At 70.9% G+C, this 57,171-nt stretch carries 49 protein-coding genes and 1 pseudogene (2 of these 50 running past the window's edge); 19 read left to right on the top strand and 31 right to left on the bottom strand.

Features of this window, described 5'->3' with window-relative positions:
- The 17 genes in view from OG828_RS38965 to OG828_RS38885 are tightly spaced (at most 46 nt apart) and all read right to left on the bottom strand, a layout consistent with a single transcriptional unit that may run on beyond the window.
- Positions 1 to 3,721 carry the 5' portion of a putative baseplate assembly protein gene (locus OG828_RS38965; protein ID WP_328503831.1) on the bottom strand. Its footprint begins 41 nt before the window's first position, so only the first 3,721 of its 3,762 coding nucleotides appear in the window; it begins with the start codon at positions 3,719 to 3,721; its stop codon lies off the left edge, out of view.
- Complete coding sequence (locus OG828_RS38960; RefSeq protein WP_328503830.1) at positions 3,718 to 6,816, bottom strand: putative baseplate assembly protein; 3,099 nt, start codon at positions 6,814 to 6,816, stop codon at positions 3,718 to 3,720. The genes OG828_RS38965 and OG828_RS38960 overlap by 4 nt, the downstream gene beginning before the upstream one ends.
- Entirely contained in the window at positions 6,813 to 7,199 is a 387-nt protein-coding gene (locus tag OG828_RS38955; RefSeq protein WP_328367611.1) for a GPW/gp25 family protein, read from the bottom strand. The genes OG828_RS38960 and OG828_RS38955 overlap by 4 nt, the downstream gene beginning before the upstream one ends.
- Positions 7,196 to 7,540 (bottom strand): hypothetical protein, encoded by a 345-nt coding sequence (locus OG828_RS38950; protein ID WP_328441444.1) that lies wholly within the window; start codon positions 7,538 to 7,540, stop codon positions 7,196 to 7,198. Before OG828_RS38950 ends, OG828_RS38955 begins: the two co-directional genes overlap by 4 nt.
- Before the next feature lie 19 nt (positions 7,541 to 7,559).
- On the bottom strand, positions 7,560 to 8,093 hold the full coding sequence (locus tag OG828_RS38945; RefSeq protein ID WP_328367608.1) for a phage baseplate assembly protein V: 534 nt from the start codon (positions 8,091 to 8,093) through the stop codon (positions 7,560 to 7,562).
- Positions 8,094 to 8,139: 46 nt separating this feature from the next.
- Positions 8,140 to 9,231: a hypothetical protein gene (locus OG828_RS38940; protein ID WP_328372526.1), complete on the bottom strand. Its 1,092-nt coding sequence runs from the start codon at positions 9,229 to 9,231 to the stop codon at positions 8,140 to 8,142.
- A gap of 43 nt (positions 9,232 to 9,274) precedes the next feature.
- A complete protein-coding gene (locus OG828_RS38935) occupies positions 9,275 to 9,649 on the bottom strand; it encodes a hypothetical protein (protein WP_328503829.1) in 375 nt (124 codons plus the stop codon).
- Between the two features lie 7 nt (positions 9,650 to 9,656).
- Positions 9,657 to 10,343 carry a hypothetical protein gene (locus tag OG828_RS38930; RefSeq protein WP_301978595.1) on the bottom strand — a complete coding sequence of 229 codons (687 nt, stop codon included), beginning with the start codon at positions 10,341 to 10,343 and terminating at the stop codon, positions 9,657 to 9,659.
- Positions 10,340 to 10,924, bottom strand: coding sequence for a hypothetical protein (locus tag OG828_RS38925; protein ID WP_328503828.1), 585 nt, complete (start codon positions 10,922 to 10,924; stop codon positions 10,340 to 10,342). Before OG828_RS38925 ends, OG828_RS38930 begins: the two co-directional genes overlap by 4 nt.
- 15 nt (positions 10,925 to 10,939) lie before the next feature.
- On the bottom strand, positions 10,940 to 17,485 hold the full coding sequence (locus OG828_RS38920; RefSeq protein WP_328503827.1) for an eCIS core domain-containing protein: 6,546 nt from the start codon (positions 17,483 to 17,485) through the stop codon (positions 10,940 to 10,942).
- Positions 17,482 to 17,760 carry a hypothetical protein gene (locus OG828_RS38915; RefSeq protein WP_328503826.1) on the bottom strand — a complete coding sequence of 93 codons (279 nt, stop codon included), beginning with the start codon at positions 17,758 to 17,760 and terminating at the stop codon, positions 17,482 to 17,484. Before OG828_RS38915 ends, OG828_RS38920 begins: the two co-directional genes overlap by 4 nt.
- Entirely contained in the window at positions 17,751 to 19,724 is a 1,974-nt protein-coding gene (locus OG828_RS38910; protein ID WP_328503825.1) for an ATP-binding protein, read from the bottom strand. Before OG828_RS38910 ends, OG828_RS38915 begins: the two co-directional genes overlap by 10 nt.
- A gap of 33 nt (positions 19,725 to 19,757) precedes the next feature.
- Positions 19,758 to 20,585: a DUF4255 domain-containing protein gene (locus tag OG828_RS38905; RefSeq protein ID WP_328503824.1), complete on the bottom strand. Its 828-nt coding sequence runs from the start codon at positions 20,583 to 20,585 to the stop codon at positions 19,758 to 19,760.
- 45 nt (positions 20,586 to 20,630) lie between these two features.
- Positions 20,631 to 21,368 carry a hypothetical protein gene (locus OG828_RS38900; protein WP_328503823.1) on the bottom strand — a complete coding sequence of 246 codons (738 nt, stop codon included), beginning with the start codon at positions 21,366 to 21,368 and terminating at the stop codon, positions 20,631 to 20,633.
- Entirely contained in the window at positions 21,361 to 22,173 is an 813-nt protein-coding gene (locus tag OG828_RS38895) for a hypothetical protein (RefSeq protein WP_328503822.1), read from the bottom strand. Before OG828_RS38895 ends, OG828_RS38900 begins: the two co-directional genes overlap by 8 nt.
- 23 nt (positions 22,174 to 22,196) lie before the next feature.
- Positions 22,197 to 22,721, bottom strand: a complete 525-nt coding sequence (locus OG828_RS38890) for a phage tail protein (RefSeq protein WP_004003113.1) — start codon at positions 22,719 to 22,721, stop codon at positions 22,197 to 22,199.
- Positions 22,722 to 22,741: 20 nt separating this feature from the next.
- A complete protein-coding gene (locus OG828_RS38885) occupies positions 22,742 to 24,607 on the bottom strand; it encodes a phage tail sheath subtilisin-like domain-containing protein (RefSeq protein ID WP_328503821.1) in 1,866 nt (621 codons plus the stop codon).
- A gap of 367 nt (positions 24,608 to 24,974) precedes the next feature.
- Here OG828_RS38885 and OG828_RS38880 point away from each other — a divergent pair, with 367 nt between their 5' ends.
- Positions 24,975 to 25,400 carry a YchJ family protein gene (locus OG828_RS38880; protein ID WP_328503820.1) on the top strand — a complete coding sequence of 142 codons (426 nt, stop codon included), beginning with the start codon at positions 24,975 to 24,977 and terminating at the stop codon, positions 25,398 to 25,400.
- On the opposite strand, the gene OG828_RS38875 is transcribed toward OG828_RS38880, so the two are convergent.
- Entirely contained in the window at positions 25,397 to 26,098 is a 702-nt protein-coding gene (locus OG828_RS38875; protein WP_328367579.1) for a FadR/GntR family transcriptional regulator, read from the bottom strand. The genes OG828_RS38880 and OG828_RS38875 overlap by 4 nt on opposite strands.
- 159 nt (positions 26,099 to 26,257) lie before the next feature.
- On the opposite strand from OG828_RS38875, the gene OG828_RS38870 reads away from it, so the two are divergent.
- The 4 genes from OG828_RS38870 (at position 26,258) to OG828_RS38855 (ending at position 30,097) form a co-directional block, all read left to right on the top strand.
- On the top strand, positions 26,258 to 26,776 hold the full coding sequence (locus OG828_RS38870; protein ID WP_210575044.1) for a gluconokinase: 519 nt from the start codon (positions 26,258 to 26,260) through the stop codon (positions 26,774 to 26,776).
- A 73-nt stretch (positions 26,777 to 26,849) separates the two neighbouring features.
- Entirely contained in the window at positions 26,850 to 28,247 is a 1,398-nt protein-coding gene (locus OG828_RS38865) for a GntP family permease (RefSeq protein WP_328367576.1), read from the top strand.
- A 46-nt stretch (positions 28,248 to 28,293) separates the two neighbouring features.
- On the top strand, positions 28,294 to 29,055 hold the full coding sequence (locus OG828_RS38860; RefSeq protein WP_328503819.1) for an SDR family oxidoreductase: 762 nt from the start codon (positions 28,294 to 28,296) through the stop codon (positions 29,053 to 29,055).
- Between the two features lie 16 nt (positions 29,056 to 29,071).
- On the top strand, positions 29,072 to 30,097 hold the full coding sequence (locus OG828_RS38855; RefSeq protein WP_328503818.1) for an L-idonate 5-dehydrogenase: 1,026 nt from the start codon (positions 29,072 to 29,074) through the stop codon (positions 30,095 to 30,097).
- 119 nt (positions 30,098 to 30,216) lie between these two features.
- Here the strand turns inward: OG828_RS38855 and OG828_RS38850 are convergent, their stop codons facing one another.
- The 4 genes from OG828_RS38850 to OG828_RS38835 form a co-directional block, all read right to left on the bottom strand.
- Complete coding sequence (locus OG828_RS38850) at positions 30,217 to 30,837, bottom strand: cytochrome b/b6 domain-containing protein (protein WP_328503817.1); 621 nt, start codon at positions 30,835 to 30,837, stop codon at positions 30,217 to 30,219.
- A complete protein-coding gene (locus tag OG828_RS38845) occupies positions 30,821 to 31,609 on the bottom strand; it encodes a molybdopterin-dependent oxidoreductase (RefSeq protein ID WP_443062468.1) in 789 nt (262 codons plus the stop codon). Before OG828_RS38845 ends, OG828_RS38850 begins: the two co-directional genes overlap by 17 nt.
- 67 nt (positions 31,610 to 31,676) lie before the next feature.
- Positions 31,677 to 33,224, bottom strand: a complete 1,548-nt coding sequence (locus OG828_RS38840; RefSeq protein WP_328503816.1) for an APC family permease — start codon at positions 33,222 to 33,224, stop codon at positions 31,677 to 31,679.
- A 68-nt stretch (positions 33,225 to 33,292) separates the two neighbouring features.
- Positions 33,293 to 34,243 carry a hypothetical protein gene (locus OG828_RS38835; protein WP_328503815.1) on the bottom strand — a complete coding sequence of 317 codons (951 nt, stop codon included), beginning with the start codon at positions 34,241 to 34,243 and terminating at the stop codon, positions 33,293 to 33,295.
- A gap of 397 nt (positions 34,244 to 34,640) precedes the next feature.
- On the opposite strand from OG828_RS38835, the gene OG828_RS38830 reads away from it, so the two are divergent.
- The 6 genes from OG828_RS38830 (at position 34,641) to OG828_RS38805 (ending at position 39,550) form a co-directional block, all read left to right on the top strand.
- The gene (locus OG828_RS38830; protein WP_328503814.1) at positions 34,641 to 35,543 is read left to right on the top strand and encodes a DMT family transporter; all 903 of its coding nucleotides are present in this window, start codon (positions 34,641 to 34,643) and stop codon (positions 35,541 to 35,543) included.
- Between the two features lie 114 nt (positions 35,544 to 35,657).
- On the top strand, positions 35,658 to 36,176 hold the full coding sequence (locus OG828_RS38825; RefSeq protein WP_328367557.1) for an NUDIX hydrolase: 519 nt from the start codon (positions 35,658 to 35,660) through the stop codon (positions 36,174 to 36,176).
- A 17-nt stretch (positions 36,177 to 36,193) separates the two neighbouring features.
- Positions 36,194 to 36,586: a YidH family protein gene (locus OG828_RS38820; protein WP_210574770.1), complete on the top strand. Its 393-nt coding sequence runs from the start codon at positions 36,194 to 36,196 to the stop codon at positions 36,584 to 36,586.
- Positions 36,583 to 36,912, top strand: a complete 330-nt coding sequence (locus OG828_RS38815) for a DUF202 domain-containing protein (RefSeq protein ID WP_328441430.1) — start codon at positions 36,583 to 36,585, stop codon at positions 36,910 to 36,912. The genes OG828_RS38820 and OG828_RS38815 overlap by 4 nt, the downstream gene beginning before the upstream one ends.
- A 232-nt stretch (positions 36,913 to 37,144) precedes the next feature.
- Positions 37,145 to 38,329, top strand: coding sequence for a phosphotransferase family protein (locus OG828_RS38810; protein WP_328367548.1), 1,185 nt, complete (start codon positions 37,145 to 37,147; stop codon positions 38,327 to 38,329).
- Between the two features lie 6 nt (positions 38,330 to 38,335).
- Entirely contained in the window at positions 38,336 to 39,550 is a 1,215-nt protein-coding gene (locus OG828_RS38805) for an acyl-CoA dehydrogenase family protein (protein WP_328441429.1), read from the top strand.
- A gap of 1 nt (position 39,551) precedes the next feature.
- Here OG828_RS38805 and OG828_RS38800 read toward each other — a convergent pair whose 3' ends face one another.
- The 3 genes from OG828_RS38800 to OG828_RS38790 are packed head-to-tail and all read right to left on the bottom strand — an operon-like array spanning position 39,552 to position 42,618.
- Positions 39,552 to 40,145 carry a TetR/AcrR family transcriptional regulator gene (locus tag OG828_RS38800; protein WP_328367542.1) on the bottom strand — a complete coding sequence of 198 codons (594 nt, stop codon included), beginning with the start codon at positions 40,143 to 40,145 and terminating at the stop codon, positions 39,552 to 39,554.
- A gap of 44 nt (positions 40,146 to 40,189) precedes the next feature.
- The gene (locus OG828_RS38795; protein ID WP_328503813.1) at positions 40,190 to 41,857 is read right to left on the bottom strand and encodes a class I adenylate-forming enzyme family protein; all 1,668 of its coding nucleotides are present in this window, start codon (positions 41,855 to 41,857) and stop codon (positions 40,190 to 40,192) included.
- Positions 41,854 to 42,618, bottom strand: a complete 765-nt coding sequence (locus OG828_RS38790; RefSeq protein WP_328503812.1) for an SDR family oxidoreductase — start codon at positions 42,616 to 42,618, stop codon at positions 41,854 to 41,856. The genes OG828_RS38795 and OG828_RS38790 overlap by 4 nt, the downstream gene beginning before the upstream one ends.
- Before the next feature lie 174 nt (positions 42,619 to 42,792).
- Between OG828_RS38790 and OG828_RS38785 the strand changes: the two genes are divergently transcribed.
- Positions 42,793 to 44,028, top strand: coding sequence for an exo-beta-N-acetylmuramidase NamZ family protein (locus tag OG828_RS38785; RefSeq protein WP_328503811.1), 1,236 nt, complete (start codon positions 42,793 to 42,795; stop codon positions 44,026 to 44,028).
- Positions 44,029 to 44,108: 80 nt separating this feature from the next.
- Positions 44,109 to 45,428, top strand: coding sequence for a serine-threonine protein kinase (locus OG828_RS38780; protein WP_328503810.1), 1,320 nt, complete (start codon positions 44,109 to 44,111; stop codon positions 45,426 to 45,428).
- A 33-nt stretch (positions 45,429 to 45,461) separates the two neighbouring features.
- On the opposite strand, the gene OG828_RS38775 is transcribed toward OG828_RS38780, so the two are convergent.
- On the bottom strand, positions 45,462 to 48,257 hold the full coding sequence (locus tag OG828_RS38775; RefSeq protein WP_328503809.1) for a penicillin acylase family protein: 2,796 nt from the start codon (positions 48,255 to 48,257) through the stop codon (positions 45,462 to 45,464).
- A gap of 199 nt (positions 48,258 to 48,456) precedes the next feature.
- Here OG828_RS38775 and OG828_RS38770 point away from each other — a divergent pair, with 199 nt between their 5' ends.
- Positions 48,457 to 49,065, top strand: a complete 609-nt coding sequence (locus OG828_RS38770) for a hypothetical protein (RefSeq protein ID WP_210574757.1) — start codon at positions 48,457 to 48,459, stop codon at positions 49,063 to 49,065.
- Positions 49,066 to 49,176: 111 nt separating this feature from the next.
- Positions 49,177 to 49,904, top strand: a pseudogene (locus OG828_RS38765) (3-keto-5-aminohexanoate cleavage protein).
- Positions 49,905 to 50,266: 362 nt separating this feature from the next.
- Here OG828_RS38765 and soxR read toward each other — a convergent pair.
- Positions 50,267 to 50,740: a redox-sensitive transcriptional activator SoxR gene (gene soxR / locus OG828_RS38760; RefSeq protein WP_328503808.1), complete on the bottom strand. Its 474-nt coding sequence runs from the start codon at positions 50,738 to 50,740 to the stop codon at positions 50,267 to 50,269.
- Between the two features lie 138 nt (positions 50,741 to 50,878).
- Between soxR and OG828_RS38755 the strand changes: the two genes are divergently transcribed.
- Positions 50,879 to 51,340, top strand: a complete 462-nt coding sequence (locus tag OG828_RS38755) for a MaoC family dehydratase (protein WP_328503807.1) — start codon at positions 50,879 to 50,881, stop codon at positions 51,338 to 51,340.
- Positions 51,341 to 51,365: 25 nt separating this feature from the next.
- Here the strand turns inward: OG828_RS38755 and OG828_RS38750 are convergent, their stop codons facing one another.
- From OG828_RS38750 to OG828_RS38740, 3 genes are all read right to left on the bottom strand, one after another.
- Positions 51,366 to 51,989: a TetR/AcrR family transcriptional regulator gene (locus OG828_RS38750; RefSeq protein ID WP_328441422.1), complete on the bottom strand. Its 624-nt coding sequence runs from the start codon at positions 51,987 to 51,989 to the stop codon at positions 51,366 to 51,368.
- A 73-nt stretch (positions 51,990 to 52,062) separates the two neighbouring features.
- Positions 52,063 to 52,308: a YiaA/YiaB family inner membrane protein gene (locus tag OG828_RS38745; RefSeq protein WP_210574749.1), complete on the bottom strand. Its 246-nt coding sequence runs from the start codon at positions 52,306 to 52,308 to the stop codon at positions 52,063 to 52,065.
- Between the two features lie 70 nt (positions 52,309 to 52,378).
- Entirely contained in the window at positions 52,379 to 53,530 is a 1,152-nt protein-coding gene (locus OG828_RS38740; RefSeq protein WP_328503806.1) for an acyl-CoA dehydrogenase family protein, read from the bottom strand.
- A gap of 91 nt (positions 53,531 to 53,621) precedes the next feature.
- Between OG828_RS38740 and OG828_RS38735 the strand changes: the two genes are divergently transcribed.
- The 3 genes from OG828_RS38735 (at position 53,622) to OG828_RS38725 (ending at position 56,256) form a co-directional block, all read left to right on the top strand.
- Positions 53,622 to 54,263, top strand: a complete 642-nt coding sequence (locus OG828_RS38735) for a TetR/AcrR family transcriptional regulator (RefSeq protein WP_328503805.1) — start codon at positions 53,622 to 53,624, stop codon at positions 54,261 to 54,263.
- A gap of 130 nt (positions 54,264 to 54,393) precedes the next feature.
- Entirely contained in the window at positions 54,394 to 55,104 is a 711-nt protein-coding gene (locus OG828_RS38730; protein WP_328503804.1) for an ArsR/SmtB family transcription factor, read from the top strand.
- 204 nt (positions 55,105 to 55,308) lie between these two features.
- Positions 55,309 to 56,256: a DMT family transporter gene (locus OG828_RS38725; protein ID WP_443062467.1), complete on the top strand. Its 948-nt coding sequence runs from the start codon at positions 55,309 to 55,311 to the stop codon at positions 56,254 to 56,256.
- Here the strand turns inward: OG828_RS38725 and OG828_RS38720 are convergent.
- Positions 56,248 to 57,171, bottom strand: partial view of an MFS transporter gene (locus OG828_RS38720; RefSeq protein ID WP_328503803.1) — the 3' portion only. The gene runs 399 nt beyond the window's last position; only the last 924 of its 1,323 coding nucleotides appear in the window; the start codon falls outside the window, past its right edge; its stop codon occupies positions 56,248 to 56,250. The genes OG828_RS38725 and OG828_RS38720 overlap by 9 nt on opposite strands.

The raw sequence follows: 57,171 nt of genomic DNA, 5'->3' as shown, positions 1-57,171 counted from the left end.
GCGACAGCAGCGCGAGCTGCGCGGGGCGGATACCGCGGAAGACGAACACCGACCGGCCCTTCGGCAGGCGCCGGGTGTCGGTGATGTCGGGGTTGAGGCGCAGGAGTTCGGCGAGCGGGATGCCGTAGCGAGCCGCTATGGCACTCAGCGTCTCGCCGTCGTCGGCGCGGACGGTGTGGACCGTCTCGTCGTATGTCGCCGGGTGCGCGGGCACGCTCGTCCGCGGGGCGCCGGGGCGGGTGAGCAACTCGGTGAGCCGGGCCGGGGTGGCGGACGCGGGGACGCCGGTGAAGACGTCGACGTCCACGTAGTCGACGCCGGGCACGGTGTGGGCCGTGGCCAGGATGTCGGAGAGCCGGGCGGGCTGCGCCAACTCCCGCCCCTCGTAGCCGAGCCGGCGCAGCAGTGCCTGACGCAGACGCGGCTCCACGGTCTCCCAGGCGTGGTCGGGAGCGACCTTCACCTTGGCCGCCACGACGAGCAGGACCAGCTCGCGGACGTCGACGCGGACCGGCAGGGCCAGGTCGCCGTACTCGGTGAGGGCGGCCCGCAACGGCCGGAGCGTCTCGTCGCCGAGCGGCACGTCGTCCGTGCCCGCGACCGTCACGTGCACGACGCGTCGGCGCCCGTCGAAGAGTTCCCGTGCCGCGGCCCGGCCGATACCGGCGCGGGAGCGGGCGAAGTCCTCGTAGTCCGGCGTGGACACCAGCCGGTCCAGGGCCGACACCGCGAGGGGGATCGTACGGCGGGTCAGGCCGGGCCCGTCCGCGTCCGAACCGCCGGTCGCGGGGCGGGGGTTGGTGACCGCGGTGACGCCGAGCGGCCGGGTGAGGGGCTGGGTGATGCGGCCGGCGGCGACGTTGGCGGCCTTGCCGGTGCCGAAGCGGTAGCGGGCACGGACGTTCTCGTGGCCGCTGGGCAGGCGGGCGCCGTGGATGCCGTCGCCGAACGTGACGGTCGTCCGCCCGTCCGCCGTGCTGCCGGTGATGTAGACCCGCTCGTTCGGGCCGCGTCCGGCGAGGCTGTCGACCTCGTGCCAGAGCACCCCGTCGATACGGATCTCCAGCACCGGCGTGGCGCCGAGGGGGTTGTCGTCGGCGAGCCAGGTGAGCGGGGTCTGCCAGAGCGCGAACGTCTGGTTCACCCGGTCCGAGTCGCCGCTGCCGATCGCCTCCTCGCGGCTCTCGCCGTGGGTGACCTCGACGACGTTGCCGAGCACGCGGACGGTCGATCGCCGGTAGCGGTGGGCGAGGTCGGCCGTGAGGGTCAGCGCGGTGTGGACGTGGTCGCCGGGCAGCTGCGGGTCGACGGCCGGGTCGGCCGAGGCGATGGTGACGACCTCGGTGGCGGTGACGCCGGCCACGCCGGGGATGTCGGTGCGCTCGCCGGTGACGATCAGCGTGCGCCCCGGCTGCAACCCGTCGTACAGCTGCGCCAGTTCGATCTCGTTGCCGTACACGTCCTCTGCGAGCGGCTCGTCCGCCAGGCGCAGCGGCTCCCCCGCGGCGTGCACGGTGGTGTCGCGGATATGGGAGAGCAGGACGTCGAACTCGTCCAGCCAGGGGTCGCAGAGGGTGAGTTCGGTGCCGCGTCCGGTGATGCCGTAATTGCTGTACGCGGCCGTGCGGACGGCGGCCACCTGGGTGGTGACGAACGCCAGCTTGGCGTCGCCGGGAATACCGCCCTGGGCGCCCTTCTTCGGGCGCTGGATGGCGACCCAGCTGCCGACCGTGATGCCGGCGTGGACGGAGTCGAGCTGCAGCACACGGCGGTTGATGGGCTGCGGCTTGCTGGCGATGACCACCTCGACGTTGGGCTCGGCGGTGCCCACCGTGTAGCGCACGCTCACCTCGTACTCACCGTGGGTGAACTGCTCGCTGTCGCCCGGCCGCAGGGCGACCTCCTCGGCCGTGCCGTTGTTGATGCCGACGTGGACGAGGCCGTCGCTGTCGGGACGCGACACATGCAGGGTGCGCTCGGGCAGACCCGAGTGCATCCGGACGGTGACGCCCGGCTCCTGGGAGTCGGCGGGCCGCCGGTTGAGCCAGTTCAGGTCCCTGTCCTGCCCGGCCCGGACCGACAGCTCGACCCGCCCCGGACCCAGCGGAAAGTTCACGAACTGCGGCACGGGCAGATTCTCGGCCCGCTGATCGGAGCTGCTGCCCTCGACGTACTGGAACTCCCCCCGGACCGGCACCTTCCCCGCCGTGTCATACACGACGCGCATGCTGGTCAGCGCCGCCCCGGTGAGCGGCCAGTCCGCCGTACGGATCACCCGCCCCCGGTCGTCCTGCACCGGCTTGAGCGGAGCGGTGGCCCCGAACGGCGCCGCGGTGACACGCATGGCGAGAAGCTCACGGAGAAGCTGGGACGTGCCAGGGGCCGCGGCGGTACGCCAGGCCGGATAGAGCCCGGGATTGAGCGCGGAGAGCAGCCGAACAGGATCGGCGACTCGGCGTGGAGCACTGCTCGGCGCCGGGGCGGAGGAACGCAGGGCGGGCAGTACAGCGCTCAGGGCTTTCAGAGCAGCAGCACGAGAATCGCCCTCCAGGGGCGCGGGGAACTGCGCGACCAGCCCAGACGGCGCCGCACCCGCCAAACCACCAGACTCAACCGTCTGCGCAGGCGCCAATCCCAAGGCCCGCTCACCAAGTTCCGCAAGCACCGCCTCAAGCTGAGCAAACCACTCCGCCACGTCCTCATACGGCGTAGCCAAAACCTGCGCCTCACCAAGCCGCGCCACCGGCTCATTCAGCCGCGCAGCCAATTGCTCCGGCGTCTTCACCGCACTCAAATCCGCCCGCAACGGCGCAAGAACCTGATCCTCGAAGTCCTCGATCAGCCGACTGACCGGACGCGGATTAGGAACCTCCGGAGTAGGCGGCTCATCCCCCGGCTCACCCGGAACCGCAGGCTCGGCGATCCACCGCCGCACCTCATCGACGAGTTCCTTCAGCGTCGGCGGCGCCGACTTCGGCAGCGAAATCGCGGTGATCTCATCATCACGATCGACCCGCGTCTTGGCGACCGGCAGCAACTTCCGCTCCCCACCCGCCCGTTCACCGAACACGAACAGCAACTCGTCACCGGTCTGCAGAGAGTTCGCCGTTCCCTCGACGAACAACTCCGACCGGCGCTCCAGATCCGCCGGCGTCACCAGCGTCGGCCGACGCCGCCGTACCTTCAGCTCGTTCCAGTCCCAGCGCGCCACCAGATCACGGCTGGTCTCGAACGTCTGGGACTGCTCGTCGGCGGACGCCGGCACGCTGTGGCTGCGCGCGCCGCGCGGGATGACCACCGGCAGCGTCTCGGCGCGCGGATCGCGTTCCAAGGTGTAGGCGACGTGGGTGGCCGCCGCGACGCCGGGGCGCGGACGGTGGCCGACGAGCCGCCCGAGCAGCACCAGCGACCGGTGCTCGTTCGCCGTACGGACGTACGCCTCGTCGGCGATCCGCTCGGAGTGGAAGGTGAGCAGGTCGCCCAGGACGGCCGTGGCGTCGAGCAGGCCGATCGCCGGGTCGTCGGGGGTGCGGACGGTCAAGCCCCCGAGCGCCGGGTACGCGGGTGAGGCGAGCCGGTCGAGCAGGGCGGCCAGGAAGGAGCCGTACTCGCCGACGCGGTAGTCCAGCGCGGTGCGGCCGGGCGGGTTGTGGAGCGGGGCGGGGGCGAGGCGCTCGTCGTGGCCGCCGCATGCGCCGCCGCAGGAGCACGCGTCGCTCATCGGGCACCTCCCAGGGATATCGCCAGCAGGCCGTTCTCCGGCCGGTCCGGGTCGTTGTCGCAGGTGGCGATCTCCAGCGGGCCGAGCCGCAGCACGCCGTCCTCCCTCTCTCCTCGGTCCTGTTCGAACAGCCGCCGCAGCCGGGTGACCCGGACGCTCTCCACGCCGGCGACCGCGGCGGCCACGGCGACCAGACGGCTGAGCCGGACGGGTTCGCCGAAGCTGAGCGCGTCGGGGTGGAAGAAGCCGTTGCGGCCGCTGCCCAGCACCCGGTACAGCTCGGCCAGGATCTGCCCGTGCTGGTGGCCGGGCTTGGCACACACGGTCAGCGCGATGTCGAGCGGGACCAGGCGGGCCGGGCCGACCACGAGGTCGTGGCCGATGCGCCGGTACGGCTCCAGGGCCTGCTCGACCGAGGCGAGCAGCGTCGCCGACGGGGCGCCGGCGCCGTATGCGTCGATCGCGATGTGGGCCTCCTGGAGGCTGCCGGTCCAGCGGATCTCCGCGGCGGCCCGCTGTACGCCGGGCAGGGCGGAGGCGAGGGCCGCGTAGTCCTCGGCGGTGACCGCGCGCAGCCGGGTGCGACGCAGGTCGAGCGGGGCCAACTGGCGTACCTGCTCTATCGGTTCGGGTTCCGTGCCGCCGGTGGCGGGCAGTGGGTTGCGGACGACCGCGGCCGGTGGCGGCTCGCAGTCGTCCTGGACGACGAGGTGGTTGACGGCCTCCGCGCCGACGTTGCCCGCGGTGCCGCCGCCGAGCCGGTAGTGCAGGGCGAGACGCGAGCCGGGGGTCGGCCTGGCCCCGTGCCGTCCGTCGCCGAAACGCAGCGCGATACGGCCGTCGTCCTCCAGCTCGCCGACGAAGTGCCGGTCGCGGGAGCCGCTGTCGAACAGATCCCGGCGCGGCTCCCACACGGTGTCGTCGCCTTCGAGGGCGCGTACGGCGGGCAGCGCGCGGCGCGGATCCTGCGCGAGCCCGGCGGTCGCGGAGCCGCGGAGCACCGGCTCGTCGGGGTGGAGTCCGGCCGCGTACGACGGACCCCAACTGTGCGCGATCTCCCAGGCGATGTGGCCGTCGAGGACCGTGCCCGCACGGGCCCGTGCGGCGAGCACCTCGACGCGTTGCAGCTTGGCGTCGAGCAACTGGTCGCTGCGGTACAGCAGTTCCCGCAGGGCGCGGACCGGATGCAGGCGCAGTTCCAGGCGCTCGAGGATCTTCAGGCCGTAGACGACGGTGAGTTCGTCGATCTCCGCGTCGCCGAGTCCGTCCCGGTCCCGGGCGCTGCGCCACAGTTCGACGAGCCGCTGCCGTATCCGCCCGGGGATGGCGGCGATCCGCTCGGCCTGGCCCGCGGACACGGTCCGCGGATCGGGGAAGGGGACGGCCTGGGTGACGGGCGTACGGCCGAGGACCGGCCGGAAGCGGGGCCGGATCCCCGGATAGACGGACTGGGCGAGCAGCGTGCGCAGGGCGGTGGCCTGGGCGTACGCGGTGCCGGGCACGACCCGCTCGTGCCGCTGCCCGGCCCGCTCCAGACCGAGTCCGGCGCGTACGGTCGCGGCCTCACCGACCACCTCGAACAGCTCGCGGACGTCGTCGGGCGTGAGCGCCCGGCCGTCCTCCGCCTTGTCCGTGAGGGAGGTGATGAGCCGCGCGGGCGCGTTGCCTTCCTCGCGGTCGTGGCAGCCGAAGGCCGGGGGGTCGCAGGGGGCGACCACGGCGGGCTCCTGCGGCACGGTGACCGTCTCGGGGAGCCCGGTCAGGGAGCGGCCGTGGTCGACGAGGACGACATTGCCGCGGGCGAGGCTCACGTCCTCGACGGGCAGGCAGTCGCGTCCGCCGCGTGTGGTGAGGCAGAGCGGGAAACGCAGGGCGTCCTCGACGGCCCAGGTGACCTCCAGGACCGGCTGGTCCTCGATGCGGTCGACGGCCGGGGTGACGGAGGTGAGGCGTACGGCCTGGCGGTGGGCCGGGTCCTGGTCGCCGGGGGTGCCGGTGCGCGGGCCCTTCACTTCCTCCAGGATCAGCAAGTCGCCCGGCTTCAGGTCGAGTTGCCGGTCCCGGCAGGTCTCCGGGTCTTGCCACTCGTCCCTGAGCGTGGCCGACGTGGCGCCCTTGGGCAGGGTGCACACCTCGCCGCCCCACGTCCACAGGCGGATCGCGTTGTGCGCGACCCGCAGCTCCAGCGGGTCCGCGGTGACGACCGGTTCGAAGACCTCCACCGAGCCGCGCTCGTCGAGGTCGCCGAGGTCTGCCTCGCCGATGACCGTGCCGGGCTCGGGCCGGTCGTGCGGGTCCAGGGTGCGGACGTCGACGGAGGCGAAGCGGTACGTGCCCGGGGCGAGCGTGTGGTCGCCCGCGGTCTCCACGGCGACGTAGGCGCGGGCCGTGCAGCCGTCGTGCATCGCGTAGTCGATGAGGCGGACATGGCGGCGTACGGAGACCCGGCGGCGCGCGGTGTCGAGATAGGCCTCGGTGGCGACCGCGTCCTGCTGGTAGCTGATCTGGTCACCGGTGTACGCGAGCAGCTCGACGAGGGTCACACCCAGATCGGCGGGGTTGCGCTCGACCCAGTCGGGGGTGGTGAGCGCGAGCCGGTCGAGGAGGAGCTTGCGGATGGTGTCGTAGTCGCGGGCCGTGTAGTCGACGACGGGGGCGTCCGGGAAGTCCGGCTCCTGTGGGTGATCGTCCTTGCAGTCGAAGGGAGTGGGGCAGTCGGGCCGGAAGGCGAAGCTCGCGCTGTGGTAGCGCTGGTCGAAGCCGCGGTACGGCTCCGTGCCCGGGCGGCCGTACGGGTCCGTCTCCACGAGGGCGAACCGATAGCGGGAGGTGTCGCCGGCCCGGTCGAGGGTGACGTAGAGCCGGTCGTCGAGCTCCGGGTCCTCCTCGCGTTCGACGCTGACGTCGACGGCGGTGATGCCGGTGATCCGACGGCCGCCGTCGATACGGACGTTCTCCGGGCCGAGGCCGTGCGGGGCCTTGCCGAGGAAGGTGACGGTGAGCAGCAGCCCGTCGTCGCTGACCTCCACGGCGTCGACTCCGTTGAGCTGGGCGGCTCTGACCTTGGCCCGCCGGGGAGTTGTCGTGTGCGTCATGCGGTGGCCCTCCCTTCGAAGACGTCGTCGCGGCGGGTGCCGTCGGAGCGGAGGGCGTACGACAGGTACACGCGGACGACGTGGTCCTCGCTGACCACGTCGAGGGATTCGACGTCGATGAGGTCGCCGAGCCACCGCTGGAGGGAGGCCTGGACGGAGAGTTCGAGCGTGCTCATCAGCTCCGGGCTGTTCGGCGCGAAGACCAGGTCCAGCAGGCCGCAGCCGAAGTCGGGGCGCATGACGCGCTCGCCGGGGCTGGTGAACAGCAGCTGCTCGATCAGGTCGTGGACGTGCTCGCCGTGGCGGGCGTGCGCGGTACGGCCACGGCGGTCGGCCCGGAAGGGGAAGGCCATGTCGGTGCGGGGGCGGGTGCGTGGGCTCATCGGACGGACACCTTCTGCTGGGAGCCGGTGACGACGGGCGGCCCCTGTGGCACCAGGGCGGCACTGAAGCACTGGCCCGCGGAGGTGTCGAGCAGTGCCGGGGCGCCCGCGAGGGTGACACCGCTCGCGGAGGCCGTGAACCGTACGGACACGCACGGATGCGGTATGCCGTTCACGGTGTGGGTGCAGCCGACGACGGTGTAGGTGTCGGCTGTGGTGGCTACCGCCCGGCCGCCGATCAGCACCGCCTCAGACGGCGCATGTGCCGCTGTGGCGCGCCCCCCGTGCGGGCAGCTGATCACTGCGTCGGCGCCGAGCAGGTTCCCGGAAGTCCCGGACACGATCCTCGTTCCCCCGTTCCTAACGCTTCGAATCCACGGTCAACTGGCCCTCGTTGACGGTGACCTTGCCGTCCTTGAGGGTGATCCGGGCCGCACCCGAGGCGATGACGATCGCCTCCGCGGTGATCCGGATGAACGCGCCCCCCTTGGCCTGCAGCAGAATTCCCTCGTCGGGTCCCGTCACGTCGTTCATGACGATCTTGTGCGCGAGCTGGGTCTGCACGACGACCGGCTTCAGGGCCGATGGCCGCGCCAACTCCCGTTGTGCGTCGGGGGGAAGCTCGGTGCGCTCGCCCCACCAGCAGCCCGTCCAGATCGGGAAGCTGGGGTCGCCCTGCTCGAACTCGACCCACACACCGGAGTCCTTCGGCGGCACCACGAACTGGCCTGCCTCCTCGCCGGTGAACGGCAGGCAGGGCAGCGCCCAGGTGGAGGGCTCGTCGCCGAGCACATCGGGGACCTGGACGGTGATCCGTCCGATGCCCAGGGGATCGTTGTTGTCGATCACCCGGCCCCGGAACTTGCCCAAGTACCGGTTGTTCGCTGCCGCCATGCTGAACTGCTCCTGTTTCTAGGGTTCTTCGGGGTGTGCGCCACCGTCACGGACGTACTGTGTCGCCGCGCGCGACGAGGCCTTCCCTGGAGAGCGTGAAGTTCTGGGTGAACGAGCCTGGGCGGAGCGTGTGCGTCACGGACTTGACGTAGTAGTCGCCGTCGTACATCGCTCCGGAGCCACGGACACCGACCAGGCTGCGCGGGTGCAGCAGATAGCCGTGCCGGGTGACGTCCAGGGAGCCGGAGCCGGTGATGACGTCGGCGGAGGTGGCGGCTCGGGCCAGGAGTTCGGCCTGCGCCTGCTGGATCTGCTGCTTGGCCGTGCCGGTCAGGGTCCTGCGCTTCAGCGCGGGGGTGGGCCGGCGGCCGAGCGGCGGTCGCAGCGGGCTGATCGAGGGCTGGCCGAGCAGCGTCACCTGCCGGTTCGCCGGATCCTGCCAGCGCGCCTGGGGCTCCTCGCGGGCGGTTCCGTCGTACGCGAACGTCAGCTGATCGACGGTCGAATTGGGGCCCATGTTGACGTTGAGGGCGTGCTGCCGGGTGCCGAGCCGTACCTCGGGTCCCCAGTAGGCGGAGGACTGCCCGGGCGTGGGCCCCGGATCCAGATAGAAGGCGTACCCGTTCGCCTGGGCCAGCTCGTTCACGTACTGCAGATCGGTGCTGCTCTGGTAGTGGACCCGCAGTTGCTCGTGCGGGGGTTGCAGGATCTGCTCGTCCTTGACGTCGGGCCGGATGCCGTAGTCGCGGTAGCGGCCGAGAATCGCGTGGACGCGGCGGGAAGGGGCGAGATTGGGGTAACGGTCGGTCCGCTCCTCCAGGTCCATGAGCAGGGTCAGGTCCTCGCCTGTCACGGTGAGGGTGGTCTGCCCCGGCTGGTTGCTGGCCCCCACTTCCTGCCGAACGATGACCCCGTCGAAGAGGACCTGAGGAGTCCCGCGCACACTGACGGAGACGATCACCCGAGTCTTGGGATCGAAGAACCCTTCGGGTAGCAGATTCCTCTGAATGAGCCCGCGTTTGCTGAGGTCGAAGGCCATCTGGAACCCGCTGCGCTCCCCCGCCGTGACGGTGATCTGCGCGGAGAGCAGGGCCTCCATGACCTCGGCGGGCACGGGCCGGGTGAGCTTGGGGCCCATGTGCAGGGTCATGTGGACGGGCCCGGCCCCGACGGGCACTTCCTCAGGCACGCCGGCCTCCCTGCGGGAACCCACCGGGCAGCGGTACGTCCACGACCCGGCCGGCCTCGTCGGTCAACTCGCGTGGATCGAGGGCGGGATTGGCATCCGCGATCTGCCACCACTGCCCCGGGTCACCGAAGTACCGCTGCGCGAGCAGATCCGGCCGCTCACCATCGCGGACCGTGTGCTCCTCGGTCTCCTGCGCATCGAGCGGGGGCAGCAGCCGGCGCTTGGTGTACCGCACTTCGGTGCCGTCCTCGGTGACGTGCACGCCGATCTCGGCGTCGTGATACCGGCTGGAGCGGGGGTAGGGGTGGGCCCCGGGTATCGAGTCCAGAGCGCTCTCGTACGGCTGGATGCCGTCGCTACCGGCCATGTGCTGTTCAGCCCCTTCCCAGGGTGACGGCGCCGCGCCCGCTCAGCCCGAGCGCACCGAGGCTGCCGCCACGGGCGGAGGCGGCGAGCCGCTCCTTCTGCGCGAGGTGCGCCATGTACAGATCGGCACCACGGTGCCCGGCCGGCAGGTCGCTGACGCTCAGCACCTTCAGCCCGATGCTCAGGCTCGCGCGGATCGGATTGAGGTTGACGTCGAAGGCGGACTCGTTGATCGACAGCTCGGTGAGCCGCACGGGCAGCACCCGCTTGCTCCCCCAGGTGAAGAGCGTCAACGGCATCTCGATCGGCGTGATCTCGATGGTCCCCTTCTGCGTCTGCTTCGCCGCTTCGCGGAGCTGGGCGGTGGTGGGGTGCACCAGCATTTCGAGCGTGGCGAGCTGCGGGTGAATTCCGTCAGGCGCGGCGATCTCGAGTTGATCGGTGGCGTCGATCTCGGCGGTGAACTTCCAGGTCTCTTCGGCGGGACCCTTCAGGCGCAGCGCCTCATTCCGGTCACCACTGCCGGTTCCGCCGCCTTCACCGCCCTGCCCCCCGGCGGCCTGCGGCGCGAGCGAGCGTTCCAGGGTGTCCGGGTTGAACTGCAGCACGATGATGCGCTGGGGGGAGCCGGTGTCGGGGTCGACTACGACTAGGCCCGAGCGGATGGGTTTGGGGATGTCTGCGTAGCGGGTCATGAGGCCGCCTCGTTCTTGTCGATGAAGTACCGGGCCTGCAAGCGAAGCGTTTCCTGTTCGTCGTGTCGCTCCATGTGGACGACCCAGGACCGGACGATCGGCCAGTCCAGGTAGAGGGCGGAGAGCAGGGCACCGCGCCGGACCCCGGCGTCACTGCTCACGAACGCCTCCTCGATCATCCCCAGCCCCTCCGGGGGCGGCTCCCCGGGTAGTCCCGTGGCGAGGCGCACGATGGCATGGGCCCGCGCCTCCGGTGTGGACGCCTCCCGTACCGCCACCATGAGGTTGTCGACACCGATAGGGGAGAAGAAGGTTCGGGCCAGTTCGGTGAATCGCTCGACGTGCTCACGTTTGTCACCGGTGAATCGCACGTACGCGACTCCGGTAGCCGCATCGTCGACGTAGTGGAAGTAGAGCTGTCCACTCACGATCCATACCTTTTCGAGGACGAACTCAGTGCGGTTCTCACGTCCTTCCTTGAACCCCGCCCCCTCCGCGAAGGTGTGCACCTCCTGTGCAGTAGCACCCTCGGGCAGCACCAGCCGGTCACCGCGGTGGGGATTGGGCATGGCCTCTGTCACTGGCTCTTCTTCCTTCTAGTTCCTGGGCGTCGGTACCCACAGCGAGGGCACCTTGCCTTCGAGGTCCGGATCCTCGTTGCGTGCTTCTTCAATGGCTCGGCGCAACCGCGCGACGACCTCTTCCTCCCTGCCGACCGTGAGAAAGATGTCCTCGTACTCGGACACACGGTCGAGCCAAAGCACGGACCGGTTGACATAACCGCGGGGAGTCTCCACACTCCCGCGCAATTGCTCCTCAGTCGGCGGCTGCATACCACGCTTCTGGGCCCAATTCTTCGAAGTGGCCATGCCCTGCCTGATTGCGCCCGGGTCTTCTTCGAGCAGCGCAGCGATTTCCTGTAGATCTGCGGGATTCATGTGCTCCATGCGGGTCCCAGGTGGGTATTTCTGCATGATCTTCAGGGCTCCGTGTGCCCGCGTCGCGGACATGTTCGCCTTCTGGTTCACCATGAGGCCACGACGGAGAATCTCCTGAACCCGGCGCTTCTTCTCCGCCTCGTCCTTTCCTTCGAGTCCCCAGCGGGACTCACCACGCCCGATAGCGCCCATGAGCGGAGAACGCATGCTCTCAGTGAACTCCCGCAGCACGCGGTCGTGGACAACCTCACCTTGCAGCGCTATTGGCACGCCGGGTGCCCTGCCCTCGCTGACGTTCACGGAGGCCTCGAGATAGTCGGAACCCCATTGCTGTGCCTCTGCTTGCAGGGCCCTGTCCTGGTATGTCTCCATCTTGTTGGCTGCCGCCGAGTGGATCGCCGCACCGGGGTCGTTCGGGAAACCGTGCCTGACGCGCGGCCCGTGCTCCGCTGCGAGCCCTGGATAGACGACGCGCCGCTGCTGCCACACACCGGGCAGTTGGTTGGCCCAGTCATGAAACGCGGGGGCCTGGCTCTCCAGGGGCACATTCGACTGCACCGGGAAGTCTGAGGGATTCTGATTGCGGGGCATGGACTTGGCCCGTTCTTTGTCCATTTCGTGAACGGCCTGGTTCGCTTCCCGGAGAGCCTCAAGCTTCTTGAATGTCTCCAGGTCTATCTCCGGGTTGAGCGCGGCATGCACCGCTCCTCGGGACTCGCCCTGGGCCGTGAGCTGCGTCAGCCGGTACCAGGCCCGCATGGCGGCCAGCGCTCCACGCAGCACGGGGCCCTTGACACCACGCTCCAGCAGGGATTTTACCTTCGGCCGAACTCGCGCAACGATCTTCCGGAACCGCGACTCCTTCGACTCCTTCGACTTCTCGTCCTTGCGCCGCTTGTCCTGCTGTTGCTTCTTCTGGTCCTGCTGCCGCTTCTTGTCGTCCCTCAGGCGGTCCTTCTTCTTCTTGAAGAGGTCGCGAAGCTTCTTCGCACCGTTCTTCAGGGACTTGCCGACCTTCGACTTCTTGAGTTTGTTGCCGAGCGTCTTCGCCGCGTTGCCGACCTTCTTCAAGGCGGACTTGACCGCACGCTTGGCCTTGGACAGGGTCTTCTTGGCGGGGGACTTGGGCTTCTTGGGCTTCCTCGGCTTGGGGCCCTCGATCTCCTTTTTCTTCTTGGGCGGGGTCTGGGACTTGCTGTCCGGCGTGCGGTCCTTATCCGGTGTGCGGTCGCTGTCGGGCGTACGGTCCTTGCCCGGTGCCTCGGACTTCGCCGCCCCCGGATCCGCCTTGGCCGGCCCCTTAGGCGTAGCCGCATCCTTAGGCTTCACCGGTGCCTTCGGCGCAGGGGACGTCGCGCCCTTCGGCTTCGGTGCCGCCGCCCCCGGTGCGGCAACCTTCTGGTTCGCGTTCCGCATCGCGCCCCGCGCGTTGTTGACCGCGTCACCAGCAGCCTGCTTGCCACCCTTCCCGGTCCGCTTCAGGCCGTTCATGATCTTCTGTGACATGTCCTGGAGGCGCTTGCCGACGCCCTTCGTGGCCGAGGCCAGGCGGATCATGAGGAAGTTGGCGATGAAGTCCAGAAGGGCGACCACGCCTGCGGCGACCGCCTCTGCGAAGAGGCAGGCCGCGGGGCCGGCCTTGACCGCCTTCAAGTACGCCCAGAACTTCGAGAACGCCGTCAGGATCGAGCTGATGCTCTGCCAGGCGGCCATCAGGCCTTGGACGATGGTCAGGATGGCGCCTGCCGCAGGCACCAGCATCGAGACGACCTTCTCGATGACCAGCGAGGCGATCATCATCGGGAGGGACGCGACGATCGCGTCCCACGCCATCTTGCCGATCTGCTTGAGCGAGACGCAGCCCTTGACGAGGACGTCGATGACGGCCTTGCCGAGGCCGAGGATGCCCTCGACCTTGGTGTCGAACCACCGCTTGACGGCGACCTTGATGGCGCCCCAAAGGTGGTCGGTGATGCCGGACTTCGCGGACGAGCCGGCCTTGGCGAGCCAGCCGCCCGGGTCCGGGGCGATGTCCGCGATCAGGGCGGCGAACTTGCCGAGCGCCTCGATCGCCGCCTGCGCGAACTTGATCGCGCCCTCGATCACCGCCTGGTATGCCTTGATGACCAGCTTGATGCCCGCCTCAAGGGCGGTCAGTAGTGCGTTCAGGCCTGCGGCCAAGGCGTCCAGCAGGGCGTTGACCGCCTTCTTCAGGCCGTCCGCCAGCTGGTTGACGGCCGAGATGGCCGCGTCCCGCATCCCCTCGATCGCCTTGCGGAACTTGTCCCGCAGCTCGGGGAAGGCGGCGAGCAGCACGTCACCGATCGCGATCAGGACGTCGGCGAGTGCGTTGATCGCGGAGATGGCCAGGTCGCGGACGAAGTCGATCGCCGCGTTGGCCCACTCCTTGAACTGGTCGATGATCCCGTTGACCGCGGCCCGCGCCGCCTCGAAGACCGCCGTGACCGCGTCAAGCAGAGCACTGAAGAAGTCACCGACCGCGTCGGCGAGCATGCCGAAGAATCCGCCGGAGGGCTTCTCCTCCTCCTTCTTCTTCTCGGCCTCCTTCTCGGCGTTCTCCCGCTCGGTGTCGATCTTCTCGTTGTCTTTGTCCTTGCGGTCGGCGACCTCCTTGTCCTTCTCGTCGCGGGCCTCGACGATCTCCTTGTTCTTCTTGCCGTGCTCCTCCTCGGACTTGGTGTCCGCGTCCTCGACCTTCTTGTCCTGCTCGGACCGCCACTGCTCACGCTGCGCCTGGGTCTCGCGAGCGACCTTGCCCCGTTCGGCGGTCTGCTTCTCCGTGTTCTGGGAGACCTCGCGGTCGATCTCGGCCTGCTTCTCCTGCTTGGCCTGCTGCTCGCCCTGCCGCTGCTCCTGCTCCTTGGCGGCCAGGTCACCCTGCGCCTGCCCGGCAGCGCCGCTGATCTCGCCGCCCTTCTCCTCCTGGGCGACCTTGCCGACGCCTTCCTTGGGCGGCGACATGGCCCGTAGCACACCGCCCTTGCCCCCGCCCGGGCCGCCGGAGGCCTTGCCGGTGAGCTGTTCCTGCGGCGCGTCGGGAAAGATCTGGTCCTCGCCCATCGGCTTGGCCGCGTCGTCCCGGCCGGTCGCCTGGATGTCGGACTGCTTCTCCTTGAGCGCCTTCTGCTGGTCGTCCGTACGGGTCGGGTCGCTGGCGCCCTCCAGCTTGATCTTGGGCGCCGGTCCGACCGTCTTGTTCTCCAGGGCCGGGTCGCGCGTGGGCACGGCGTCGGCCGCGGCCTCCACGTTCTGCGCCTCGGCCTCGCTGAGCCCCTTCGTCGGCACGGCGGGAGGCGGCGGCGGAGGCGCGCTCGGCTTCTCGCCCGCGGCCTTCTCGCTGCCCTTGGCCTTCTGCTTGTCGCCCTGGTCCTGAGGGCCGACCTTCTCCACCTTGCCGGTGACCGGGGCCGCCGCGGGCGCCGCCTCGGGGGGCGCCGAACGGGTCTGCGGCGCGCCCGAGGGCCGTTCCCGCGTGGGCGGGGCGGAGTCCAGGCGCTGCTGCTCCTCGCTGATCTTCTTGTCCGCGGCCTGGTCCACTCCGGGCATGGCGGCGGCGGCCTGGTCCGGCGCGAGCTTGCTCACGGTCTGGACGGCGGCCTTCGGGTCCTGTCCGGAGACGTCCGGCGGCTCCTGCTTCTTCTCCTTGGCCCCGGCCTCACCGCCGCCACCGCCACCACAACTGGCCCCGCCATCGGGCTCAGCGGCCGGTTCGGGCGGCGCGCAGCCCCCGCCGTCCTTCTCCAGGGACGCCTCGGGCTGCGGAGTCGGCGCCTGGGCGGTGCCGGGTGCCTGGTCGGGGGAAGCGGCCGGGCTGACCCCGGTCTGCGCGGCGGACGGCGCGGCGCCGGGCCCGGCTGCCGCCGTCGGCCCTGGCGTCTTCTCGCTGCCGCCGACCGGAGCGCGCGGCGCGGCCACGGGCCCGGACTCCTGCGGTACCTGCGACTTCGCCTTGGGAGCCTCCCGCTCCGGCTTCGGCGGCGCGGCGGCGCGACGCGCGGCCGGCGACGGGTTGCGGTCCTCGACCGCCGTCCGCGGAGTCGCGGCACCGGCGGGCTTGCGTACGGGAGCGGGGGCGGTGTTCGCCGTGGATGTGGCCGGTGTGGCCCCTGGGCGGGCCCCTTCCGCCGTGCGCTCCGAGGGTTCGGCCGCGGTCCGCGCGGCCTTGGGCTCCTCCGTCGCGTCCTGCCGCTCGTCCTCGTCGAGAGACCCCTGTTCCTCCTCGGCGCCCGGCTCCTTGGCCTGCTGCTGTTCCTGTTCCTGCGCGGGGTCGGGCTTCTCGGCCTCAGGCTCGGGCCGTTCCTTGTCCTCGGTGGCCGGGTCGGGGCCGACCTCCTGGTCGAGGGGCTTCTCGGTCTCCTGCAGGTCCTTGGCGCCGCGGTCCTCGGCAAGGGCGGCGGGCCCGCCCTCGGGCTGAGGCGCCTCGCCCTCGACGGGTCCCTCGTCCTGCCCGGGGGCCTTGGTCTCGGGCCCGTCCGCGACCGCGTCGTCACCGTCCCGCTCCTGCTCGTCCTTCTCCCGCTCCCGCTCGATCTTCTCCGCCTTGGTGGGCGGCGGAGTGGAGAAGGTCGGTACGGACGGTTCCGCGGCGCCGGGCTGCAGCTGATCGGCGGTGGGTACGGCACTGAGGTCGAGGTCGGCCTCCGGCAGATGGTCCTCGGGCTTGATCGTCGGCTCGGGCTTGGCCTCCGGTCCCTTCTCGTCGGCGTCACCGCCCTTGACCTCGTCGTCGGCGCCCGCTTCCAGCCCGAGCGGCTTCTCCTCCTCGCGGACGTCGTCCTCGTGCTCGTCCTTCTCGTGCAGGCCGTGCTCGGACAGCGCCGAATCGCGCTGCTCGGCACGTTCGTCGACCTTCTCGGGGCGTACGCGGCCGGGCTGCCCCTTGGCCTTCGGGTCCAGCTCCTCCCGCTTGGCTCCGGCGGCGGGCTGGGTCTGCTGATCGCGGCGACGGCGCTTGTCGGCCCCGGGGGCGGAGGCCTGCTGAGGGTCGGCCTCCTCACGCTCGCGCTGTTCCTTGCGCTCCTCCTTGGCGTCCTCGGCGCCCTCCTGTTGGCCCTCGGTACGCCGGTCGGCGGCCTCGTCGACGCGTTCGCGGTCGGCGGAGGCCTGCTCCTCCTCCTGCTGCTGCTCCTGCTCGGCCCGCTCCCGGGAGGCGGCCCGCTCGTCCTCCTGCTCCTTGCGCTGCGCGGCCTCCTGGTCCTCGGCCGCCATGTCGGACTGGGCCCTGCTCTGCTGCGAACCCGCTTGCTGGTCGCGGTCCTTGGCGTCCTTCTGCTCCTCGCGGGCGTCCTCGGCGCGCTGGTCGTCGGAGCCGCGGCGTGTCTCCTCCTGCCGCTTCCACCGAGTGCGTTCGACGCCGAGTTCCTCGAAGAGGTCGATCTCGGGCAGCGGCACATCGCCGGGCTGCAGATCGAGCGGCCCGGCGGACGCGGACTCCTCGAAGAGGTCGAGGAGCCTCTCGTACTCGGAGGTGAGCAGCCGCCGTTCCAGCCGCTCGACGACCGAGTCCGCCAACTGGTCCGACATCCGGCCCAGTTGGAGCCGCACCCGGCCGGAGGCGTCGGTGGGGTCCCCGCGCAGGCTGCGCAGCACGTTGCCCGCGAGCCGGTCCACGAGGGTCGCCGGGTCGATCGCCTCGGCGCGCATCCGGTCGGCGTCGACGGTGGTGTAGCGCAGCCAGCCGGGGGTGGCCTGGCCCTCCTCGACCTGCGGAGCCTCTTCCGAGGCCTGTACGACGGCCTGGGCCGCCGCCTCCGCCTCCCGCTCGATGGCCTGCTGCGGCAGGCTCACCGCGCCCAGTTCCCGGCCCGCCCGCAGCGTGCCGAGGCCGTGCGGGTTCTGCACGGTGTGCTGGAGCTCGTGGGTGAGCAGGCGCCGGCCCTCGTCGGTGCCGGGCTTGAAGGCGCCCTCGCGGAAGAAGACGTCCTGGCCGACGGCGACCGCGTCCGCGCCGAGCAGCTCGGTCAGCTGCCCGGCGTCCCGGCCGGTGTGCAGCCGGACCCGGCCGAGGTCGTGGCCGAGCTGTTCCTCCAACTCGCGCCGCAGGCCCGGGTCGAGGGGCTGGCCGGCACCGCTGACGATGTTCTTCGGTTCGGGCGTACGGGACTTGGCGGCCCGTTCCTTGCGCTTGCGGCGCCGCTGCTCGGCGGTCTGTTCGGCGCGGGCGTCCTGGGTCTGGGAGCTCACCGGCTCACCTCCCCGTGGCCGCTCAGTCCTTCGTGCACGACGCGCGCCAGCTCCTGGCCGAGCCGCCGCGCGGACAGCCCGGCGGGCAGGGGCGGCAGCGCGGACAGGGCTTCGACGGACAGGGGGCCGTCCGCGGCCAGCGGCACGCCGTGCAGCCGTACCAGCCGGGTCAGTTCGTGCTCGAAGGCGGCCGAGACCCGCTCCGGATCGGCCCGGAAGCCGTCGAGGGCCAACTCGCCCACCTCGACCCGGATCTCACGCGGCGTCACACCCATCCGCGCACCTCCGTCGGCGTCAGGGAGCGCTCCAGCTTCAGATACTCGGTGCGGGCGGCGGCCAGCATGTGCCGCATCTGGAGCCGGTCGCCCTCCTCGGCGGCGAGGAAGGCCCCGGACAGAGCGATGTTGCGGATGGAGCCGCCGGCGACGGTGAGCTGGGCGAGCAGCCCGGGGTCGATGTCCTTGACGGGCGCCTGCGGCGGCAGCACGCGCCGCCAGATTTCGGCGCGCTCGTGCTCGGCAGGGAAGGGGAAGTCGACGACGAAGCGGATGCGCCGCAGGAAGGCCGTGTCGAGGGCGCTCTTCATGTTGGTGGTGAGGACGGCCAGGCCCCGGTAGGCCTCCATGCGCATCAGCAGATAGCTGACCTCCAGGTTCGCATACCGGTCGTGGCTGTCCTTGACCTCGCTGCGCTTCCCGAACAGGGCGTCGGCCTCGTCGAACAGCAGGAGCGCGCCGCCGCGTTCGGCGGCGTCGAAGACACGGCGCAGGTTCTTCTCGGTCTCGCCGATGTACTTGCTGACGACCTGGGAGAGGTCGATGACGAAGAGGTCGAGGCCGAGTTCCTTGGCCATCACCTCCGCGGCCAGGGTCTTTCCGGTGCCGGAGCCGCCCGCGAACATGGCGGTGACGCCGAGGCCGCGACGCAGGGTGGCGCCGAATCCCCACTCCTGGTGGACGGTCGCCCGCTGCCGCACATGCGCGACGATCTCGCGCAGCACGCTCGTCTGCCGCTCGTGCAGGACCAGGTCGCCCCAGCCGGCCTGCGGTTCGATCCGCCGCCCCAGCTCGTCCATGCCGATCCGGGCCTCGTCGAGCCCGGCCCGCCAGGCGAGTTCGGCGGCGTCCAGCTCGTCCTCCTGCGGGAGCCGGCGCCGTACCGTGGCCGCCGCGGAGCGCACGACGTGCGGGGGCAGCTGGAACTGGGCGACGAGGGAGCGTAGTTCACCCTCGTCCAGGTCGAGCTCCTCGAACGCGTCGGTCCACAGGCCGAGTTGTTCCTCGTCGTCCATCTGGGGTACGACGATCCGCGCCCCGTACGACCGCTCGGACCGCAGCGGGTCCTCGCTCGACACCACGACGGGTACGGCGGCTCCGGCCAGGAGGGACTCGGTGGCGGCCCGCTGGTCGCGGTCCAGGTCGCCCGCCTCGACGAGCAGTGCGGCGGGCAGCAGGATCGCCTCACGCTGCCACAGCCGGGAGAGCCGGTCGCGCTCGGCGGGGTCGGTCGGGACGTCCTCGGCGCTCATCGAGTAGAGCCCGAGCCCCGAGCGGGCGGCCGCCGCGGCGCCGATGTCGGCCCGGCTGCGCAGATCGCCGCCGGTGAGCTCGACGAGCGGTGTCTCGGTGCCGTTCGTCCAGCCCTCGGCGAGCCGGGTGGCCGCCAGATCGTAGGCGGGCGGCAGCGACTGGGGTACCGGGGTGCGGCGCAGCTGGCCGTGCAGCCGGGTGTCCAGATAGGGCGAGCCGAGCAGGAAGTGCAGGATGCGCTCGTCGAGCCGGAGCCGGGACAGCGTCAGCCGTGACTCGTCGTCGAGTTCGACGATCCGCCAGCGCCGCAGCGGAGCCACCGGGGTCAGCGCGCTCCAGTGCGGCCCGTCCAGCGCCGCCAGGGCGAGCGAGAAGGTCGGGTACGCCCGCTCGGGGTCCCCGCAGGCCGCGGCGCACCGGGCGGCGGTCGTGGGCTCCAACTCCTGCGCGGCGGCGAGGAGTACGAGGTCCCGCTCGAAGGGCGTGAGCCCGAAGCAGGCGAGCAGGGCTTCGAGGGGTGCGGTGCCGGGGCCTGCGACGGCAACCAGGGAGGCGGCGTGTGTGTCGCCCTCTCCGGCAGCGGCAGCCGCAGCGGATGTGTCGCTCTCCGTGCTCCGCCCCGCGTGTGCGTCGACACGGGCCAGGACGCGCTGGATCTCCGCGGTGAGCGTGGTCGTGCTCGCCTGCCCGCTGTGCTCGTTCGTCCCCATGTCCTCACCTGCCCCCGTCGTTTCCATGCCGTCTCAGTCCTGTGCGGGCTTGGGTGCCCGGGGTGTCGTCCTGCGGGCGCGCGCCGGGGACTTGGCGGCGGTCTTGGCGACAGCCTTCGCGGGAGCCTTCGTGGCCTTCTTCGGAGCGGGCGCCTCTTCGGCCGCCGCCTTCACCACCGCCCCGTCCGGCACCGCGGCCGGCGGTGTCTCGGGCTTCGGCTCCGCCCCCGGAGGGACCGGCGCGCCCGGCGCCCCGAACGGCAGCACCCGCACCTCGGGCCGCTCCACGGGCTTGCCCGGTACCGGGCCCTCGCGGCCGTCGATGAAGACGAGGGCCGCCTGGTAGACGACCGACAGCGAGTACGGCGTCTGGTAGAGCATCCCCCACAGCTTCGACGTCTCGTCGACGTCCATCACGGTCGGCGTGAACCGCACCCGCTGCGCCGCCTCGGCGAGATCGCTGCCCGCCAAGTAGGGCCGCTCACCGGCCTGTTCGATGACGTCCTTCGGCAGGATCGGGATCTCGTGCAGCGTGCGCACCACGGACCCGATCAGCCGCTGGCCGACCAGCTCCTTCTCGTCGCCGTACGCGCTGATCAGGTAGTGCAGGTCGAGTGCCGCCGCGGGCCGCTTGACGAGCGTGCCGTCGGGCGCCCGGGTCGGCAGATCGTTGTTCCGCTGCGAGGTGTTGGGCGTGACCTGGTACAGGAACACGGAGATCGTGGGCTGGTCCAGTTGCGGGTCGGCCGGCGGCTTGCGCGGCTCGACCTTGACGGCCTCGCCGAACTCCGGCCCCACGTTGTTCTCGATCAGCAGGGCGAGGGCCTGGGTGACATGGGCGATGGCCAGTGCGTTGCTCATGACGTCAGTTCCTCGGCTTCTCTCGTCCTGCTGCTGTCGTACGGCTCACTCGTGCCCCCGTGCCAGGTAGTCGGCGAGGCTCACGGTCGCGGCCTGTCGCGGCGTCGCCCCGGCCCGCGGCCGGGTGCCGTTCGCGGCGGGCGCCGCCGTGACCTCCAGCCGCCCGATCTGCACCTGCACCACCTGCTCGGCCGCCCGTCCCGGCCGCCGTGCCGCGGCCTGCCGTACGGCCTCGCGGGCCGCCGCCGTTTCCGCCGCGCTGGGGCGCAGGGCCGGTGCCGTGGTGCGGGGGGCGGCGTCCGTGCCCGGGGGGATGGGTACGGACGCCGCGGTCCGGGACGTGTCCTGGTCCGAGCGGCCCGGGCCTGCCGTGCGCCGGGTGGTGTCCGGCGTGGGTCGCGGGCCGGGGGTGACCGGCGTGGCGGGGCGCAGCAGGGGTGCCTCCGCGATCACGGGAGGCATGCTGCGTACGACCGGGTCGGCGGGCGCCCGTTCGGTGCGTACGATCGTCCGCTCGCGTTCCGTGCGCGGTCCGGCCGGGGCGGGCGCCGGGCGCGATACGTCCGGCGTCGGGGCAGGCGTCGGGGCCGAGGCCGGCCAGAGCAGGTCGGTGCCGTCCGGTTCCGGCGCTCCGGCCCGTACCGCCTCGATCCGCTCGAACGGGCCGGGCAGCCGGGGCTCTACCCGCACCACGCCCGGACGCGGCGCCGCCGCCGGGGCGGCGTGCCGGGCGAGCAGCCGGTCGAGGAAGTCGGGGGCCGGCGCCCCTTCGGCGTCAGACATCCGCACACAGCTCCAGGTAGTAGCGGCGCCGCAGCGGGCTGAGCGCCAGGATCTCCGGCTCGCTCCATCCGTAGGCGGTGGCGAGCAGGTGGACGTCGAGCAGCACGTCCCGTGCCCAGGCGTCCAGTTCGGTCCAGAGGTACGAGGCGATGTCCAGCTCGGCCCGGGTGGCCTGCCCGCACTCGGGGCAGGCCACGTTGAGCGTCACGTCGGCCCCCGGGTCGGCGGCCTCGACCGCCTCGGCGATCCGGTGCTGCACGGGCGCGGGCAGCGCGTCGGCGGGGCGGACCTCGCCGGCGTACTCGGCCGAGACCAGGCACCGCGCGATCAGCGCCCCGCGCGGGTCCGCGGCCCGGGCCGCCGCCGTCAGGTCGGCGACACCGGGCAGCCGGAACTCCACCTCCCAGCCGCCCTCGGACACCCGCACCAGGCGCTCCGCGGGAAGTGCGGCGATAGGTCGCCGGGCTTCTGCGGGTCCGTCGTGGCTGGTCGCGCAGTTCCCCGCGCCCCTTCCGGGCGCTGCCGAACCGTGCCCGGCGAGGTTCTCGGCGAACTCCCCTGCGTCCAGGTCGAACTCCATGTCCTCGCCGCACGCCGTGCAGCCGAGCCGCACCTGCATCCGCTCGCCGAACAGCGCCCGGCGCAACGCGAACAGGTCCGACTCGCGCTCCCCGACCGGAAGCCGGGGCAGGGCGGCGGCGTCGAGGTCCGGGCGCGCGGTGCGGTGCAGCAGCAGCGCGCGCCCGGCCGGCGCCTCGCCGAGCCCGGCCTCCCAGGTGGCCAGCAGGTCAGCCGACCCAGCCATCAGCTCCCCCAACGTCCTTCAGTTCACGCCGGGTTGAGGAACGAGGGCTCCTCCGGCTCGGGCACCTCGTAGTCCCGCTCCCAGCCCTCGCACTCGAGCTTCAGCGACTGGATGGCCACCGCGTTGGCGTTGGCGTCCAGCTCGCCGAGCACCTGGTACTCGCTGGGCCAGGTCCGGTACAGCTTGTGCGAGACGGCGACCTGGCCGGCCTCGTTGAGCACCTGGATGACGATGTCCTTGCGGAAGTCCGCGAGGGACACCTCCGAACCGAGACCCGCCCCGACCTGCCAGACCTTGTTGGCCCACCGGTCGAACTCGGGGTCGTGGGTGACCCCGCGCTCCAGGGTGATGCCCTCGAACTCCGAGCGGCCGGGCGACTTGCGCGGCGACGACGGGTCGCCGCCGTGCCGGTGCTTGACGACCTCCGTCGTCCGCTTCAGGGGACTGATCTTGCTGATGCCCGCGACCGTACGACCGTCCCAGAGGACCAGGAACTTGAAGTTCTTGTACGGGTCGAACCGATGGGCGTTGACCGTGAACTCTGCCATCGAAATGTCCTCGGGATTCCTTAGAGCTCGAACTGCCCGGACGTCTGCTGGATCCTGACGATCACGAACTCGGCCGGGCGGACCGGAGCAATGCCCACCAGGACGTTGACGACGCCGTTGGCGATGTCCTCGGCTGTGGTGGTCTCGTGGTCGCACTTGACGAAGTACGCCTCGCGCGGCGTCTTGCCCTTGAAGGCGCCCTGGCGGAACAGCGTGTGCAGGTACGAGGAGGCGCTGAGGCGGATCTGCTGCCACAGGGACTCGTCGTTGGGCTCGAACACGACCCATTGCAGGCCGCGTTGGAGGCTCTCCTCCACGTGCAGCGCGAGCCGCCGCACGGGCACGTACTTCCACTCGCTGTCCAGCGCGTCGGAGCCCTCCAGCGTGCGCGCGCCCCAGACCGTCGGGCCGGTCACCGGGAAGGTGCGCAGGCAGTTGACGCCGAGCGGGTTGAGCAGCCCGGTCTCCCGGTCGGTCAGGTCGACCGTGAGCGAGCGCACGCCCGCGAGCCGCGCCTCGGTACCGGCCGGTGCCTTCCACACGCCGCGCTCGGAGTCGGTGCGCGCGATGACGCCGGCGACCGCGCCGGACGGCGGGAAGGCGCGCAGCCGCCCGGTGAGCGGGTCGGTGAGCTGGATGTGCGGGAAGTACAGGCCGGCGTGGTTGCCGCGAACGGCGTCGAACGCGGCGAGCCCCGCGCGTGCGGTGTCCACGCTGACCCAGGTGCTGGGCGCGTCGACCAGCAGGAAGATCCGCCGCTCCTGGCACAGCCGCTGCGCCGCCGAGACGACGGTGACCATGTCCTCGGTGTTCTCGTACGCCGCCAGCTCGGGCAGCGCGAGAAGGTTCACGTCGGCGACGCCGCGCAGCGCCTGGATGCCGGACTTGTCGGCCTCGGAGCCGATGAGGTCGCGCGGGCCGGGCGCCTCGCCGTCCTCGCCGCCCTCCAGCGGGAACACCGGCGGGTTGACCGAGGCTTCCAGGCCCAGGTCGTTGGCGCACTCGCCGAGGAAGCGGACGACGTCCTCGGGGTCGGTGGAGCCCGCGACGACCTGGATGCGCCGGCCGAACGCGGTGACCTCGGCGCCGGCGAAGGCGTGCTTGCCGGGCGCGTCGGGCAGCGCGCGCAGCTTGCGTTCGAGGAGCAGCGCCAACTCGGCGACACTGCACGGGGCTTCGCCGTCGCAGTCGGGGTCGTAGAGCTTGAACTCGCGCTCCACGTCGCCGATCTTGACGGTGAGGTCGACCTCCAGGTTCGGCAGTTCGTCGCCGAACGGCTTGGAGACGGTGCCGGACGGGTCGGGGCGGCCCTCGCCGACCGCCTCGACGCGGATGAGCTTCGAGCCGGCGTTGATCACGGTCGGTGCGTACCGGCCGTGCGAGGTGTCCATGGACAGGCCGGTGTAGCTCTCGCGGGCGTCGCCCTTGGCGTCGTACACCCGCAGGTTGAAGGTCTCGTCGGGGTGGGGCGTGTCGTAGTCGACGGCGACGCGCAGGCCGTTGCCCCACACGCCGGGTTCCTTGGCGTGGACTTCGAGGACGCGGGACTCGCTGTGGCCCTCGGTGGACTCCAGGACGACGCATGCGGCCTTGCCGCTGCCGGCCTTGGCGACCCGGACGATCACGGCGACGGAGCCGCCGTTGGCGAAGAACTGGTGCACCGCGTACGCGACGGCGCTCTGCGAGCTGAGTCCGCCGAAGCGGCGCTCGAACTCGGCGAAGCCGGTGACGCGCACCGGCTCGTTCAGCGGACCGCGCCGTGTGTGACCCACGAAGGCGGTCACCGAAGTGGTCACGGCGGAGACCGTGCGGGTGCTGCTGGGAAGCTCTTCGACGTAGACGCCCGGGTACGTCGGCCTGGCGGCGCTCACTGCATTCGTCGGCATTCCCCCTCCAATCCCTTCTCAGGCACCGGTCAAAGGCACCAAGAGGCGGCAGAGGGTGAGGTCCGTTCCGGCGCACGCAGAGACCCCCGGCGCGTGACTACGCGGCCGGTCCACGGACACCGCATCAGCTTTCCCCCGTCAGTTCCCGGACGGACGGCCGTCCAGGACAAGCAGCGCGCTTGTGACTCCTGATGCTCATGTGCGCAACCCACCTTGGTGAGTATGCAGTTGGCATACAAGGCGTGTTCACGCCAGCCCTGAGGGAGGTTCCATGGAGGGTGCCGAACATGACTCGCACGCGATGTGCGCGCGTCGGAACGGATGCTCCACGATCTCTTCACACCCGGTGTTGGCGCAGAATGGAGACATGTCCCGACGCAACGCGGCTCACCGGCCAGAACGCGCTTCCATCGCCGCGCACACACGTTCCTGCCCGTGCGGTCTTGCGGAGACGTACGAGAAGTGCTGTGGCCGGTTTCATCGGGGGGACGCGACGGCACCGACCGCGGAGGCGCTGATGCGCTCGCGTTACAGCGCTTTTACGAAACGGGACGAGGCGTATCTGCTGCGCACCTGGCATCCGCGGACGCGGCCCGCGCGGGTCGAGTTCGATCCCGGGATGAAGTGGACGGGGCTGGAGATCCTCGGCACGGGTGAAGGGTCGGCGTTCCACGCCACCGGGACGGTCACCTTCCGCGCCTCGTACCGGGGCGGCTCACTGCACGAGCGCAGCCGGTTCGAGCGGGTGGAGGGCGCGTGGGTGTACGTCGACGGGGAGTTCCTGGCCGACTAGGGCGCGAGGATGTCCAGTTCCTGGAGGGCGCCCTCGGTGATTTCTCTCGTCAGGTGCTCGGCGCGGGTCGCGTCGCCCGCGCGGACCGCCTCGGCGACCTGGACGTGCAGGGTGACGGCGGCCGGGTCGGGGTCGTCGAACATGACGTCGTGATGGGTGCGGCCCGCGAGGACCTCGGCGACGACGTCCCCGAGGCGGGCGAACATCTCGTTCCCGGAGGCGTTGAGGATCACCCGGTGGAAGGCGACGTCGTGGAGGAGGTAGCCCTCCAGCTGGTGCCCCTTGGAGTGGGCGACCATGCCGAGGGCGCACTCGGTGAGTTCGGCGCACTGCTCGGCGGTGGCGTGCTTGGCGGCGAGGCCCGCGGCGACCGGCTCGATCGCGGAGCGCAGCACGGTGAGGGAGCGCAGTTGCCGGGGGCGGTCGGCGCCGTCCAGCCGCCAGCGGATGACCTGAGGGTCGTACACATTCCACTCGGCCTTGGGCCGGACCGTGACGCCCACGCGGCGGCGGGACTCGACCAGGTGCATGGACTCGAGAACGCGGACCGCCTCGCGCATCACCGAGCGTGACACGTCGAACCGCTGGGCAAGTTCGTCCGTGCGCAGGACACTGCCCGGCGGGTACTCGCCCGCGGTGATCGCGGGACCGAGGCATTCCAGTACATGGCCGTGCAGCCCCCGGCCCGGTGCGCTCATGCACTCAGCGTACGGGGAAGGTCACGGAATCAAAAAGTCAGACTTATTTGTCACAGACTCTTGAATTCGTCGTACCTAATGAGCTTCAGTTCATTCAGATTTTTCGAGGCACGTGTCGACGGAGACATGCATGCAGACAGTGAGAGCACGATGAAGCAGCTGCGTTCCCCCCATGTCGTCGTGGTCATGGGTGTCGCGGGCACCGGCAAGACCACCATCGGTCCCCTGCTCGCCGCCCGGCTCGGCGTCCCGTACGCCGAGGGCGACGACTTCCACCCGCCGGCCAACATCGCCAAGATGTCGGCCGGCACCCCGCTCACCGACGAGGACCGGTGGCCCTGGCTGGACGCCATCGGCTCCTGGGCGCACGGGCGGGCGGGTCTTGGCGGGGCGGTCAGCTGCTCCGCGCTGAAACGGTCGTACCGCGACCGGCTGCGGGCCGCGGCCCCCGGCATCGTCTTCGTGCACCTCACCGGCGACCGTGCCCTCATCGAGGACCGGATGGCACACCGCCAGGGCCACTTCATGCCGACGGCCCTCCTCGACTCCCAGTTCGCCACGCTCCAGCCGCTGGAGCCGGACGAGGCGGGCGTCGCGGTGGACGTCTCCGGCAGCCCCGAGGAGATCACCGAGCGGGCCATGACCGCCCTCGCGGCGCTCCCCGAGCCGACTCAGTAACCCCGATTCTCCCGGTCATCCGGGCAACCCCCCACGCCCCTCTCCCCATCCCCGTACCTGCAAGGGAACACCCGTGACCAGACTCAACGCCGAGCTGCTGGCAGCGGACACCGTCGAGCCCATCACCTCGGCCGGCCACGCTCAGCTGGGCATCGCCGTCCTGGCGGGCATCGCCGTCATCGTCCTGCTCATCACCAAGTTCAAGCTGCACGCCTTTCTGTCGCTGACCATCGGGTCGCTGGCGCTCGGCGCGTTCGCCGGGGCGCCGCTGGACAAGGCGATCACCAGCTTCACCACCGGACTCGGGACCACCGTCGCGGGCGTGGGCGTCCTGATCGCGCTGGGCGCGATCCTCGGCAAGATGCTCGCCGACTCCGGCGGCGCGGACGAGATCGTCGACACGATCCTCGCGAAGGCGAGCGGCCGTTCGATGCCGTGGGCGATGGTGCTGATCGCCTCGGTGATCGGTCTGCCGCTGTTCTTCGAGGTCGGTGTCGTGCTGCTGATCCCGGTCGTGCTGATGGTCGCCAAGCGCGGCAACTACTCCCTGATGCGCATCGGCATCCCGGCGCTCGCGGGCCTGTCCGTGATGCACGGCCTGGTGCCGCCGCACCCCGGCCCGCTGGTCGCGATCGACGCGGTCAAGGCCAACCTGGGTGTCACGCTGGCGCTCGGCGTGCTCGTCGCCATCCCGACGGTGATCATCGCCGGCCCGCTGTTCTCGCGGTACGCGGCCCGCTGGGTCGACGTCCCCGCCCCGGACAAGATGATCCCCCAGCGCGCCTCCGAGGAACTGGAGAACCGCCCCGGCTTCGGCGCGACCCTCACCACCATCCTGCTGCCGGTCGTCCTGATGCTGTCCAAGGCGCTCGTCGACATCGTCATCGACGACCCCGAGAACACGACGCAGCGCGTCTTCGACGTCATCGGCTCCCCGCTGATCGCCCTGCTCGCCTCCGTGCTGCTGGGCATCTTCACGCTGCTGCGGCCCGCGGGCTTCGCCAAGGAGCGGGTCTCCGGGCTGGTCGAGAAGGGCCTCGCGCCCATCGCAGGGATCCTGCTGATCGTCGGCGCGGGCGGCGGTTTCAAGCAGACGCTGATCGACTCCGGTGTGGGCCAGATGATCCTGGAGATCTCCGAGGACTGGTCGATCCCGGCCCTGCTGCTGGCCTGGCTGATCGCGGTGGCGATCCGGCTCGCGACCGGTTCGGCGACGGTGGCGACGGTCTCGGCGGCCGGCCTGGTGGCCCCGCTCGCGGCCGGCATGTCCACCACGGAGACCGCCCTGCTGGTCCTCGCCATCGGCGCCGGTTCGCTCTTCTTCAGCCATGTCAATGACGCCGGATTCTGGCTGGTGAAGGAGTACTTCGGCCTGACCGTCGGCCAGACGATCAAGACCTGGTCCGTCATGGAGACGATCATCTCGGTGGTCGCGGGCGGCATCGTCCTGCTGTTGTCCTTGGTGATTTAGGGCCTTGGGTGAATTAGGGACTTGGCGACATAGGAGGCATACGACGATGACGGCTCACCCCCTCTTCGACATCACCGGCCGCACGGCCCTGGTCACCGGCTCCAGCCGCGGCATCGGCCTCGCGCTCGCCCGCGGACTGCTGGAGGCGGGCTGCACGGTCGTCCTCAACGGACGGGACGAGCAGCGCCTTGCCAAGGCCGCGTCCGAACTGCCCGGCGACGTCCACACCGCGGTGTTCGACGTCACCGACGGGCCCTCGGTGGCCGCCGGGACAGCGGAGGTCGAAGAGCGGGTGGGCCCGCTCGACATCCTGGTCAACAACGCGGGGATGCAATTGCGGGCCCCGCTCCTGGAGTTCACCGACGCGGACTGGCATCGGATCCTGAACACCAACCTGACCAGCGCGTTCCTGGTCGGCCGCGAGGCGGCGCGCCGGATGACGGAACGCGGCCACGGCAAGATCATCAACATCTGCTCGCTGCAGAGCGAGGTGGCCCGCCCCGGCATCGCGCCCTACGCCGCCACCAAGGGCGCCCTCAAGATGCTCACCAAAGGCATGTGCGCCGACTGGGGCCCTTCCGGCGTGCAGGTCAACGGCCTCGGCCCCGGCTACATCGAGACGGAACTGACCGAACCCCTCGTCGCGGACGAGGAGTTCAGCGCCTGGGTGCGCAGGCGTACCCCGGCCGGCCGCTGGGGCCGTACGGAGGACCTGGTCGGCGGGGTGCTGTTCCTCGCCTCGCCCGCCGCGGACTTCATCAGCGGACAAGTGCTGTACGTCGACGGCGGAATGACCAGCGTGCTGTGACGCCCGGGAGGCATCGATGCTGAGTTGTGTGATCCACGGTCAGGGCGATCTGCGCGTCGACGAGCTGGAGGCCCCGTCCCCCGGCCCCGGCGAGGCGCTCGTCGCCGTCCGCTACGGCGGGGTCTGCGGCTCCGACCTGCACTACTGGCTCCACGGCGGGGTCGGCGACTTCCGCCTCAAGGAGCCGATGGTGCTCGGACACGAGGTGGTCGGGACGGTCGTCTCGTACGGCGCCGGCGGCTCGGGTCCCTTGCCCGGTACGGCCGTCGCGGTGCACCCGGCCACGCCGTGCGGGGTCTGCCCGGAGTGCGCGGACGGGCGGCGGAACGTCTGCCGGGACACGCGGTACCTGGGCAGCGCGGCCCGATTCCCGCACGTCCAGGGCGGATTCGCGGGCCGTTTCACCGTGCCCGCGGACCAGTTGCGGCCCCTCCCTACCGGCCTGGAACCGCGCCGGGCCGCGCTCGCCGAGCCGTTGTCCGTGGCCCTGCACGCCGTGCGCCGGGCCGGCGAGGTGGCCGGGCGGCACGTCCTGGTCACCGGCGCCGGGCCCATCGGCTGCCTGGTGGTCGCGGCGGCGAAGGCGGCGGGGGCCGGGCACGTCACGGTGACGGACCTGCTGCCGGAGGCACTGCGGTACGCACGCATCGCCGGCGCCGACACCGTCGTACGGGCCGACGATCCGTCCGACCCCGGGTGGCCGTCCGAGGTGGACACCGCGATCGAGGCGTCCGGGGTGGCCGCGGGCCTGGACGCGTGCCTGCGACTGGTGCGGCGCGGCGGGACCGTCGTGCAGCTCGGGATGCTGCCGCCGGGTCAGAGCCCCTTCCCGGGCAACCTGGTGGTGAGCCGCGAGATAGAGCTGCGCGGGGCGTTCCGCTTCGACACGGAGTTCGACGAGGCGCTGAAGCTGCTCGCGGCAGAGCCGTCGTTCGACGGGCTGGTGAGCGCGGTGGTGCCGGTGCGGGAGGCGGAGTCGGCGTTCGCCTTGGCGGCGGACCGCAGCCGGTCGTGCAAGGTGCTGCTCGACTTCGGCAACTGAGGCGCCCCAAAGGGGCGCGGGGCTGTATCAATATGCGGCTCCGCCGCGTGGGCGCGACCAGCCACAACGGTGCCGCGGCCGACAGATGACCCATCGCGGCAGGGGCGGCACGACCCCGTTCACGGCCGCCAGAGGGAATGCTCCCGGTCCGCCCACTCCCGCGACACCGACCCCGTGCGCAGACCGCGACGGGCCTCCGGGTCCGCGAGTGCCATGCCGATGTGGCCGGCGAGGACGATGCCGATGGTGAGGGCGAGCCAGTCGTGGACGAAGGTCGCGCTGGTGCGCCACATCAGCGGAGTGAGGTGGGTGAACCACATGATCAGGCCCGTGCCCAGCATCACCAGCGTGGCACCGGCGATCCAGGCGGAGTAGATCTTCTGCCCGGCGTTGAACTTGCCCGCCGGACGGGCCGCCGCCCGCTTGTCGCGGTGCAGGGCCGCGCGCAGCCAGACCCGGTCGTGCGGGCCGAAGCGGTTCAGGAAGCGCAGGTCGGAACGGAAGGCCCGGGAGACGAGACCGGCCAGCACCGGGACCGGCAGGGCGAGTCCGGCCCATTCGTGGATACGGACCACCAGCTCGCGGCGGCCGACGAGTTCGGCGAGTTCGGGCAGGTAGAGAACGGCCGCCGTGACCACGCAGACGCCCATCAGCGCTGCGGTCAGCCGGTGCACCCACCGTTCGGCCCGGCTGAACCGGCGGACCTCCGCGGCCGGGGGCGCCTCAGCTCGTAGGCTCATCGTCGCGTCCGTTCGAGCGGCCGACCCAGGCGTCGATGTCGTAGCCGCGTTCCTCCCAGTAGCCGGGCTTCACCTCGTCGGTGAGGGTGATGCCGGAGAGCCACTTGGCCGACTTGTAGAAGTACATGGGGGCGACGTAGAGGCGGACCGGGCCGCCGTGGGAGTGGCCCAGGTCCTTGTCCTGCATGCGCAGGGCGACCAGGACGTCCGCGCGGCGGGCCTGGTCGAGGGTGAGGCTCTCCGTGTAGGTGCCGTCGAAGCAGGTGAAACGCACCGCCCCGGCCGTGGGGCGCACTCCCGCGGCGTCCAGCAACCGGGACAGGCGTACCCCCTCGAAGGGTGTGTCCGGGACGCGCCAGCCGGTGACGCACTGCACGTCCTTGACCATCCGGGTCTGCGGCAGGGCCCGCAGGTCGGCCAGGGTGTAGGTCTTGGGGCGGTCGACCAGCCCGTCGACGGTGAGCCGGTAGTTCCCGGCGTTCTTGTGGGGGACGGAGGACGCGACCGAGTAGTAGCGGAAGCCGCCGCCGTTCGGGAGCAGGCCGGTCAGGCCCGTGGGGTCCTTGTCCGCCGCGTTGCCGAGGAAGGACTCCAGGCCGCGCTGGAGGGTGGGCGCGGCGACCACACCGAGGGCACCCAGGCCGAGGGTGCCGAGGAGGACCCGGCGGCCGATCGGCTTGCCGCGTTCCTCGAGTTGTTCGTACTGCTCCGGCCGCTCGGATTGTTCGTACTGCTCCGGCCGCTCGGGTTGTTCGGGCTGTTCGGGGGTCACTCGTTCATTCGAGCACCCGCGGGCCCTGCGGGACCAGGGTTCGCGGGTGCTCGTCAGGTTTCCGTAATCAGTTCCCGGCGTCCGCCTCCGCCTTCTGGTCCAGTTGGAAGGCCTGGTTGCCGAGGCCGATGCGGGCGTGGGTCTCGGGGGCGCGGGTGCGCAGGAGCAGTCCCTGGACGAGGCCTATGACGAGGGCGGCGGCGATGATGCCTGGCAGTGCCCAGCTCAGGGCCGAGTCGGGGCCGGTGCCGACCAGGACGTCGAAGTCCTTGACGGTGTACCCGGCGATCACGAGCAGGGCGATCCCGGCCAGCATGGAGGTGACCAGCCGCCAGGCCTGAGTGCCGGCAGCGCCTCGGCGCGCGAAGAAGACGACCACCGAGAGGGAGGCCAGCGCCATCAGCACGATCACGCCGAGGGCGCCGACGTTGCCGAACCAGGTGAACAGGTGCAGGACGGGCGCGGTCGGGTCGCCGGTCGGCTTGTCGTCGGTGATCGCGAAGGCGATGACGATCACGGCGGCCACCGCGGTCTGGAGCAGCGATCCGGTACCGGGGGCGCCGCTGGTGCCGGTGGTGCGGCCGAAGGCGGCGGGCAGCAGTCCCTCGCGGCCCATGGCGAAGGCGTACCGGGCGACGACATTGTGGAAGCTGAGCATCGCCGCGAACATGCCGGTCACGAACAGGATGTGCAGCACGTCGGTGAAGGTGGAGCCGAGCCGTTCCTCGGTCAGGAAGAACAACAGCCCGGCGCTCTGCTCCCGGGCCGTGCCGACGATCGCGGACGGACCGGCGGCGACGGTCAGGGCCCAGCTGCTGAACGCGAGGAAGACGGCGACGCCCCCGACGGCGAGGAACATCACGCGCGGCACGAGGACATGCGGCCGGCTGGTCTCCTCGGCGTACACCGGCGCCTGCTCGAAGCCGAGGAAAGCTGCGATGCAGAAGCACAGGGCGGTGCCGACTCCGGCGCCGCTGAGCGTGTCCGGGTTGAAGGCATGCAGGGACAGGCCCTCAGCCGCCGGGTCGGCCACGGCGGCGATGTCGAAGACGACGACCAGGGCCACCTCGACGATCAGCAGCACGCCCAGCACGCGCGCGTTGACGTCGATCTTCAGCCAGCCCAGCGCACCGACGACGGCGGCGGCCGCCAGCGCCGGTATCCACCAGGCGACCTCGACCTCGGCGTAGGTGGCGAACAGGCCGGAGACCTCGAAGCCGAAAATGCCGTAGATGCCGACCTGGAGGGCGTTGTAGGCGACGAGCGCGACCAGGGCTGCGGCCGCTCCGGCGGTGCCGCCGAGGCCGCGGGAGATATAGGCGTAGAAGGCGCCCGCGTTGTGGACGTGGCGGCTCATCTCGGCGTACCCGATGCCGAAGAGGACGAGGACCACGCCGAGCACCACGAAGAGCAGCGGCTGTCCCACGATGCCCATCACCGCGAATGTGGTGGGCATGACACCCGCGACCACCATGAGAGGGGCGGTTGCGGCGAGGACGGAGAGCAGCAGGCCACCGGTGCCGAGGCGGTCGGCACGCAGGGCGCGTTCCTGTCCCCTGAAGGTGCTGATGCCTGAGTCGGGAGCGGTGCTCGTGTGCGAACTGCCCGTCGTCATCGGGGCCGTCCTTCCTGGTGGGGACAGAGGTGGGGACATGGGTGGCGAGGGATGCGGCGGTGCGGGGCTCATGCCGTGCCGAGCGCGGTGGCGCGTGCGGCTCGGAACGCGGTGTCCGGGTCGTGGTCCGGGTACGACCACGGGTCGGGGGTGGCGTGCTCGCCGATACGGTGGAACAGGGCGGCGGCCTCGGCGCCGCGGCCTTCGCAGACCTTGGCGTGGGCGAGGAAGTTCAGGTCGACCAGACGGCGCGGGTGGCCCTCCTGCTCCCACTCCAGCCACCAGTCGAAGGCGGCCTTCATCACCTGCCGGGCCCGGCGCCCGGACCAGTGCCCCGAGCCGGCCGGGTCGGCGGGCACCTGGCCGGCGGCGGCCAGCGCGCGGTAGCGCTCGGCGTGCGCGACGACCGGCAGGATCGCGAGCGGCGAGTCCGCGGGCGCCTGCTCGGCACAGTGGGCCGCGAACTCGTAGACCTCGTGCAGCGGGTCCGGGCCCGTCCCGGCGTGGCGCTCGGCGAGCCGGGCGACCATCAGATGGTGCGCGTGATGGTGGTCGGCGTACCGGGCGCGGATCTCACCGAAGAGCCGGACCGCCTCCTCCTCGGCGCCGAAGCGGCGCTCCAGCATCAGCAGGCCGAGCCATGGCGTGGGGTCGGCGGGCGCGAGCGCGGCGGCGGCATGACAGGCCTCACGGGCCCGGACCGGCTTCTCCTTGCCCCGCAGCGCGCGCCGGACCAGGGAGAGGGCCAGCAGGACGCAGGCGTCGGCGGAGTCGGGCTCGGCGAGCAGCCAGTCCCGGGCCCAGGCCGTGCTGTACGGCTCCTCGGCGAGAACAGTGACGCGGTGGCCGCGGCGGTCGAAGTCGTCGCCGGTGTGCGCGAGCAGCGAACGGGCCGCCTGCCAGCGCCCCTGGGCCAACGCGGCGCGGGCTGCGGCGAGTTCGGCGTCGTCGAGGGCCGGGTCGAAGGCCTGGGCCGCGCGTCTGCGGGCACGGCCGAGGGGTGGCGGAGGTGGGGGCACCGCGGGAACTTCCTCACGCGACGCGCGCAGTCGTCGGTATCGGTTTGCCATCAAGCGATCACGCACAGCAAACCCGCAGCCAACACATCGCGTCAAGGCCCACGAAGTCGTTACACGCGTCAACTTCTGCTACAGGAGAGACACTTGTGGTTCATCGGCCCTGCGAGACCGCCGCATGATCACCACACCGCGCCTCTTGACTGTGGCGCACGCCATAGCGCTGCTCGCCCGGCCATCGCAGCATGGCGTGACGGTCGTGCGACCGCCCTTGATCGACGGGGTGCCGTGACCGAGTCCACTGTCCGGTTCGGGCACTCCCAGGGGCACACCGGGCCCTGGGCCACTACAGTCGGCCGGACGCAGCCACCGGCCCGGCCGAACGATCGAGGTACGCAGCGTGTCGCTTCAGGTTCTGATTCTCGCCGTGAGCGCCGCGTGCTGCCTGGGCTTCGGCTTCGTCCTCCAGCAGAACGCGGCCCAGCGGGCGCCCCTGAACGACTTCCTCTCCCCCCGCCTGCTCCTGGACCTGATGAAGGTGCCGCGCTGGCGGGGCGGCCTCGGACTCATGGTGGCCGGCATGGCGCTCGGCGCGGTCGCGCTGGGCCAGGGCGAGATATCCCTGGTGGAACCGCTGCTCGCGACGAACCTGCTGTTCGCGATGGCCCTGTCCCGCCACCAGACCAAGCAGCCGCTGGGCCGCCAGGGCTGGGCGGGGCTCGCCCTGCTCGCGGGTGGCGTGACCGCCTTCATCGTGGCGGGGCAGCCGACCGGCGGCGCCGCGATCACCGACCCGATGCGGCACTGGCTGATCATCGGAGTGATGGTCGGAGCCGCGCTGCTGCTCACGACGTATGCGAAACGCTCCCGGCTCAGCTCGGGCCCGGCGCTCCTCGCCGTGGCCGCCGGTCTGCTGTACGGCGTCCAGGACGCGCTGACCCGGGTGAGCGGCCAGCGCTTCTCCGAGGGCGGCTTCGTCGAGCTGATGACCGGCTGGCAGCCGTACGCCGTGCTGACGCTCGGCGTCACCGGCCTGGTCCTGGTGCAGAGCGCCTTCGAGACGGCGTCCCTGCGGATGTCCCTGCCCGCCCTCACCGCCGCCCAGCCGCTGGCCGGGATCGCCTGCGGGGTGGGCTTCCTCGGCGACCGGCTGCGCACCGACCCGGGCGCGCTGGCCTGGGAGTCGGCGGGCCTCGCGGCCATCGTCGTCGGGATCGTCCTGCTGGGCCTGCACCCGGCCATGCCGTCCGGAGCGCCGGTGCGGGAACGGGCACGGGATCTGCAGCCGAGCCGGCTGAGCTGATGTAGCGGCGGCATGAGCGCGCTGACTCAGCTGATGCAGTGGCGGCATGAGCGCCGCTGACTCAGCTGATGCAGTGGCGGCATGAGCGCCGCTGACGAATGATTTATTGGCGACATGAGCGCTGCTGACGAAATCCTCGACATCGTCGACGAGAACGACCAGGTCATCGGCCGGTCCCCGCGCGGCGAGGCCTACGCCCGCGGGCTGCGCCACCGCTGCGTCTTCATCCAGGCCCGCGACACCACCGGCCGTCTCTTCGTCCACCGCCGCACCCCGACCAAGCTGGTGTTCCCCTCCCTCTACGACATGTTCGTCGGCGGAGTCGTCGGCGCGGGCGAGTCCTACGACACCGCCGCCCTCCGCGAGGCCGAGGAGGAACTCGGCGTCTCGGGTCTCCCCCAGCCCGAGTTCCTGTTCAAGTTCCTCTACGACAACGGCGCCGGCCAGAGCTGGTGGTCCGCGGTGTACGAGGTCCGCTGCGACCTCCCCGTACAACCGCAGCCCGAGGAGGTGGCCTGGCACGACTTCCTGCCGGAGGCCGAGGTGGAGCGACGCCTGACGGAGTGGGAGTGGGTGCCGGACGGGCTGGCGGCGTATGAACGGCTGAGGGCGTACAGGTCGGGCAATTCCTGACCGGTATCGTCCTGAGCGTGATCGATTTCGCTCGTAACGTCCGCCTGTGGTTCGCCCCGCAGGAGATCCGCGACGAGGGCACGACCCCCGACTACCGCTTCTCGCTGGCGAACGAGCGCACGTTTTTGGCCTGGCTGCGGACCGCCCTCGCGCTGATCGGCGGCGGCTTCGCGGTGGACCAGTTCCTGCCGGACCTGCGGTGGGGCTGGCGCGTCGGCCTCGCGCTGGCGCTGCTCGCCGCGGGCGTGCTGTGCTCGCTGCGCGCGGTCAACCACTGGATCCGCTGCGAGCGGGCCATGCGCAAGGGCGAGGATCTGCCGGTGTCACGGTTCCCGGCGGTGCTGAGCCTCGTCGTCGCGATCGTGGCCGTCGCGATGGTCGTCGTCGTACTCGTCGGCTGGGAAGGGTGACCGCCGCACCGGCCGGCGGCCGGACCAGGGACCCCGGACTGCAGCCCGAGCGCACCCGGCTCGCCTGGCGGCGTACGACACTCTCGGGCACCGCCGCCGCCGTGCTCGCCGTGAAGACGGCGCTGCACGGCGGCGCGACGGTGAGCGGCGCCCTCGTCTGCGCCCTGTGCGTGGCCCTCTGGCTGGGCTTCCTGCTGGTCGCCCACGGCCGCATCCGCGCCCTCTCAGCAGCCCACGCCCCCGCGGCCCTCACTCCCCGCCAGGCCACGGCGGCGGTCCTGTGCACGGTCGCACTCGCGGTGTGCGCGGCGGCCCTGGTCTTCTGAGTCGGCTGCGGTTCGGTAGCGCCCCAAAGGGGCGCGGGGCTGTATCGATATGCGGCTCCGCCGCGTGGGCGCGACCAGCCACGACGCTGCTGCAGGCGACCGACGGCATAACGTGGCCCTTCCAGCGGAGCGCTAGCGTGGTCCCGATCACGTTCGCTCCCCGCACTGGACGGCATACCGACCGGTCGGCATCATGGTCAGGACCCGTTCTCGCGCCGGCAAAGGAGCAACGATGAGCGCCGATCACCCGCCAGGTCTCGATCTCGACCGGCTGCGCGGGCTGCTCGACAGCGAGCGGCCCGGCTTGGTCCACGGCCCCCTGACCGGCCGGCTGATCGAGGGCGGACGGTCGAACCTCACCTACGCGGTCTCCGACGGCACCTCCCGCTGGGTCGTACGGCGCCCTCCGCTCGGCCACGTCCTGGCCACCGCGCACGACATGAAGCGCGAGCACCGGGTGATCAGCGCGCTGCACCCGACGAACGTACCGGTGCCGCGGCCGGTGCTGATGTGCGAGGACGAGCAGGTGCTCGGGGCGCCGTTCTACGTCATGGAGTTCGTCGAGGGGACCCCGTACCGCACGGCCGACCAGCTCGCCCCGCTCGGCCCGGAGCGTACCCGCGGCGCGGTGCTGTCCCTGGTGGACACGCTCGTCGAGCTGCACGCGGTGGACCCGGCCGCCGTGGGCCTGGCGGACTTCGGCCGCCCCGAGGGCTTCCTGGACCGGCAACTGCGCCGCTGGGGCAAGCAGCTGGACGCCTCCCGCAACCGTGAGCTCGCGGGAATCGACGAGCTCCACGCCGCCCTCGGCCGCGACCTCCCCCACTCCCCCGCCCCGACCGTCGTACACGGCGACTACCGGCTCGACAACGTCCTGATCGGCCCCGCGAGTGAGCCGGAGGGGCGCGCCGGTGTCGAGAGGCCATGGGGGTCCCCCCGCTCGAGCGAAGCCGAGAGTGGGGGAGCGCGGAGGCCCGAAGGGTTGAGCACGGTCGGCCTCTCGACACCGGCAGAGAGCGCCCCGGAGGCGAACGAGCCAAAAATGGGTGTCGACCGGATCAAGGCGATCCTCGACTGGGAGATGTCGACCCTGGGTGATCCGCTCACCGACCTCGGCCTGCTGGTGATGTACAGCACGCCGCTCGGCACGCCCGACTCCCCGGTCTCCACGACCGCGGAGGCCGCGGGGCACCCGGAACCGGCCGAACTGATCGAGCGGTACGCCGCACTGTCGGGGCGCGACGTCTCCGCGGTCTCCTGGTACACGGCGTTCGCCTGGTTCAAGCTCGCCGTGATCCTCGAGGGCATCCACTACCGCTACACCCTGGGCCAGACCGTCGGCCCCGGCTTCGACCGCATCGGCGACCTGGTCCCCGTCTTCATCGAGCACGGCCTCACCACCCTTCAGGAAGGCTGATCCGCCATGGACTTCGCGTTCGACGCGCGCACCGAGGAACTGCGCGCCAAGCTGCTCGCCTTCATGGACGAGTACGTCTATCCGGCCGAGTCCGTCGCGGAGGAGCAGCGCGCGCGGCTGGCCTCCCCGTGGGACACCCCGGCCGTGGTCGAGGAGCTGAAGGCCGAGGCGCGCAGGCAGGGCCTGTGGAACCTCTTCCTCCCCGACTCCGAGTACGGCGCAGGACTGACCAACCTCCAGTACGCCCCCCTCGCCGAAATCACCGGCCGCTCCCCGCAGTTGGCGCCCACCGCGCTGAACTGCGCCGCACCGGACACCGGCAACATGGAGGTGCTCGCCCAGTTCGCCGACGAGCAGCAGAAAAAGCAGTGGCTGGAGCCGCTGCTGGCCGGTGAGATCCGCTCGGCGTTCGCGATGACGGAGCCGGAGGTGGCCTCCTCGGACGCCACGAACATCACCACGCTGATCAAGCGGGACGGTGACGACTACGTCATCACGGGCCGCAAGTGGTACATCTCCGGGGCGATGAACCCGGACTGCAAGATCTTCATCGTGATGGGCAAGACGGACCCGGACGGCGCCGACATCCGCCGCCAGCAGTCCATGATCCTGGTCCCCCGCGACACCCCGGGCGTCACCGTCGAGCGCGCCATGCAGGTCTTCGGCTACGAGGACCACTCCCACGGCGGCCACGCCGAGGTGATCTTCGACCACGCGCGCGTGCCGGTGTCCCACCTCATCGGCGAGGAGGGCGGCGGCTTCGCCATCGCCCAGGCGCGCCTCGGCCCCGGCCGCATCCACCACTGCATGCGGCTGATCGGCATGGCGGAGCGGGCGATCGAGCTGATGTGCCGCCGTGCCGTCGCGCGCGAGGCCTTCGGCAAGGCGCTGGCCCAGCAGGGCGTGGTGCACAACTGGATCGCCGACGCGCGGGTCGCGGTCGAGCAGCTGCGGCTGCTTGTCCTGAAGACGGCCTGGATGATGGACACGGTCGGCAACCGGGGCGCGCACACCGAGATCCAGGCCATCAAGATCGCCACTCCGCGCACGGTCGTCGGCATCCTCGACAAGGCGATCCAACTGCACGGCGCGGGCGGGGTCAGCCAGGACTTCCCGCTCGCCGAACTGTACGCGGGCGCACGGACGTTGATGATCGCCGACGGCCCGGACGAGGTGCATCAGCGGTCGCTGGCGCGACGGGAGCTGAAGAAGTACCTGTGACTCAGGGTCTGAGAGCCCGCAGGAGCAGGTCGGCCAGGTGGTCGGCGACCTCCTGAGGGCTCATCGGGCCGTCGGGGCGGTACCAGGTCGACAGGTGGTGGACGGACCCGAAGTGGTAGTCCACCACCAGGTCGGCCGGGGTCGCCTTCGAGAAGACTCCCGCTTCCTGCCCTTCCTCGATGAGTGCACGGAAACGTTCGTGGTAGAGGCGCCGCTCGGCGCGCACCTGCTTGTTCTTCTCGGGGCTCAGATGGTGCATCGAGCGGAAGAAGATCATCGCGTCGTCGAGGTTCTCGATGGTCGTCACCACGACATCCGCCGCCGCGTCCCGCACCCGCTTCTCGATCGGCTCGTCGGCGCCCGCGAACGCGTCGAGCCGCTCCTGCTGGACGCGCAGCACGCGCGCGTACACCTCGTGCAGGAGGTCGTCCTTGGAGCCGAAGTAGTGGTAGAGCGCCCCCTTGGTGACGCCGGCCGACTCGACGATCTCCTGCACCGAGGTGCGGTCGTAGCCCTGCTCCGCGAAGAGCCGGGTGGCGGCGGCCAGCAGCCGCTGCGGGACGGGCGTACCGTCTCCGTCCGTCGTCCTGGGCACTGCCGCCACCTGCCTTTCCGAGCTGTCTGCTGTTCTCTTGTTCTTCACTGACCGTCTTGCGGCCGGGAACGTAGCTCCCGACGGAGGATCTTGCCACTCGCCGTCTTGGGCAACTCGGGCAGGATCTCCACCTGCCGCGGATACTTGTAGGCGGCCAGTCTCTCCTTGCAGTACGCAGCCAGCGCACCGGGGTCCGTGTCGGCGCCCGGACGGAGGCTGATGTACGCCTTGACGGTCTCTCCGCGGTACCCGTCGGGCACCCCGACGACGGCCGCCTCGCGCACCGCCGGATGCGTGTACAGCACGTCCTCGACCTCACGCGGCCACACCTTGAAGCCGGACGCGTTGATCATGTCCTTCTTCCGGTCGACGACGTACAGCCATCCCTCGGCGTCCATGAACCCGATGTCGCCGGTACGCAGCTCGCCGCCCGGGAAGGTCTCGGCGGTGGCGTCGGGGCGGCGCCAGTAACCGGGGACGACCTGCGGTCCCCGTACGAGGATCTCGCCCTGCTCCCCGAACGGCACCTCCGCTCCCCGGTCGTCGACGATCCGTACGACCGTGTCCGGCCCCGGCGCCCCGACGGCCAGCGTCCCGGACGCCGGGTCGACGGGCGCCTCCCGCCCCGGCGGCACGGAGGCACAGGGCGCGGTGCACTCGGTGAGGCCGTACCCGTTGCGGATGTACGGCCCGAAGCCCGCCCGGAACTTCTCCACCAGCGCGGGCGGCAGCGGAGCACCGCCGGAGGAGATGATCCGGAACGAGGAGAAGTGGTCCGGGGTGACGTCCGGATGGGCGGCCAACGCCATGAAGGCGGTCGACGGTCCGACGGTGTAGTGCGGCCGGTGCTCGGCGAACGCGTCCAGCACGACCCCCGCCTCGAAGCGGTACGCCAGCACCAGCGTGCCCGCGCTGTTCAGACACGCGCCGAGCTGGCAGACCATCCCGGTGATGTGGAACAGCGGCGCCAGCGCGAAGTAGACGGGCTCCTCGGGCAGCCCGAGCCCGGTCCGCTGCCGCTCGGCGTTGTACATGATGTTGCCGTGCGTGTTGGTGGCGCCCTTGGGGGTGCCGCTGGTGCCCGAGGTGTAGCTGATCAGCGCGATGTCGGAGGGGCCCGGGTCACGCCCCTCCGGTGCCTTGTTCCCCTGCCGGGCGACCACCGTCAGATCATCGGCATCGGCGGCCTGCGGCAGCCGCTCGAAGGACAGCACGCGCGCGTCGTCACGGGTTTGGAAGTCCAACTCACTGGCGGTGAGCACGATCCGCACCGGCGAGCCCTGTGCCGTCTCGCGCAGATACGACTCCCAGGCCCGGTCGGCGCAGACCAGCGCGGCCACGTCACCGTCCCGCAGCACATGGCCGACCTCCCCCGCCTTGTACATGGGGTTCACCGGCACGACGACCGCGCCCGCCTTCCAGGCGCCGAGCAGCGCCACCACGAAGTGCGGCGAGTTCTGCAGCAGCACCGCGACCCGGTCGCCACGCTCCAGACCCCGCGCGGCCAGATGCCCGGCGACGGAATCGCTCAACTCGTCGACCTCGCGAAAGCTCAGCCGGGCATCGAAGTAGGCGAGGCAGATACGATCCGGCGTCTCACCGACGGCCCGACGCAGCGCATGCACGAGCGAGTCGACGGGATCGATGGGAGCACGCTGGGCGTCGTTCAGCAGCCCCAGCCAGGGCCGCTCGGCATAGCGGGAGCCGGTCACTCGGCCGCCTCCCACTTCTGCTGGAGGTGGTTCATGTTCGTCAGCCAGCGGTCCGGGTCGGCGGCCCGTGCCTGGTAGTACCCGCCGACCTCGGGATGCGGCAGGATCAGGAACCGGTCCTCCTCGATCCCCTTGAACAGCGCGTCCGCGACATCCTCCGGCTCGATCGCGGTCGGCTTCAGCACCAGATCGCCCGCACTACCGGTACCGGCCAGCATGTCCGTCCGCACACCCTGCGGACAGATCGCATGCACCTTGATCCCCCGGTGCCGATACGTCAACGACAGCCACTCGGCGAAGGCGTACGCACCGTGCTTGGTCACGCTGTACGGCGCGGCCCCGATCATGGTGAGCAGCCCCGCAGCGGACACCGTGGACACGAACCGCCCCCGCCCCCGCTCCAGCCACCCCGGAATCAGCTCCTGCGCGGCCCGCACATGCGCCATCACATTCACATCCCAGGCCAACGCCCACACCTGCTCGCCGGCCCCCTCGGACCCACCCGAGGGAAGCCCGGCATTGGCACAGTAGACATCGACGGCGCCACCGAGAGCGTCCCGGGCTTCGCCAACAATGGCCGAGGCATCACCCGGCACCGCGATGCCCCCGATCTCATCGGCAACGGCCTTGGCTTGGGCGGCATCCAGATCGTTGACGACGACTCGAGCCCCTCCGGCAGCAAACCGCCGCGCAAGCGCGGCCCCGATCCCGCCCCCAGCTCCGGTGACGACTACTCCGGCGTCCTGCACGGCTTCCACCATCGGTCTCCTTCGACGCGGCTCCGAAACAATGCCCTGCAGGCGTCAGACTAACCGGTCGGTATGTGCCAGAGGAAGGGCAACGAAAATGCCGGTAAGGGGCGCGGGGAACTGCGCGACAAGCCACACTCGACCGGCAGCTTACGAACCACCGCGACCACCCCCTACCGTGCCCCCATGCGCTTGAGCAGACGAACTCTCCTAGCTGCAACCCCGGCACTGGCCGCCTCCTCGACCTCCGCAGCCGCAGCCGAACAAAGCGGCCGCCGGTTGCAAACCGGCTTCGAACGCCTACAAGCAACCGCCTACGCCCAGCTCAGCGGCCAGCGCATCGGCATAGTGACCAACCCCACCGGCATCACCAGAGACACCCGCCACATCGTCGACGTCATGCACAACGACAACCAAGTGAACCTGGGGGCCGTCTTCGGCCCCGAACACGGCTTTCGCGGCACCGCCCAGGCCGGCGGCTCCGAAGGCCGCTACGACGACCCGGCAACCGGCCTCCCCGTCTACGACACGTACCTCAAGAGCGGCCGCTCCCTCGCCGACATCTTCACCGCGTCCGGCGTCGACACGATCGTCTTCGACATCCAGGACGTCGGCGCCCGCTTCTACACGTACATCTGGACGCTGTACGACTGCATGGAGGCGGCCCAACTCGCCGGCAAACGCCTCGTCGTGCTCGACCGCCCGAACCCGGTGACCGGCCGCGAGGCCCAAGGCCCGGTGCTGCACAAGGAGTTCGCGACCTTCGTCGGCCGGCAACCGATCTCGCAGGCGCACGGCATGACGGTCGCCGAGCTGGCGCACCTGTTCAACGGGGAGTTCCTGACCACCCCGGTCGAGCTGGACACCGTACGGATGACGGGGTGGAAGCGGTCGGAGTTCTACGACGCGTCCGGGCTGCCGTGGGTGCCTCCGAGCCCGAACATGCCCACCCCCGACACCGCCCTCGTGTACTCGGGGACGTGTCTCTTCGAGGGCACCAACCTCTCCGAGGGACGCGGCACCACCCGCCCCTTCGAACTGCTCGGCGCCGAGGGCATCGACGGGCGCTGGGCCGCCGAGGTGAATCGACTGGGCCTGCCCGGCGTCCACTTCAGGGAGGCGTACTTCGCTCCGGTCTTCTCCAAGTTCCAGGGGAAGACCATCGGCGGCGTACAGATCCATGTGCACGACCGGGCCGCGTACGACCCCGTACGCACCGGCATCGCGCTGCTGGTGACCGCCAAGAAGGTGTGGAGCGGCTTCGCCTGGCGGTCGGACAACTGGATCGACAAGCTCACCGGCTCCACGCGGGTACGCACCGCGATCGACGCGGGAGCCGGCACGGACGAGGTGGTGGCGGGCTGGCAGCAGGAGCTGGCGGCGTTCCGGAAGGTGCGGAAGGAGTATCTCCTCTACAGATGACTCCGGCCGTCTGGCCAACCCCGCCCCGCCGCAGGACGATGCCACGCATCACGTGACATCGGGGGACAAGGGGGCCCGGCATGACGGATCCGGAGATGAGTGTGACTCCCTACTGGGAGCTGACGTTCGACGCGGACGGCGACGTGAACGGCAAGCAGCGGGACCGGCTGCTCGCCGGTGTCGCGGACCGGAAGGTCGGGGACCTGATCGTCTTCGCGCACGGCTGGAACAACGACCGCTCGATCGCGACCCGGCTCTACAGCCGCTTCTTCGCACCGTTCCCCCAGCTCGCGCCCAAGGCCAGGCTCGGGTACGCGGGTGTGCTGTGGCCGTCGATGCGGTTCTCCGACGAGCCGATCCCCGACTTCCCACGGTCGGTGGCGGCCGAGACGTCCCAGCAGCCCGCGCTCGACAAGGACAGCCGGCACTCGCTGCTGGAGACCTTTCCCGGCCGGGCGACCGTGATCGACCAGATCGCGCGCATGCTGGACCAGCAGCCGCGTGAGGAGGCCGAGTTGGAGGAGTTCGGCCGGCTGGTACGGCTGCTGGTGGAGGTCGTACCGCCGGGGCCGCAGGCGCTGTTCGCGGCGGACACGCTGGCGGAGGGGGTGCCGCAGAGCGAGCCGCGGATGTTCTCCGGGTCCGCGGCGACGGCCTGCGAGGAGTTCGCTCAGGCGCTGGCCGGTCTCGAGTCGCCGGGCGGCACGGCTTCCTTTTCCCTGCCCAACCCCTGGAAGGGTGCCCAGGAACTACTGCGGCAGGCGACGTACTACGCGATGAAGCGGCGCGCGGGAACCGTCGGGGAGCGTGGGCTGGGCCGGGTCGTCGGGCAGTTGGCCAAGGCCGTACCGCACGCGCGCGTGCATCTCGTCGGGCACAGCTTCGGCGGACGGCTGGTGTCGTTCGCGCTGCGCGGGCTGCCCGAGGGGGTGCGCACGGTGAAGTCGGTGACGCTGCTCCAAGGAGCCTTCTCGCACTACGCGTTCGCCAACAGGCTCCCGCACGACCCGCGCGCGGGAGGGGTGCTCGAGGGCCAGCAGAACCGCATCGACGGCCCTCTGGTGTGCTGCCACTCCCACCACGACGCGGCCCTCGGCACGATGTACCCGCTGGCCTCACGCATGGCGGACGACGATCGGACGGTGCTCGGCCTCGACGTCGACCGGATGCTCGGCGACAAGTGGGGGGCGATAGGGCACAAGGGAATGCAGGCGGTGCCGGGCACGCGCGCGTTGAAGCTCGCCGACGCTCTGAAGAAGGGCCAGCTGCCCGCGTCGGGGTGTGTGAACGTCGACGCGGCCGCTGTGGTCAAACGCGGCGGCCCACCAGCCGGCGCGCACAGCGACATCGCGCACCGGGAGCTGGCGCAGGTGGTGCTGGCGGCGGGCCGTATCGCCTGACCCGCCGCCCATGGACTCACCGATGTCCTGAACTCACCGATGTGACGTGAACTCGACCACCTGCTGGTACGTCGGCCGGTTCTGCCAGCTGATGTTGGGGTGCTTGATGCCGCCCAGCGTGCGCTGGTTGATCGAGTCGGCGCACCACTGGTTGCCGGCGGCGCACACGTCGTCGCCGGGATAGACCTGGGCCGGGGTCTTGCCGGCCGCCTCCTTCAGCGTGCTGATCAGGGTGTCCCGGCAGGCGCTGAGGCTGCCGCCGCCGCAGTACTTCCGCCCGAGCGGACCCTGCACGGTCTCACCGAGCACCGCCCGGATGTCCTTGTCGACATAGCTCCACCAGCCGTACTGGAAGGCGCTTCCGGCATGGGCGCCGGTCGGGCCGTGTGCGGCCGAGGGGGTCTCGTCGATCGGCAGGTTGGCGGTGATGGCGTCGTACAACTCGCTGCCGAGGCCGGGTTCGAACTCGGCCTTCACCAGCAGGGGCCACCACGCGTCCAGGATGCGGATCGCGTCGGCATGGGCGTACGTCTTCGAACCGGCCGACGTCTCCGTGCGCTTGGCACCCGCCGTCACCCACGCGGACAGCTTGTCCACCGCCGCCTTGGCCGTGGCGTCGGTCACCGCCGAGCTGTTGACGACCTTGAGCAGATCCGGCAGCACGTCCTCCGCCCGCAGATCGGCGAGCCCGGCGTCGGCCATCGCCTTCGTCAGCGAGGCCCGGGTGACGCCACCGGCGGCGACCAGCTTCTTCACCCGGTCCTCCAGCAGATTGCCGCGGTGCACGGACCCGACGCCCCAGGGCGCGGTCGTGTAGTCCTTGGCCTGCTTGTTGTTCCAGGAGATGTAGTAGTCCTGGTCGATGGAGTTCGGGTGCGCGGACGCGGGCGTGTAGTCGGCGGTGTTCGTCGCCGGGTTCCAGTTCTTCCACTCGTACGCCGGCCGCGCCCACACCGGGAACTCGGCGTCGACGCCGGTGGCCCGCACCGGGTTGTCGCCGCTGTTGTAGTACGCGGTGTGCTCGGAGTCGGCGTAGAACCAGTTGAACGTGTAGTTGATGTGCTGCACCGCGCGCTGGAAGGTCTGCGGGCTGTCGACGTAGCCCGGGTCGTTGAGCATCTGGAAGCCGATGATCGAGTCGGCCTCGTGCAGGAAGGACGAGCGCAGGGTGGTGTAGGCGACCTTCTTGCCGTCGACGGTGGCGCGGTACTGGACGGGTCCGTACTTGGTGCGCCAGACCCGCATCGTGTACGAGCCCGCCGCCGTGCCGTCGGCGGTGGTCGGCTTCCAGGCGTTCTTCTGCTCGACCTTCTCCATCGCCGTACAGGTGCCGCGGTACAGGTAGTGGTAGTCGTCCTGGCACAGTTCGACGGCGTAGCTGTCGATGATGTCCTGGCCGGAGGTCGTGGCACTCCACGCGTAGTCCTGGCCGCGGCCCAGTTCGACGTACATGCTCAGCCCCGCGAAGGAGGCGCCGCGGGCGCTGAGACCGGGGCCCTGGATCTCCTGGAGCATCAGCAACTGGGGCGCGAAGTAGCCGGTCTGCGGCCCGAACACGGCGACCGGGTGGCCGCTGGCGGTGTGCTCGCCGCTGACCACCAGGGCGTTGGACATACCGCGCTTGGCGGAGGAGAGCGCCGCGTCGGTCGCGGTGCTCGACGTGCCGGCGGCGCTCGACGTCGAGGCGCTGCCCGTACGGTCGTAGACCAGCTGTTCCTCGGCCACCGAACCGGCGTCGGGCATCGCGGCGCCCTGCGGGTCGTCGGGCTTCGAGGCGTACGGGAAGCTGCCGTCGTGGAGGGTGAGCACGGCCTCGGGGTCGTTGCGCTCGCGGAAGGACTCCCAGACCTTGGTGCCCTCGGCGACGCCGTACTTCTCCTGCGCGGCGAGCAGGGAGAGCGCGTTGTTGACCTCGCCGCCGCCTCCGGAGCCGAACAGGGCGCCGATGACGGAGGCCAGCGCGACCAGGTCGGTGAGCTTGAAGTGCTGGATCGTGCCGGCGTTGGTGATGGAGTCCTTGTGGCCGGTCAGGACGTACTCGCCGGGGAAATAGCGGCCTTTGTCGGAGGCGTCGATGTAGGCGTTGATGCCGGCGATGTATGCCTTGACGTCGGCGAGGGCCTGCTGGCCGCGTTCGCCGTTGCTGGCGACGGCGTTGTCGATCTGCGCCTGGAGGTCGGCCTCGGTGTAGGGCGCGGTGCGCCAGAACTGCTGCTCCAGGCCCTGGTTGGAGGGGGCGCCGCCCGCGAAGGGGGTCAGCTGGCCGCGTCCGACATGGCGGAAGACGTCCATCAGCCACAGCCGGTCCTCGGCTGCCGCATAGCCGGCTCCGAACTCCGTGCCGTATCGAGTGGTACCGGTGATGTGCGGCACACCCGTCTTCTTGTCGCGGACGATCGTCACATCGCTGCGGCCGGCTGGCTTGACGGTGGAGGCGACTTGATCGGCGGGGACCCCGAACGACGCGTCGTTGAAGAACGAGTTGATCGTGGAGTTGGTGAGGCCGGAATAGCCGCTGGCCAGGTTGGCGTAGGGGCCGAGCTGGTCCTCGGCGTGCGCGGGCTGGGTGCCGAAGGCCTGGTTCAGGATGATCTGGGCGAGGGTGGCGTTGCCGTTCTGGCCGGCCGGGAGGATGTCGGAGCACTGGCTGCCGCAGTGGTCGGTGACCGCCGCCGCGTCGATCTCCGCGGTCCCGGCCGCCGCCGCTTGGGAAAGCGGGGACAAAAGGCCGGCAATCAGGACGCATACGGAAGCCGACTTCAGGAACCCGGGGAATCTACGGGGAGTTCTCAGTCTGTCGAGTGCGGTACGTGGGGTGCGCCGTGCCATGTGCAGCTCCTACCGACGGGGGTGGGCCCGGACGTTACCGCCGGTATCCCCGCGATGGAAGGTGAACATGCGTCAACTTCTGGAGGTCATGAAAAAGGATGGAGCCGAATCGCGTGTCGATACGTCTATTCGACAACGTCCGAACGACGACGCCGAAGTAACCGAAGTACAGGTGCAGGTGTGACGGAGGTGCAGGGCGATGGCCGGTTTCCGGAGTCTGGCGAGACAGGTGCGAGATCCACGGTGCGATCTGGCGCTTCGGCGCTATTCGCTCCGCAAGTGCCTTGAGCGGTTCGCTCCGTACGGGCACAGGGCGACCTGGGACCATTTGTGCTCCCGGGCAGGGTTCGGTCCCGAGGACCGTTCGCCCGATCCAGCGCGGCTCGTGGCCGCGTTGGACGAGCTGGAAGAGGCGCGTTCGGTGTGGCTGGCCTACGAGGTCGGGTTCGCCGAGCGGCGCAAGAAGGAAAAGCACGACGGACTGCGCAGGCCGGGCAGCGTTGATGACTGGCACCGGCTGACCTGGGGCGGATTCGGAGTCGCCTGGTGCGACGATCCGCGGGTCCACCCGCGAGAGCCCCTGGCCGAGGTACTGCGCCGACTGATCTCCGCCCTGGAACGCGAACCGGGGTCCGACTGCCCGGTGTGCGGCGGAGCGCGTCTGATCTGGAAGTACAACCTGGCCCATGAACCCTCGTCGGGCCCGGTATGCACGGACTGCGGCATCGTGGTGCCACGTCCGGTGCTGACGCCGGAGGCGCTGGCCGCGGCCAGGCGCGGACGGCTGCTGGTGTCCGCGTCCGCATAGGTACGGCGGGGGTGCGCCGGGGATGCCGCACCCCCGATTGAACGCGGTGAGTTGCGGTGCCGGGATGCGGTGCCGGAGGGCGTTGTCAGTGGTGGCTGGCACCATCTAGGCATGGTGCAGGTGTGTCTCAACGGGGCCCGGGGGCCGCCGACGGTGCCGGGGTGCCGCTGTCGCCGGAGGCGATGGCCGAGTCGGCCGCGCTCGCCGTCGCGGCCGGTGCGACGGACGTCCATGTTCATCCCAAGACGCCTTGCGGGCAGGATTCCTTGTCGCCGCGGGTGGTTGCGGCGACGCTCGATGCGATACGGGCTCGGGTGTCGGTGCCCGTCGGGGTGACCACCGGTGCGTGGGCCGAGCCTGATCCGGTGGCCCGGCTGGAGCGCGTGCGTGGGTGGACGGTGCTGCCCGATCACGCCTCGGTCAACTGGCATGAGCCGGGCGCCGAGGAGATCGCCGCCGTGCTGATCGAGCGTGGAGTTGGCGTGGAGGCGGGGATCTGGTCCGGGACGGACGGGGCGAGTCGCTTCGCGCGCTCGCCACTGCGGGGTCAGGTCCTGCGGGTGCTGGCGGAGGTGACGGATCCGTCGCCGGACACGGCCGAGGAGAGCGCGCGGGCGCTGTTGGCCGACCTGGGTTCTGCGCATGACCGGCCGGTGTTGCTCCATGGGGAGGACACGGGTGCGTGGCCTGTGCTGCGGCTGGCGGGGCGGTTGGGGCTGGCGACGCGGATCGGGATGGAGGACACGGTTGTCCTGCCGGACGGGGGGCGGGCTGGGTCCAATGCGGAGTTGGTGGTGGCGGGGGTTCGGGAGTATGGGGGCGGGTGGGCGTACCAGTGACCGTGGGCTGAATGGCCCCCGGGGTGAGGGCTGGGCGGGGGTGGGTCACGCAGCCCGGCGCTGACGGGGCGCCGCCTGCGCCCACCCGTGCCGCCCCAGGCGGCACGCATGCCCGCAGCTGAGCGGGACGGGGGCCTGCAGCTTGGGTGGCGGGGCGGGAGCCTGCAGCTTGGGTGGCGGGGCGGCAGCCCGCAGCTTGGGTGGCGGGGCGGCAGCCCGCAGCTTGGGTGGCGGGGCGGCAGCCCGCAGCTTGGGTGGCGGGGCGGCAGCCCGCAGCCCGCCGAGGGCGCCGCCCCAGGCCCCACGCTTGGCGAGGCTGCGGCCCCGCGCCAGCCTGCCCGCGGCTTGGCCGCCGTGCGCCGTTACTCGTCGTTCCTGTCGCGTCGTTCCACCAGTAGGCGGGAGCCCGTGCGGTGTTCGCCGAAGATGTCGTCGGGGTTGGAGAGGACGCAGGTGTCGAGGGAGAGGCAGCCGCAGCCGATGCAGTCGGTCAAGTGGTCGCGGAGGCGGTTGAGTTGCTTGATGCGTTCGTCGAGTTCGGAGCGCCAGGTCTCGGAGAGGTGGGCCCAGTCGTCCTTGGTGGGGGTGCGTTCCTCGGGGAGTTCGGCCAGGGCCTCGCGAATGGTGGCCAGGGGAATGCCGACGCGCTGGGCGGCACGGACGAAGGCGACTCGGCGGAGGGTGTCGCGGGTGTAGCGGCGCTGGTTGCCGGAGGTGCGGCGGCTGGTGATCAGGCCCTTGGACTCGTAGAAGTGCAGGGCGGACACCGCGGCGCCGCTGCGGGCGGCGAGTTGGCCGACCGTGAGCTCGTGGACCTTCTCGTGAATCTGGGGCACCCCTCGAAGATTACCCATCGAAGACCCGCCGCGGCGCCCGGCGTCCGGAGAGCTCCTGTGCGTTGACACGGGGACCGCCACCTACCATGCTAAGCAGTTGCTTAGGCAGGTCACATTGCGACGCGAGAGGGCCGGGACATGGCAGAGCCGAGGATCTTCACGTCCGCCGACGAACTGAAGGCGGCGGTGGGCGAGCAGCTGGGGTACACCGACTGGCTGGAGATCGACCAGAAGCGGATCGACCTGTTCGCGGAGGCCACGGGCGACCACCAGTGGATCCACGTCGACCCGGAGAAGGCGGCGGCCGGGCCCTTCGGGACCACCATCGCCCACGGGTATCTCACACTGTCGCTGCTTCCGCTCTTCGGGCCTCAGCTCATCAAGGTCGAGGGCGTGAAGATGGGCGTCAACTACGGGACGAACAAGGTCCGTTTCCCCGCACCGGTGCCGGTCGGATCGCGTCTGCGCGCCACCGCCACGATCAGCGGCGTCGACGAGGTGGCCGGGGGCGTGCAGGTGACCGTCGCCTTCAGCGTGGAGCGCGAGGACGGCGACAAGCCGGTGTGCGTCGCCGAGTCGGTGTCCCGCTACTACCTCTGACCCCAGGGCCCGTCCGCGCGGGGAGCTACTTCGCCCCCACCATCCGCAGCACGAGGTCGGCATAGAGCGCGCCGACCTCGTCCGGGGTCCACGGACCGTCGATGCTGAACCAGCGGGCGACGTCGATGCAGAGCGAGAGCACCGCGAGCGTGGTGCCCTTCACATCGAGGACGTCGAAGTCGCCCGCGGCCACACCGTCCTCGATGATCCCGCGCACCTCGGCGTCGCACTGCCGGCGCAGCGCGACGATCTCCGCGCGGGCCTCGGGGCCGAGCGAGTCGAGTTCGTACTGCACGACCCGCGCGGTGGTGCGCCCCCCGGCGTGCCAGCGCACGAAGGAACTCACGGCATCGGCGAGCCGCTCCGCCGGGCTGCCCTGGCGCTGCGCCGCCGTACGCAGGATGTCGATCGCCTTCTCATGGCCGATCCGGCTGATGCGGTGGAGCAGCTCTTCCTTGGTCTTGTAGTGGATGTAGAGCGCGGCCGGGCTCATACCGGCGCGGCCGGCGATGTCACGGGTCGTGGTGGCGTGGTAGCCGCGCTCGGCGAAGGCCTCCACGGCGGCGATCAGCAGCCGCCGGGCCGCGTCCGGCGTGACCTCGCCCCACGCCTGCGGTTCGCCGCCGGCCGTCTCCTGCGCCGCACTCATCGCTCGTTCGCCCCTCTCACCGACAAGGCCACCACCATACCGCTCAAGGTGAGCGAGCGCTTAGCGTGCCCGCTCAGAGCTTTTCGAACGGGTGGTACGCGCGGTTCTCCGCCTCCTGCCGGTCCCTGATCACCTTGGCGAGGGTGAACGCGGAGGTGACGAGGTACAGGACGGCGATCGCCAGGAACGCCCGCACCCAGACATCGGCCTCCAGCTTGAAGATGCCGATCGCCGTGGCGGCCATGGCGACGACGAAGGAGGCGACCGCCTGCCCGTAGAAGGCGGCCGTGTTCTGCTGCTTGCCCGCTGTGTCACTCATGGGGACAAGGGTCGGCGGATGTGGGGCGCACCACATCCGCCGAGGTACTCAGAGACGTACGGAGTCGTACTCAGAAAGCCGAAACCCCCGTCAACGCCCGCCCGATCACCAGCTTCTGGATCTGGCTGGTGCCCTCGTAGAGGGTCATCACGCGGGCGTCGCGCAGCAGCTTGCCCGCCGGGTACTCGTCGATGTAGCCGTAGCCGCCGAAGACCTGGACGGCGTTGTTGGCGGCGCGGACGGCGGCCTCCGAGGCGAACAGCTTGGCCTTGGAGGACTCGGTGGCGAAGGGCAGGCCACGGTCGACGAGGTCGGCGACGCGCCAGGTCAGCAGCCGGGCGGCATCGACGTCGACCGCTATGTCACTGATCAGTTCCTGTACGAGCTGATGGTGCGCGATGGTCCTGCCGAACTGCTCCCGCTCGGTCGCATACCGCACCGCCGCGTCCAGCGCGGCCTGCGCGATGCCGACGCAGCCCGCGGCCACCGACATCCGCCCCTTCGCCAACGCCGACATGGCGACCGCGAAGCCCTTGCCCTCGGGCGCGAGCACCGCGGAGGCGGGGACGCGGACGTCCTCGAGGACGAGTTCGGCGGTGGCCTGGCCGCGCAGGCCGAGCTTGCCGTGGATGGTGCGGCGGGTAAGGCCGGGTGTGGCGGTCGGTACGAGGAACGCGGAGACGCCCTTGTGGCCGGGCGCGTCCGTGGAGCGGGCGAAGAGCAGGACGACGTCGGCCCAAGTGCCGTTCGTGATGAACATCTTGGTGCCGTTGATGACGTAGTCGTCACCGTCCCGGACGGCGCGTGTGGCGAGGTTGCCGGCGTCGGAGCCGGTGCCCGGCTCGGTGAGGCCGAAGCAGCCGACGTACGCGCCGGAGGTCAGCCCCGGCAGCCAGCGGCGCTTCTGCTCCTCGCTCCCCCAGGCGGCGATGGTCTTGGCCACCAGGCCGAGGGAGACCGACACGATGCCGCGCACGGAGGAGTCACCGCGGCCGAGTTCCTCCGTCACCAGGCAGTACGCGAGATGGTCGCCGCCGCTGCCGCCGTACTCCTCGTCGATCGTCAGCCCCAGGAAGCCGACCTCGGCGAGCTTCTTCACGATGGCCCGGTCGACGTCTTCCGCGCGGTCCCAGGCGACGACGTGCGGGGTGATCTCGCGGTCCACGAAGTCCCGGGCGAGCTGCCGGACGGCGGTCTGCTCCTCGCTGAGCTCCAGGTTCATGCCGAAGTCACCCCTAAGTCGGCCCTACTTGAAAGACGTACATTTAAATTAGCACTGCTAGTTTCCGGCTCGCAGCCCTACTATGTGCGCCATGGCCCGACCGCGCAAGCCCCTCCTCAGCACCGACCGGATCGTCGACGCTGCACGGGCGCTCGTGGACGCGGAGGGTCTCGCGGCGGTCTCGACACGCCGGCTCGCCGCCGAGCTGGGCGTGAGCGGGCCCTCGCTCTACAACCACTTCCGGACCAAGGACGAGATCCTGGAGGCGGTCGCCGACTCGGTGAGCGCCCAGGTCGATCTGTCGATGTTCGAGGACGACCGGGACTGGCGGACCGCCCTGCACGACTGGGCCGTCTCCTACCGGGCCGCCCTGCGCGACCACCCGAACATCGTCCCGGTCCTGGCCCAGGGCCCCGGCCGCCGCCCCGCCGGACTGCGCCTCGCCGACGCCGTCTACGGCGCGATGGTCGAGGCCGGCTGGCCCCCCGCGCAGGCCACCTCGATCGGCGCGCTGATGCGGTACTTCATCATGGGCTCCGCACTCGGCTCGTTCGCCGGGGGCTTCGTGGACGACGCGAGCGCGTACGACCCCGCGGACTATCCCCACCTCGGGCAGGCGCACCTTCTCGCCGACCAGCAGGAGAAGATCGACGAGCGGGCCTTCGAGACCGGGCTGACGGCACTGCTGGACGGGTTGGTGCAGCAGTACGAGCAGTTCAAGCACACGACCTGAGCGACAGCGCCCCGATAGGGGCGCGGGGAACTGCGCGACCAGCCACAACGGACCCGCAGCCGACGCACGCCCCCAGCAGAGCGCCACCGTTCGGTCCAGGCCGAAGTTTCAGTGGCCCATCCTGGAACACATGACCGCCAAGGACGCCCGAGCCCCCGAACTGGCCCGGCTAGCCGGGCTCGTCGCCGACGAGACGCGGGCCGTGTGTCTGCTCGCACTGCTCGACGGGCGGGCGTGGACCGCCGGTGAGCTGGCCCGGCACGCGGGTGTCGCCGCGTCGACGCTGAGCGGGCACCTGGGCAGGCTCGTCGCGGGCGGGCTGCTCGCGGAGGAGCGGCAGGGGCGCCATCGGTACGTCCGTCTCGCCGATCCGCAGGTCGCGCAGCTGCTGGAGGACCTGGCCGCGCAGGTCGCACCGGATGCGGCAGCGCGCCCGCGCTCCCTCCGGGAGTCGACCGCCGGGTCCGCGATGGCCCGCGGCCGCACCTGCTACGACCACTTCGCCGGGCGGCTCGGCATCACGCTCACCGACGCGCTGACCGAGCGCGGACTGCTGAGCCAGGACACCGGGTTCGCGCTCACGGAGGCGGGGCTGCGGTGGTTCGACTCGGTCGGCATCGGGCTCGAGCGCAAGGGACGGCGTCCGCTGGCCCGTGGGTGCCTCGACTGGACGGAGCGGCGTTCCCATCTTGCGGGCGTGGCGGGGGCGGCGTTGTGCCGTCATGCGTTGGACGCCGGCTGGTGTGTGCGGATCGGGTCCGAGCGGGCCGTGACAGTGACTCCGTCGGGGGAGCGGGTGCTGGGGGAGCTGTTGGGTATCTCGGCGGGGGCGTTGCGGTGAGGGGAGCTTCTGTTGTGTGCCGGGTGCGGGTGTGTGGGGGCTGGTCGCGCAGTTCCCCGCGCCCCTAGCGGGGCGCTGCAGTCCCCCGTGTGAACCAGGTGCCGAACGAGCGGTCGCCCCACCCCGCATGCCACCCCTGACCTGCCCATCTCACCGTCCGAAATTCGCGAGCCTCCCCCATCCTCCCCACCTAGCCTCTGGAGCATGATGAACCCCTCCCCCGCCCGCCGCACCGATCTCCTCGCCGCCGGAGCCGCCACCGTCACCGTCGTCCTCTGGGCCTCCGCCTTCGTGTCCATCCGCAGTGCCGGTGAGTCGTACTCGCCGGGTGCGCTGGCGCTCGGGCGGTTGCTGGCGGGAGCCCTGACGCTGGGGATCTTCTGTCTCGTTCGGCGGGAGGGCTGGCCGCCGCGGGCGGCGTGGCCCGGGATCGCTATATCGGGGGTGTTGTGGTTCGGGTTCTACATGGTCGCGCTCAACTGGGGCGAGCAGCAGGTGGATGCGGGGACGGCCGCCCTGGTGGTGAACATCGGGCCGATCCTGGTGGCGCTGCTCGCCGCGCGGCTGCTCGGTGATGCGATGCCGCCGCGGCTGCTGGCGGGCATGGCGGTGTCGTTCGCGGGTGCGGTGGCCGTGGGGGTGTCGATGTCGGGCGGAGACGGATCGTCGGTGCTCGGTGTGGTGCTGTGTCTGCTGGCCGCTGTCGGTTACGCGGGCGGGGTCGTGGCGCAGAAGCCCGCGCTCGGGCATGCCAGTGTGCTCCAGGTGACGACGTTCGGGTGTCTGGTCGGGGCGGTGGCCTGTCTGCCGTTCGCCGGGCAGCTGGTGTCGGACGCGGCGGACGCACCGCTGTCGGCGACGCTCAACATGGTCTATCTCGGCGTGTTCCCGACCGCGCTGGCCTTCACGACGTGGGCCTACGCGCTGTCCCGTACGACGGCCAGCAAGATGGGAGCGACGACGTACGCCGTTCCCGCACTGGTCGTCCTGATGTCGTGGCTGGCGCTCGGCGAGGTGCCGAAGCTGCTCACGCTCGCGGGCGGGGCGCTGTGTCTGGCCGGGGTGGCGGTGTCGCGGTCGCGCGCACGGGCTGCGACGCCGGAGGCGGTGCCGCCGGCGTCGCAGCCCGAGCGGGCCTCGGAATCAACGTGAACGCGCCCTGTCCGCAAGGACCTTGATGGACAGCAGGGCGATGACGGAGAGCCCGATGATGTAGGCGGACACCGCCATCGACGTGCCGGTGGCCTCCAGGAGCAGCACCATCACGAAGGGGGCGAGTCCGCCGCCGCACACGGCCGCGATCTGGTAGCCCAGGGAGGCGCCGGTGTAACGCATCTCGGCCGTGAACAGCTCGGCGAACAGCGCGGCCTGGGGGCCGTACATGATGCTGAGGAAGCAGCTGGCGACGAAGGTGCCGACGGCCAGCCACAGCAGCGAACCCGTGTCGATCAGCAGGAACAGCGGTACGGCCCACAGCGCGATGCCGGCCGCGCCGAACGCGTAGACCCGGATGCGGCCGACGCGGTCGGACAGGGCGGCGGACGCGGGGATGAGGATCAGCTGGGTGAGGCTGACGCAGAGAGAGACCGTGAGGACCGCGCTGCGTTTCATGTCGAGTTCGCGGGTCGTGTAGTCGAGGACGCCGGTGATGAGGATGTAGAAGGTCGCGGTGTTCACGGCGAAGGAGCCGCCGGCGAGGAGGACCGTGCCGAGGTGGTTGCGGAGGATCGTGCGCAGCGGGGAGGTCTGCTCCGACTTCCCCTTCTCGCTCAACTCCCGTTCTGCCGCCCGGAATTCGGGGGTCTCCTCGACGCGGGTGTGGATGTACCAGGCGAGCGCGAGCACGAACAGGCCGATCAGGAACGGGATGCGCCAGCCCCAGGCGGCGAACGCCGACTCGGAGGTGAAGGCGCCGGCCAGCAGGAAGACGGTGTTGGCGGTCACCACGCCGATGGGGACGCCGAGTTGGACGACGCTGCCGTAGACACCGCGCTTGCCCTCGGGGGCGTACTCGGTGGCCAGCAGCATCGCACCGCCCCACTGCGCGCCGACGGCGACGCCCTGGGC

Source organism: Streptomyces sp. NBC_00457 (assembly GCF_036014015.1).
GTDB lineage: Bacteria > Actinomycetota > Actinomycetes > Streptomycetales > Streptomycetaceae > Streptomyces.
This window is presented reverse-complemented; position numbering and strand designations above follow the sequence as displayed.

Excerpts from the sequence above, each read along its gene's own strand:
- OG828_RS38960 (WP_328503830.1), bottom strand. The coding sequence starts at position 6,816 with ATGACGCACACGACAACTCCCCGGCGGGCCAAGGTCAGAGCCGCCCAG.
- OG828_RS38955 (WP_328367611.1), bottom strand. The coding sequence starts at position 7,199 with ATGAGCCCACGCACCCGCCCCCGCACCGACATGGCCTTCCCCTTCCGG.
- OG828_RS38945 (WP_328367608.1), bottom strand. The coding sequence starts at position 8,093 with ATGGCGGCAGCGAACAACCGGTACTTGGGCAAGTTCCGGGGCCGGGTG.
- OG828_RS38940 (WP_328372526.1), bottom strand. The coding sequence starts at position 9,231 with ATGGGCCCCAAGCTCACCCGGCCCGTGCCCGCCGAGGTCATGGAGGCC.
- OG828_RS38935 (WP_328503829.1), bottom strand. The coding sequence starts at position 9,649 with ATGGCCGGTAGCGACGGCATCCAGCCGTACGAGAGCGCTCTGGACTCG.
- OG828_RS38930 (WP_301978595.1), bottom strand. The coding sequence starts at position 10,343 with ATGACCCGCTACGCAGACATCCCCAAACCCATCCGCTCGGGCCTAGTC.
- OG828_RS38915 (WP_328503826.1), bottom strand. The coding sequence starts at position 17,760 with ATGGGTGTGACGCCGCGTGAGATCCGGGTCGAGGTGGGCGAGTTGGCC.
- OG828_RS38910 (WP_328503825.1), bottom strand. The coding sequence starts at position 19,724 with ATGGGGACGAACGAGCACAGCGGGCAGGCGAGCACGACCACGCTCACC.
- OG828_RS38905 (WP_328503824.1), bottom strand. The coding sequence starts at position 20,585 with ATGAGCAACGCACTGGCCATCGCCCATGTCACCCAGGCCCTCGCCCTG.
- OG828_RS38900 (WP_328503823.1), bottom strand. The coding sequence starts at position 21,368 with ATGTCTGACGCCGAAGGGGCGCCGGCCCCCGACTTCCTCGACCGGCTG.
- OG828_RS38895 (WP_328503822.1), bottom strand. The coding sequence starts at position 22,173 with ATGGCTGGGTCGGCTGACCTGCTGGCCACCTGGGAGGCCGGGCTCGGC.
- OG828_RS38890 (WP_004003113.1), bottom strand. The coding sequence starts at position 22,721 with ATGGCAGAGTTCACGGTCAACGCCCATCGGTTCGACCCGTACAAGAAC.
- OG828_RS38885 (WP_328503821.1), bottom strand. The coding sequence starts at position 24,607 with ATGCCGACGAATGCAGTGAGCGCCGCCAGGCCGACGTACCCGGGCGTC.
- OG828_RS38880 (WP_328503820.1), top strand. The coding sequence starts at position 24,975 with ATGTCCCGACGCAACGCGGCTCACCGGCCAGAACGCGCTTCCATCGCC.
- OG828_RS38875 (WP_328367579.1), bottom strand. The coding sequence starts at position 26,098 with ATGAGCGCACCGGGCCGGGGGCTGCACGGCCATGTACTGGAATGCCTC.
- OG828_RS38860 (WP_328503819.1), top strand. The coding sequence starts at position 28,294 with ATGACGGCTCACCCCCTCTTCGACATCACCGGCCGCACGGCCCTGGTC.
- OG828_RS38855 (WP_328503818.1), top strand. The coding sequence starts at position 29,072 with ATGCTGAGTTGTGTGATCCACGGTCAGGGCGATCTGCGCGTCGACGAG.
- OG828_RS38850 (WP_328503817.1), bottom strand. The coding sequence starts at position 30,837 with ATGAGCCTACGAGCTGAGGCGCCCCCGGCCGCGGAGGTCCGCCGGTTC.
- OG828_RS38840 (WP_328503816.1), bottom strand. The coding sequence starts at position 33,224 with ATGACGACGGGCAGTTCGCACACGAGCACCGCTCCCGACTCAGGCATC.
- OG828_RS38825 (WP_328367557.1), top strand. The coding sequence starts at position 35,658 with ATGAGCGCTGCTGACGAAATCCTCGACATCGTCGACGAGAACGACCAG.
- OG828_RS38810 (WP_328367548.1), top strand. The coding sequence starts at position 37,145 with ATGAGCGCCGATCACCCGCCAGGTCTCGATCTCGACCGGCTGCGCGGG.
- OG828_RS38805 (WP_328441429.1), top strand. The coding sequence starts at position 38,336 with ATGGACTTCGCGTTCGACGCGCGCACCGAGGAACTGCGCGCCAAGCTG.
- OG828_RS38790 (WP_328503812.1), bottom strand. The coding sequence starts at position 42,618 with ATGGTGGAAGCCGTGCAGGACGCCGGAGTAGTCGTCACCGGAGCTGGG.
- OG828_RS38785 (WP_328503811.1), top strand. The coding sequence starts at position 42,793 with ATGCGCTTGAGCAGACGAACTCTCCTAGCTGCAACCCCGGCACTGGCC.
- OG828_RS38780 (WP_328503810.1), top strand. The coding sequence starts at position 44,109 with ATGACGGATCCGGAGATGAGTGTGACTCCCTACTGGGAGCTGACGTTC.
- OG828_RS38775 (WP_328503809.1), bottom strand. The coding sequence starts at position 48,257 with ATGGCACGGCGCACCCCACGTACCGCACTCGACAGACTGAGAACTCCC.
- OG828_RS38770 (WP_210574757.1), top strand. The coding sequence starts at position 48,457 with ATGGCCGGTTTCCGGAGTCTGGCGAGACAGGTGCGAGATCCACGGTGC.
- OG828_RS38755 (WP_328503807.1), top strand. The coding sequence starts at position 50,879 with ATGGCAGAGCCGAGGATCTTCACGTCCGCCGACGAACTGAAGGCGGCG.
- OG828_RS38750 (WP_328441422.1), bottom strand. The coding sequence starts at position 51,989 with ATGAGTGCGGCGCAGGAGACGGCCGGCGGCGAACCGCAGGCGTGGGGC.
- OG828_RS38745 (WP_210574749.1), bottom strand. The coding sequence starts at position 52,308 with ATGAGTGACACAGCGGGCAAGCAGCAGAACACGGCCGCCTTCTACGGG.
- OG828_RS38740 (WP_328503806.1), bottom strand. The coding sequence starts at position 53,530 with ATGAACCTGGAGCTCAGCGAGGAGCAGACCGCCGTCCGGCAGCTCGCC.
- OG828_RS38735 (WP_328503805.1), top strand. The coding sequence starts at position 53,622 with ATGGCCCGACCGCGCAAGCCCCTCCTCAGCACCGACCGGATCGTCGAC.
- OG828_RS38730 (WP_328503804.1), top strand. The coding sequence starts at position 54,394 with ATGACCGCCAAGGACGCCCGAGCCCCCGAACTGGCCCGGCTAGCCGGG.
- OG828_RS38725 (WP_443062467.1), top strand. The coding sequence starts at position 55,309 with ATGATGAACCCCTCCCCCGCCCGCCGCACCGATCTCCTCGCCGCCGGA.